Raw genomic sequence first — 57,671 nt, 5'->3', positions numbered from 1 at the left:
ACTACCCGCCCGTCATGCGCGGCAGCAGGAAGACCTCGCTGTCGGGCTTCAGCGGCTGCAGCCAGCCCTCGCGGTAGATGAGGCCGTCGATCGAGACCGAGACACCGCGTTTGATCTGGGATTGCAGGCCCGGATAGGAATCACCCAGCCGGGCCAGCAATTCCTGCACGTTGCGCGCCTCGATCTCCACCTCTGCCTTGCCGCCGGTATGCGGCCGCAAGGAGCCCCAGAGAACGACCTTGGCCACGCCCTGCCCCTTTCCTCAGGCCGCTTTCCTGCCGCCGGCCTTCTTCGCCTCCTCGATGCCCTTGAGGACACGCGGCGGCGAGAGCGGGATCTGGGTGAAGCGGACACCGGTCGCATTGGCCACCGCATTGGCGATGGCGGCAAGCGGCGGCACGATCGAGGTTTCGCCCACGCCGCGGACACCATAGGGGTGGCCGGGATTGGGGATTTCCAGGATCTGGGTGTCGATCATCGGCAGATCCGAGCAGACCGGGATGCGGTAGTCGAGGAAGCCCGCATTCTGCAGGCGGCCATCCTTGCCATAGATGTATTCCTCGTTGAGCGCCCAGCCAATGCCCTGCACGGCGCCGCCCTGGAACTGGCCCTCGACATAGGACGGGTGCACCGCCTTGCCGGCATCCTGGATGACCGTGTAGCGCACGATCGAGGAGCGGCCGGTTTCGGGATCGACCTCGACATCGCAGATATGCGTGGCGAAGCTGACGCCGGCACCGTCGGCCGAGAACTCGTGATGGCCGGCGATCGGGCCACCCGTGCCCGGCGAGGCCTCGGCGATCTCCTTCAGGGACAGCGGCGCAAAGTCGCCGGCATTGGGGCCGGCCGGCTTGGCATAGCCGTTTTCCCACTTCACCGCATCCTCGGGAATGCCCCAGGTGGCGGCGGCACGAGCGCACAGCTTCTTGATGGCGTCGCGCGCTGCCAGGATGCAGGCCATGCCGGTGGCAAAGGTCGTGCGGCTGCCGTCGGTGACGTCATTGTAACCCAAGGCCGACGTATCCGCGATGATGGCGCGGACGTGGTCGTAGGGGATGCCCATTTCCTCGGCCACCATCATGCACATCGCGGCGCGTGAACCGCCGATATCGGGTGAGCCCACAGAAACGGTGATCGAGCCGTCGACCGGGATGTTGAGGGTGACGCAGGACTGGCCGCCGAAATTGAACCAGAAGCCGGCGGCCATGCCGCGACCCTGGTTCGGGCCAAGCGGTGCCTTGAAATGCGGATGGTTCTTGGCCGCTTCCAATGTCGCCCCAAGACCGATCGGACCATAGACCGGGCCATAGGACGACTTGGTGCCCTCGCGCGCCGCATTCTTGATGCGGAAGTCGATGGGCTCCATGCCGAGCTTGTGGGCCAGTTCCTCAATGACGCTTTCGACCGCGAAATTCGCCATCGGCGCACCCGGTGCGCGATAGGAAATCGTCTTCGGCCGGTTGCAGACCACGTCATAGGCGACGGCGCGGACGTTATCGAGGTGGAACTGGGCAAAGGCGCTCATGGCGCCGAATTCCGCCGGCGAGCAGCCCTGGAACGGGCCGCCCTGATAGCGGAAGACGCCGTCGGCCGCGGTGATGAGGCCGTCCTTGGTGACGCCGATCTTGATGTCGATCGAGGTCGAAGCGGTCGGACCGCTGGCCTTGAACACCTCCTCGCGGGTCATGACGACCTTGACCGGGCGGTTGGCCTTGCGGGCGAGCGCCAGGGCCACCGGCTCGATGAAGACGGTGGTCTTGCCGCCGAAGCCGCCGCCGATCTCGGATTGCGTCACGCGGAGGCGCGCGATGTCGATGCCGAGCAACTGCGAGCAGACGTCGCGCACCATGTAGTGACCCTGGGTGCAGCACCAGAGCTCGGCACTGCCGTCCGGGCCCATGCTGGCCAAGGCCGCATGCGGTTCGATATAGCCCTGATGCGCGGCCTCGGTCTTGAAGCTGCGTTCGACGATGATATCTGCCTTCTTGAAGCCGGCCTCGACATCGCCATGGCCGAACTCGAACCGGCGGGCGATGTTGGAAGGCTTCTTCGGCTTCGGGTCGACGCCGTCGGTGAACATGTCTTTGTGGAGGAGCGGTGCCCCCGGCTTCATCGCCTCGTCGACATCGGTGACGTGCGGCAGGACCTCGTAATCGACCTTGATCAGCTTAAGGGCCTGGCGCGCGATCGAAGCCGAGGTAGCGGCGACGGCCGCCACGGCATGGCCCTCATAAAATGCCTTCTCGCGCGCCATGACATTGCACAGCGTGTCATAGAGACCACCGCTGCCCCCGGTATGGTCAGGGAAATCATCGCGGGTGATCACGGCCTTCACACCCGGCAGCTTCTCGGCCTTCGAGGTGTCGATCTTCCTGATGATGGCATGGGCATGGGGCGAGCGCAGGATGCGGCCGACCAGCTGGCCCGGCGCCGAGGCGTCGGCGCCGAATTTGGCGCGGCCCGTCACCTTGTCGATGCCGTCGGGTCGCAGCGGGCGCGTGCCGACGACGTTGAACTTGCGCTTGCCTTCGGGTGCGTTATCGAGCGGCATGGTTCAGGCCCTCTTCTTCGCTGCAGTTTTGGTCTTGGCGCTCTTGGCTTTGGCCGAGCGCATTTCCTTCGCGGCATCCTGGACCGCCCGGACGATCTTGTCGTAACCGGTGCAGCGGCACAGATTGCCGGCAAGGCCAAAGCGGATCTCGGTCTCGGTCGGATCCGGGTTCTTGTCGAGCAGCGATTTCGCCGCCACCAGGAAACCCGGGGTGCAGATGCCGCATTGAAGCGCGGCGTGTTCCAGGAATTTCGATTGCAGCGGATGCAGATGCTCGCCTTGCGCCATGCCCTCGATGGTGCCGATGTCCCGGCCCTCGGCCTCGGCGCCGAGCACCAGGCAGGAGCAGGTCAGGCGGCCGTCAACGGTCACCGAGCAGGCGCCGCAATCGCCGGTGCTGCAGCCTTCCTTGGCGCCGGTGAGACCGAGGCGGTTCCGGAGCACGTCGAGCAGCGTCTCATCCGCCTCGCAGATGAACTCGACCGGGTCGCCGTTGATCTTGGTGTTGACTGTTATGCCGGACATGATTTCCCCCTTACTTTCCGCCGGCGCGCTTATACGCGATCCGGGCGGCGCGACGGGCGAGCACCCCGGCGACCTTGATGCGGAATTCGCGCGTGCCGCGCTTGTCGTCGATCGGATTGCAGGCAGCCGCACAGGCCGCGGCCAGCGCATCCAGCGCCGCCTTGTCGAGCTTGGTGCCGATGATGGCCTTGGCGGCCGCCGGTACCAGTACCACCGTCGGCGCCACGGCGCCGAGGGCGACGCGTGCCTTGGTGACGATGCCCTTGCCGTCCAGCGTCAGGTTGACGCCGACGCCCACCACCGCGATGTCCATCTCGGTCCGGGGAATGAAGCGCAGGTAGGCATCGCCCGATTTCGGCGCGCGCTTGGGCAGGATCAGGCTCTCGATAATCTCGCCCTTCTTGAGGCTGGTGCGGCCGGGTCCGGCCGGAACGTCCTCGACAGCCAGGGTGCGCTTGCCCTTCGGGCCGACCACGACCGCCTTGGCCCCTGCCGCCACCAGTGCCGGCACGGAATCGGCCGCCGGCGAGGCGTTGCAGAGATTGCCGGTCATGGTGCAGCGCCCCTGGACCTGCTTGGAGCCAATCAGGTTGGCCGCCTCGACCACGCCGGGCCAGGCCTTCTTGAGCGCCGCGTTCTCGCCGAGCTCGGCTCCGGAGACGGCAGCGCCGATCTTGAAACCGGATGCTGTCTTCTGGATCGATCTCGCACCTGCGGTATCCTTGATGTCGACGATCAGGTCCGGTTCGATGAAGCCGGTGCGCAGGCGGACCAGCAAATCAGTGCCGCCGGCGAGGATAAAGGCCTTGCCTTTTTCCTTGGCCAGCATCTGCGCCGCTGCCTTGAGGGTTGTCGGTCGCTCATATTTCATTCTGGCTGCTTCCTATGGCTAGAAGGGCTGTTCCGATCTACCCCGCCGACCCCCTCCTGCACAATACCCCTGCTGGCACCCCCGCGGGCATACCTCCGGGGAGGACCGCTTCGGCGGCACCGGCCATCCCGGATTGCGGTATCGCCAGGCCATGCGTCTTCCCGCTTTTGACAGTTTCACGGGCAATGGGGTGTGGCGAGAGACCCTGCCGGAGATGTAAAATTGGCAGCGATTTCAGAGGGAGCGGATTGTTCGCATGATCGTGCTGGTAATGGGAGTAAGCGGCAGCGGCAAGAGCACAATCGGCCGGATGCTGGCCGACGCCCTGGGGGCCGAGTTCCTGGAGGCCGATTCCTTTCATTCCCCGGAGAACGTCGCCAAGATGTCCGGCGGCGTGCCGCTGGAGGATGCCGACCGCTGGCCCTGGCTGGATGCGATCGGCAGCGCGATCACTGGGCTGCGGCAGGCGGGCAAGCCGGTGGTCCTCGCCTGCTCGGCCTTGAAGGAGGCCTATCGCCGCCGGCTCTTCGACCGGGCGGGCGAGACGGCCAGGGTGGTCTTCCTCAGTGGAGGAGCGGATTTGATCGCCGCACGGATGGGCAGAAGGCAGGGCCACTACATGCCACCCGCACTGCTGCCGAGCCAGCTTGCCACGCTGGAACCGCCGGAAGCCGCCATCCGGGTCGATATCTCGCACAAACCGGAAGAAATCCTCGCCGAAGTGCTCAACGGCCTGAAAGCCGCCTCGGCGACTGGCTAGACCTGCCGCTTCTGGCGGCCATAGACCAGCAACATGGCGATGATCACGCCGCCATAGATGATCTGGCGGCCGGCCTCGGGCATCTGCATCACCGAAAGGATGGATTGCAGCAGCGTGATCAGGATGACGCCGGCGATGGTGCCAAGATAGGAGCCGCGCCCGCCCAGGATGCTGGTGCCGCCCAGCACCACCGCCGCCACGGCGGGCAGCAGGTAGGGGTCGCCCATGGCCTGGTAGGCCTTGGTGGAATATCCCGCCAGCAATACACCGGCAAAAGCCGACAACCCGCCCGAGGCCATGAAGGCCAAGACGATCACGCGCCTGGTCGGCAGACCGGAGAGATAGGCAGCGCGCTCGCGATTGCCGATGGCATAGATCGCGCGGCCGAAAGTGGTGCGGCGGAGCAGGAAGATGGTGATCGCCCCGACAATTGCCCAGACGAATAGAGCGTTCGGGATGCTGAGGATGTGCCGCCCGGTCGCCAGTACATGCATGGCCGAGGTGGCGTGATCCTGCGGCGCGAAGCCGCCGGTCCGCAACACCATGAGGCCCTGGGCGACCGCGTTCATGCCAAGCGTGAAGATCATCGAGGGCACACGCAGCCAAGCAACACCAATCCCGTTGGCGAGACCGATCGCAGCGCCACAGGTGATGCCGAAGGGAATGGCCAGAGCCTCGCCCAAGGGCCCCCAGCCGGCAGCAGCGGTCGACATCATGCCGCCCACCGTCACCACCCAAGGAACCGACAGATCTATCTGCCCCAGGAGCACCACCAGCATCATGCCGGTGGCGATGAGGCCGAGAAAGGACGCCACCTGCAATTGCTGCAGCAGATAATCGGGCGAGAGGAAACTCGAGGAATAGAGACTGCCGACCAGCAGCAGCAGAATGATGCAGCCGAAGGCGGCCAGAACCGGCCGGTCGATGCGCGCCAGAAGGGTGCCGAACCGGCTGCGCGACAGGGGCGACGATCCTGGCGAGATGGTGGGCGGCGCGCTCATCCAAACAGATCCAGGCGATTCCGGACCCGCAGCAGGCGGAGCGAGCCCAGGGTGACGGCGGAAAGCAGGATCACCCCCTGGAACAGGGGCTGCCACAGGGGATCGAAGTCGAAGACGAACAGAAGGTCGCCGATAGTGCGCAGCACAAGCGCGCCGAAAATGGCGCCGATCGCACTGCCGGCCCCGCCATAGAGCGAGACGCCGCCGATCACCACGGCGGCGATGGCGTTCAGGGTATAGGAACCGCCGATCATGGCCGAGGCCTCGCCGGAATAGGTGACGAAGGTCAGCATCAGCCCGCCACAGGCGGCAAGCAGGCCGGACAGCAGATAGGCGGTGAATCGCGCCCGGTTGATGGCAACTCCCGACATATAGGCAGCCGCTTCAGCGGAGCCCACGGCGTATATCGCGCGGCCGGTGACCGAGCGCCGCAGCGGTACCCAGATGACCAGGACGATGCCGAGCAGCATCAGCAGAGAGGCAGGCACGCCAAAGACGTCACCGGTCAGCGCATCGGCAAGGTCGTAGTTGATCTCGCCGCCCGGCACCGGACGCAGCAGCAGGGCGAGGCCATAAAAGATGGCCCCGGTCGCCAGCGTCGTCACGATCGGTTGCAGCCGGCCATAGATCACGATGAGACCATTGAGCGCGCCGCAGAGGAGGCCCGCACCCAGCACGATGAGGATGCCGAAGCCGGTCTCCAGCGCATCGCCGACCACAAATTGCGAAGCGAGGCAGTTCGCCAGCACGAAGATCATGCCGACCGAAAGGTCGATACCGGCAGTCAGCACGACCAGGGTCTGCGCCATCGCCACCAGCGCCAGCAGCACCCCCTTGTTGGCGGCCGTCGTCACCACGAGGGTGCTGAAACCGGCATTGTGATTGGCACCATAGATCGCGAACATGGCCAAGAAGACGGCAGCAGCGAGCAGCGTGCCGCGATGTTCGGCGAACCGGTAGCGGAAGTCCCCGCCGGCGATCCTAGCCATGCGCCACCTCTGCCTTGCCGGGCAGGCTGAAGGCGCTGCTGACCAAAGCGTGTTCCGTGATCTCGTCGCCGGCAAGCTCGCGCACGATCATGCCGTCATACATGACGAGGACGCGGTCGCAGCAGCCGATCAGTTCGTCGTAATCGGTCGAATAGAAGAGAATTGTCGACCCCGCATCGGCAAGTCGGCGCAGCAACTGGTAGATCTCCTGCTTGGTGCCGACGTCGATGCCGCGGGTGGGATCGTTGAGGAGGATGATGCGGGGACCGAGCATCAGCCATTTCGCGATTACCACCTTCTGCTGGTTGCCGCCGGACAGCGCCCCCACGGGAATCGCGGGATCGGCCGCCTTGATGGCAAGCAGATCCATCATCTCGCGGATTGCCGCTGCCTCGCGCCGGCGGTCGATGACGCCGAACTGCGAAAGATTGTCGAGGGCCGGCATGGTGAGATTGTCGGCAACCGACATCGGCAGCATCAGTCCCTCGGTCTTGCGATCCTCCGGGATGAGGGCCATGGGCAGCGGCGCCGATTTGGCGGCGCGTGGGCCGCCGATCGAGACAGGGTGGCCGTTTATCCGCACAACGCCCGCGACACCGCGCAGGACGCCGAAGAGCGCCAGCAGCAATTCGCGCTGGCCCTGGCCGTCGAGCCCGCCCAATCCCAGGATCTCGCCGGGTCGGGCGGCGAAGGAAATGTCGGTGAGCCGGTCCTCCCAGCCCAGCCCCTGCACTTCCAGCACAGGCCCCTCTTGCGGCAGGGGCGGCTTCGGGGGAAAGACATGGCTGTATTCGCGCCCGATCATCAGTTCGACCACCTCATTGCCGCTCTTGCTGCCGGCGGCATAGCTTGCCACATGGCGGCCGTTGCGGAAGACCGAGCAATCATCGGCCAGTTCCTCGATCTCGTGCATGCGGTGCGAGATGTAGAGCAGGGCAAGCCCCTCCGCGCGCAGGCGTTTCAGCACCGCAAAGACCCTGGCGACGTCGCCGGCGGTCAGCGCCGACGTCGCCTCGTCGAGAATGAGGATGCGCGGGCGCCGGGCGAGGGCCTTGGCGATCTCCACCATCTGGCGGCGTGACAGCGGCAGGTCGCGCACCTGTGCCAGCGGATGGATGTCCTCGGCTCCGGCCTTGGCGAGCGCTTCTTCGGCCAGGCGGCGCTGTGTGCGCCGGTCGATGAGACCGAAGCGGCGCGGCGGATCGGCAAGGTCGATATTGTCCGCGACCGAGAGGTCGGGAATCAGCGAGAGCTCCTGGAAAATGCAGAAGATGCCGGCCTCGTTGGCAGCCTTCGGCGTGGCAAAGCGCACCGCCTGCCCGTCAAGCCGCATGGTGCCGGCATCCGGCTGTACCACGCCGGACATGATCTTGATGAGGGTCGATTTGCCGGCGCCGTTTTCGCCCAGGACCGCATGGATACGGCCGGTCGAGATGGCCAGCCGCGCCTCCTCCAGCGCGCGCACACCGCCATAGGATTTGGCGATGCCTTCCATCTGGAAGATCGGATCAAATGCCATGACCTGCACCGCTTCCCGCTGGCAACCGCCGCACCCCGGAAGCGGAGTGCGGCGGCCAGGAATAACAGGATCGCCCTATTGATCCTGTTCCGATTGGCCCATGATTTCCTGGGCGGTGAAATTGATGCCGCAGGTGGGGAAGGCGTTGCCGACGAAGAAATTGTCGGACTGGTCGGAATAGTAGTTCTCGCCGTCCTTGAAGTTCGGGTCCTCGGTGGTGGCGAGCGGCAGGCGGATCGATTGCGGCACGACGGCACCTTCGAGGGCCGCGATAGCAGTCTTGATGGCGACCGCGACCTGGGCCGGGCCGGTGCCGCCGGAGGCGCATTTCAGCCCCTCGCCGCCATGGGCGCCGCACAGCTTGCGAAAGCCGTTCTCGGTCTCGCCACCCACCGGCACGAAGGGGTGACCCGCATCCATCAACGCCCGCACCGTGCCGGTGGAGCCACCCTGGACGGTGACACCGTCGAACTTCTTGTGCACGGCGACGGCATCGGCGGTCACCTTCTGCGCGGTGCCGTCATCCCATTTGCCGACCACTTCGACGGTTTCCCATTTCTTGCCGGAGGCGGCCAGGGTTTCCTGGATGCCTTCATGGCGGTCGCGGTCGACCGAGGTGCCCTCTACGCCGCGCACCTCGAGGATCTTGCCGCCATCGGGGATGTTCTTGATCAGCCAGTCGGCCCAATAGATGCCGAGGCCCTTCTGGTCGACATTAACGTTGATGGCCTCGTCGGAATCGAGCGTGTTGTCGAAGGCAACCAGCACCACGCCCGCCTTGTTGGCGCGCTTGATGACCGGCGTGAAGGCGGCCGGATTCTGGGCATTGACGACGATGGCGTCATAGCCGGCGGCGATGAAGTTATCGACCGCCGCCAATTGCGCCGCCAGATCCTCGCCCGTCGAGACGACCTTGAACTCGGCCAGCTTGGCCTTCACCTCGGGCTGCTCGGCATAGGCCTTGGCGGTCTTGATCATCTGGATGCGCCAGGTATTGCCGATGAAGCCGTTGGCCAGGGCGATGCGATAGGGGCCCGGCTTTGGTGCGAACTTGAAATACTTGGTGTCCTGCGCCCAGGGGGCGAAACATTCCGGCTCGGCCCCCGGTCCAGCGACGATGTCGGGCTCGGCGGAGGCGGCATTCGAAAACAAGGTAAGAGCGGAGGCGGCCAGCAGCGTCGCGAGGCGACGCGGCAAGGGCCGCTGAAATTTCAGCGACAGCATGATTTTCCTCCCGTTTGATCCGGCCCACTTCCCGCGGCCGGCCTATGGTCATTCCGGTTCGAATTCCCACGCCCAGGTGGAGTTCCGGTATTCCTGACCCGCTCCCCATATCCCCTGACGAATAAGGCGCGCTTCCCCGGATTTTTTTGCCCAGCCTGGCCCGTTTAGGCATATGCTGAAATGAAAGCGCTGTCAATCGAGTCGATTGCCTGCTATTTGGGCAAAAGGCTAGGTTGCGCCGCCGGACGAGACCGGAAAACGGGACGCCGGTCACGATTCGTGGGAGGGGAGCATTCGCAGGAAACGCAGCACGCTGGCCGACGTAGCCAGACTGGCGGGCGTAAGCGCCGTCACGGTATCGCGGGCCCTCAGGCGCCCCGACATGGTTTCGCCCAAGCTGCAGGAGCGGATCAAGGCGGCCGTGCGCGAGCTTGCCTATGTGCCCGACATCGCCGCAAGCCGCCTTGCCTCTGCACGCACCCACACCATCGGTGTCATCGTGTCGTCGCTTACCAATGGCGTCTTTGCCGACTACATCAACGCGCTGCACGATACGCTGCTGCCAGCAGGCTTCCAGGTCCTGATCCTCTCCACCCGCTATTCGGCGGAGGAAGAGGAGAAGGCAATAGCCACGATGCTGGGCCAGCATCCCGAGGCGATCATCATCGTCGGCATCGATCAGTCGCCCCATGCCCGGCGCCTGTTGCAGGAATCGGGCGTACCGGTGGTACAAACCTTCCAACTCACCGACGACCCGATCGACGTCAATATCGGGCTCGATCAACGCGCGGCGGCGAAGGCAGCGACCAATCTGCTGATTGCAAGCGGTCATCGCCGCATCGGCGCCATCGGCTCGCGCCTAGATGCGCGCGCCCGCGTACGCGTCGAAGGCTATCGGGCAGCCATGCAGCAGGCCGGTCTGCTCGACGAAGGTCTGATCGCCACCACACCGACACAAACCAACGTGATGGCGGGCCGCGAACTGATCGGCCGGCTGATCGACGAGGGCAAGAAACCTGATGCGGTGTTCTGTTGCGACGATCTGATGGCGCTGGGCGCGCTGTTCGAGTGCCTGAAGCGCGAGATCAAGGTGCCGAAGGCGATGTCGATCATCGGGTTCAACGATCTGGAGTTTGCCGCAGCGGCGACGCCGCCGCTGGCCACCGTGGTGACGCCGCGATACGAAATGGGCGAGCGGGCGGCAAAGACTGTGATGCGCATGATCGAGACCGGCGAGCGACCGGCTGAACGCCGCATCGACCTGGGTTTTACACTGGAACGCCGCGGCAGCATCGCCGACCGCCGCTAGGCAGGCATCAGAAGCCGATCGTCAGGTTGATGTTTGCGAATTTGGCGTTCTCGTCCTGGCCCTCGAACTCCTTGGTACGGTAGGTGAAGCCCGCATCAAGCTTGACATCGTTCGACCAGAACAGGGCGATGCCGCCCGATATGTCGCCCACCAGCACTTCCTTCTCGACTTCGCGGCTGTCCCGGAAGGTATTGCCATCCAGAAAGATATTGCGGGCGACCGCCCGGCCCTGGGCGCCGACATAGAAGTAGAAGCCGAACGGATCTTCCATGTAGTCGCCGTTGAAATAGCTGGTGCCGGAGAGGGCCGGCCGGATGCGCGCCGGGCCGTAATCCGCCTCGAGATTGCGCCCGAAGCGCAGCATGGTGCCGGCCTGGGCATAGGTCATGACGTTTCCGGCGCTTGCCCCCAGTTCCGGAATGGCGTCGATGGCGAAACCACCGCCGAGCGGCTGCATGAGGCGCCATTTGCGCTCGTAGCTCAGCATGATGCCCGGTTCGTTGTGCAATTGGTGATCCCAGCCCTCGGCATCGGCGACGCCGATGAATTGATGCCAGTCATTCTGTGCCTTGCGCGCAAGCGAATGCGGGCCGACGACACCCAGCAGCAATTGCAGATGATCGAGCTGGCGCCGGTCGGTGTCCTGGATCAGGCCGATTCCACCATAGAGCCAGCCGGCATAGGGCCGATCGTCAGGATCCGGGTTGGTGAGATCGGTGTCCTCGGGCGTGAAGATGCTCTGGCCGAAGCTGATCTCGTAGCGGCGCGAAACCTGCGACCCGCCGCCGAACAGGCCCCAGTCGGAAAGCCCAGCGAAAGGTGCGGCCCAGGGGCTATCGTCTTTGACTTCCCCGCTCAGATGGATCAGGGCAAAACCCTGAGTGTAGTAGCGGTCGGTCGGAAAGATGACAGAGTCATTCTCCTCGATCAGCGTGAGGCGTCCGGCCTCCTCGGCCAACGCCTGATCCCTGGGCGCGACTATGGTTGCGCCGAGACCGAGGACCACGGCCGGCAGCACGGCCCAGAAGGCAGGGCGCGCACTCCCGTATGTGGGGCGGCAACCGGCTGTTGGAACCTGGTGCTGGCAATCAGGCATGATGGAGACGATCCAGGAAAATCAACCGTGGCGAAACATGGCGCGCCGATCATGGTTCCAAAACTGGGCAATTTTATGTCCGTTGCCGTGCCTGCCAACTGTCACGCAGGCGGGTGTCATACTTTAGTTTGCTTGGCGCCGGTGCCGGCCTTGGCTAGTCTTTGCCCAGCCCGGAACTGACTCGGCGAGTGCACAAGATGGCCTGGCGCCCGAAAACTCCAACCCATGCGGGCGCGCTCTCAGGCGCCCTTTCCCGCTTTCGCACTCCCGCCTGTCGCCGCCTTGCAGAAGGCTACGGCGAATTGCTGGCAGCCAAGAACGGGGCGATTCCCGGCAAGTCCGATCTGGATCTCGCGGGGTTCGTGACTGCGATACCACATCTGGCGCTTTGCGCCATCACCCGTCCGGACCGTTGTGTCTATCGCCTCGCCGGAGAGAAGCTTAAGCAGCGGATGGGGTTCAACCCCAAGGGTCGCAACTACTACGACTTCGTACCGGATGAGCGCCGAAAATTCGCCGCCGAAGCCATGCATATGGTGATCGAAACACCCTGCGCCTTTCGCGCCGAAATCCGCCAGACCTACTCAACAGGACTATTCGTACTGGTAGAGGCCACCGGTTTTCCCCTGCTGTCGGCGGAACCCGGCGTTGACGGATTCATCATCTTCGCCGATCAGGCGATCGGTTCCACCGAAGATCTCGACATGAGCGTCCATGAACTTCGCGGCGCCAATGTCGTGTTGCGCGACCTCATAGATCTTGGCGCGGGCGTCAAGGAAGATTTCGTCGACATGGTCTGGGCGCCCTAGCGATGGCGAGTCCGCCAGACCGCCATTTCCGGAAGGGTGCACCGGAGCCGCCGGACGTCTTCATGCTGGCTTACGGCGAACCCAATGCGGAGGAAAACTGGCAGCGCCTGAGGATCGCCTGGCCGGACGCTCGGCTGATCACCGGCGTCGCGGGTATCCAGGCAGGTTACCGCGCCTGCGCACAGCAGGCCACGGCCCCCTACTTCTTCGTAATTGATGGCGACAATTACCTGCTCGATGCCGGAATCTTCCGCTCCCGGCTGCGACCGCGATCAAACGAGCTGTTGATGTGGTGTGCGCGCAACCCGATCAACGGTCTTGCCTACGGGCATGGCGGCATCAAGCTCTTTCCGACCGATCTGATGCGCCGGCCGGAACCGGCCAGGGACATCGACATCTCGACCTCGGTCGCGGCACGCAGCCGGCTGATCCGCCGGCTCGCCTCCGAGCACCGGTTCGCCACCGACGCATTCAGAACCTGGACCACGGCGTTTCGCGAATCTGTCAAGCTGGCAAGGGATGCCGCACGCGGGCACCAGGCCTCCGCTGCCGGTGCCCTGCTTGCCGTCTGGTGCAGCAAGGGCGCCGAGCACCCGCTGGGCGACTATTGCATGGCGGGTGCAGATGCCGGGCGGGCCCATGTGGCCTTGCACGGGGCCGATGGTCCGGCGCTCGGCCAGATCAATGACCGCGTCTGGCTGCGGCAACGCTTCAATGCTGATTTTCCCGGCGAAGCACTGGTCGCGGATTAGCGCATCGTCCGGTCAAGATGTGTCGCCATCTCGGCAAGTGCCGGCCGGCGGCCCTTCAGCGGCGCATCGACGATCGAGCCCACACTGATGAAACCAAGGAAATGCTCGTCGGGGGCGATGCCCAATGCGCTGCGGATTTCCGTGTCCTCGCAGCGCGCACCGCTGAGTATGATGGCGCCGAAGCCAAGGAAATGCGCGGCAAGCAGCATGTTTTGCATGGCAGCACCGGCACAGGCCAGTTGTTCCGCCTCGGTGACTGTTGCGTGCAGGCGCTGCGGTCGCGCCACCATGGCAACAAGCAGGGGCGGACGCAGGGCCTTGTCGCGCTCGCGACCGGCCTCGGCATCGGTGAGCTCCGCCTGGCGCTTCCGCTTTGCCGCGATGAACAAGTCGGCCAGGTCGCTGCGTGCGTCGCGGCCGATGACGACGACCCGCCAGGGTCGCAGGGCCGCATGATCCGGTGCGGTCAGGGCAGCGCACAGGATCTGGTCGGTCTGTTGCTGATCGGGACCCGGACCGCCCAGGCGGCGAACTGCAACGGAGTGGCGGGAAAGCAGGAGGTCGATCGGGGTATCGGTCATTTTTGCTGAATGGCCTTCTATTGACCAGTGAGGCGATCGACGATCATCGCGGCGATCGGCATGGCAGACGTCGCCGCCGGCGACGGCGCATTGCAGACATGCAGCATGCGCGGCGAGTCGAGGAACAGAAAATCGTGCACCAACGTGCCGTCGGCGAGAATTGCCTGAGCTCGAATGCCGGCCCCGGGAGTTCCCAGATCCTCGAGGGTGAGGCTGGGGCAGTATTTGCGGCACTGTTCCAGGTAGCCGGCGCGGCTCAACGAGTTGCGGAATTCGGCCAAGCCGGAGCGCCAGTTCCGGCGTGCCATCTTCCAGAACCCCGAAAAACCGAACATCGCCATGCAGTCGCCGGTATCGATGCTGCCCCTGGCATAGCCTTCGCGGGCAAAACCCAGCACCGCATTGGGGCCCACCGTGACGCGCCCATCGACCATACGGGTGAGATGGATGCCGAGGAAAGGAAGGTCGGGATCGGGAATTGGATAGATGAGATGCCGCACAATCTGCGATTTTGCCGGCGGCAGGGTGAAGTATTCGCCGCGGAACGGAACAATCTGATGCGTGGCATCGAGGCCGGCCAAGCGTGCGATCCGGTCGGACTGCAAACCGGCGCAGGCAACGAGGCGCTCGCAACGGAAACGTTCTCCGCGGCTGGCGGCAAGGGTCACCCCGGTTTCGTCTTCGGCGATGGCGGCAATTCGCACACCGGTGACGAGTTCGACGCCCGCCGCCTTCAGTTCCGCCGCCATCACCTCGGCAATGCGACCGTAATCGACGATTCCGGTCGCGCGGATGAGAAGGGCACCCTTGCCCGCGATCATCGGCTCGATCTCTCGCAGGCGAACCGCCGACACGGTTTCATAAGCGATGTCATTCTGCCGTGCCCGGTCTTCCAGCGCCGCCATGTGGGCTAGTTCCAGATCGTCCGTCGCCACCAGCAGCTTGCCGCAGGTCTCGAACGGGATGGCGTGGTCACGGCAGTAGTGCTTGGTAGCCTCGGCTCCGGCACGGCAGAGTCGCGCCTTCAGCGACCCCGGCTGGTAGTAGATGCCGGCATGGATGACGCCGCTGTTGTGGCCGGTCTGGTGGCGGCCGAAGCCAGCCTCCTTCTCCAGGAGCAGGATCCGCGCGGCAGGATCGCGGCGGCGGATTTCCCGTGCCGTCGCCAGACCGAGGATGCCACCGCCGATGATGCCGTATTGATAAGTCATGAACCGATCCGCTACCGCAGGCTATCCCGCTGCCCGGCCCGGTTCGGCCCCGCCTGTCGCTGCGGGCAGGGCCGTCGCGTGGTCGAATTGACAGGATGGCGAAAGAAAACCGACGAAGGATGGTGCGTCAATACTTCTTGTGTCCCGATTGCGCGGATCATACCCTGCGGGCCGGAAGCAGCAGGAGAAAAGCGCAAATGTCCCTGGACAAGGCCATTGCCGAGGCGCTGCAGCAGGTCTCGACCGCGACGCTGACCACCGTGCTGCTGAAGAAGGGCCTGCGCAACGTCTGGATGCGCGGCACGCGACCGCTGAAGCCCGGACAAGGGCGGATTGTCGGTCCAGCCTTCACGCTGCGCTTCGTGCCGGCGCGCGAGGATCTCGCCACACCGGCCAGCTGGGCCTCGCCCATATCCACCCGGGCTGCCATCGAAGCCATGCCGTCGGGCGTTGTGGCCGTCATCGACGCCATGGGGGTCAAGGATGCCGGCGTCTTCGGGGATATCCTCACGGCGCGCATGGCGAAACGTGGCGTCGCCGCGCTGGTCACGGACGGGGTCATTCGCGACGCGGCGGGCGTATTGGAAACCGGCCTGCCGGTCTGGTGCGACGGCGTCGCCGCCCCTCCCTCGGTGGCTGGCCTGACCTTCGTCGGCTGGCAGGAGCCAGTTGGCTGCGGCGGCGTTGCCGTCTTTCCCGGCGACATCGTGGTGGTGGATGATGACGGCGCCGTCCTCATTCCGTTGGCCCTGCTGAACGATGTGGTCGCCGAGGCGGTCGAGCAGGAGCGCATGGAGGCCTGGATCATGCGCGAAGTGAAGAATGGCGCCTCGCTGCCGGGTCTCTATCCCATGAATGCAGAGACCAAATCGCGCTACGAGTCCGGAAAGAAGGTTGAATGACCAACCAGCTGGCATCGGCGAGGGGCGTCTTTGCCATCGCGGCGACGCCGTTTCGTGACGATGGTCGCCTTGACACTGCCGGGATAGACCGGCTGACCGATTTTTATGTCGCGTGCGGCGTGGATGGCCTCACCATCCTTGGCATCATGGGCGAGGCGCCGAAACTGGAACCGGAGGAATCCCTTGCCGTCATCCGCCAGGCACTGGGCCGCACCCGTCTGCCGGTAATCGTCGGCGTGTCGGCATCCGGTTTCGCGGCGATGCACCGGTTGGCGCGCGAATCCATGGATCTTGGGGCTGCCGGGGTGATGATCGCCCCACCCAGCCATCTCAGAAGTGACGATCAGATACTGGCCTATTACGCCCAGGCGGTGGAAGCGATCGGCATGGACGTACCCTTCGTGATCCAGGACTACCCTCTTGCCCTGAGCGTGATCATGTCGCCCCGGGTGATCCGGACTATTGTCCAGAACCACGCAAGCTGCGCGATGGTGAAACACGAGGACTGGCCCGGCCTCGACAAGATCACTCAATTGAAAGCCTTCATGGCCGAGGGCAGCATGCGTCCCGTCTCGATTCTGTGCGGCAATGGCGCGCTCTTCCTCGATTTCGAGATGGAGCGCGGTGCCAGCGGCGCCATGACCGGCTACGCCTTTCCGGAACTGCTGGTTGATGTGGTGCGGCTGCAGCGGGACGGTCGACGCGATGCGGCACATGACCTCTTCGATGCACATCTGCCGCTCATCCGCTACGAGCAACAACCGGGGATCGGCCTCGCCGTACGGAAATACGTTCTGAAAAAGCGCGGTATCATCGCCAGTGATGCCCAGCGCAAACCTGGCAGCAGCCTGACTGGCACCTCCCGGGCGGAAGTGGACTATCTTCTCGCCCGCCTCGCCCGGCACGACAAGCGCGCCGCCATCTGACCGCCGGATACCGGCCGCCGGCCGGCATTGCCACGGCACACCGCGAATGCTCTACTCGGGCGCTTTTTTCACCCCAAGGCCCGAGCCATCATGTCAGTCCTGCATCGCCTGCCACCAACCCTGCCACAGCCGCAAGTCGCCGCCATTGTCGCGGATCTCTATGGAATGAAGGGCGTGCTGACGCCGCTCGACAGCGAACGCGACCAGAATTTCCGTCTCGCCGCGGATGACGGCAGGCAGTGGGTGGTGAAGATCGCCAATGCCGCGGAGGATCTGGCGGCGCTCGATTTCCAGGTGAAACTGCTGGACCATGCCGCCAGCATCGACGCCGACCTGCCGTTGCCCGTTCTGCTTCCCACATGCGACGGGCGGATGCTGGGTTCCTGCCAGGGCCCGGATGGCGCGCCACATTTCGTACGCGTGGTGAGCTATCTGCCGGGCGTTCCCTTCGCCAAGGGGGCGCGGGACGAGGCCGCCATCGCCGGATTGGGCTCGATGCTGGGGCGGCTCACCCTGGCCTTGCGTGGTTTTGCCCATGTCGGCGCCATCCGCGATTTTGACTGGGATCTGGTCCAGACGGGGAAGTCGAGGATTCGCCTCGCCCATGTCACCGACCCCCGGCAGCGCGAGATGCTGGAGTATTTCCTCGGCCGCTTCGACCGGATCGTGGCGCCGGCGCTGAAACGCTGCCGCGCCCAGGTGATCCACGGCGATGCCAATGACTACAACGTGCTGGTGGCGGCGGAAGGATCGTCCGTCCTCACCGGCCTGATCGATTTCGGCGATGCGATCCTGAGCCCGCTCATCAACGAGGTGGCGGTGGCCGCAGCCTACGCCGCCATGGAACGGCCGGCGCCGATCGACGATATCGGGACGCTGGCGGCCGCCTTCCATGCCGTCAATCCGCTGCAGCCGGAGGAAGTCGATCTGCTGTTCGACCTTGTCGCCGCACGCCTCGTCATCAGTGTCACCATGTCGGCGGCACGGCGCGAGCGGGCCAAGGACAATGCCTATCTCGCCATCAGCGAGGTGCCGGCCTGGGAGATGCTGGCCCGCCTCCGGGCCATGGATCCGGTGATCGCCACCGCCATCCTGCGCCAGGCCTGCGGCTTCGAGGCCGCCCCCGGAGCGCGTGCCGTCATCAAGTGGCTGCGCGACAATCGCCGCTCGCTTGCGCCCATTCTCGACAAGCCGGTCGCGCGCCAGGTCAAGGCGCTGGTGCCGTTCGGCGATCCGACGCACCCCATTGCCATCGCCTCGGCAAGGCGCGAACCGTTGGTGGCCGAGAAGCTGTGGGCCGAGATAGCGGGCGACGCGGAGCTTGGCCTGGGTCCCTGGGGCGAGGACCGGCCGGTCTACACCGCCGATGGCTTCAGATCGAAATTCAGGCCGGGCGAATGGCGGTCATTGCATGTCGGCCTCGATTTCTTCCTGCCGGCCGGAAGTGCGGTAAGGACGCCGCTTGCCGGTCGCGTCATCGACATCTATGTGACCGACCTGCCGCTGGATTACGGCCATGCGATCCTGCTGGAGCATGAGATCCGGCCGGGCCTCGCCTTTTGTTCGCTCTGGGGTCATCTCAGCGCCGCCAGCGCCAAGGCGGTGAAGATCGGGCAGGTGCTCGCCGCAGGCGATGTGGTGGGCTGGATGGGCCGCCATGACGAAAATGGCGGCTGGCAATCCCATGTGCATCTGCAGCTGGTCACCTATCGCCCGACAGCCGCCGCCGACGTGATCGGCGCCGGCGAGGCGCGCTATCGCGATGTCTGGGCGGAATTGTTCCCGAGTGCCGTTGATTTCGCCGGCCTGCCGCCGGAAGCGCTCACCCAGACTGGCCGCAGCCGCGATGAACTGCTGGCGCGGCGGAAGGAGAGGCTGATCCGAAATCTCTCCATCTCCTATGCCACACCTCTGAAGATCGTGCGCGGCGAGGGCGTCCACCTCTATGACGACCGGGGCCGCGCCTATCTCGATTGCTACAACAACGTGGCGCAACTGGGCCATGCCAATCCGGAAATCGTTGAAGCCCAGGCGCGGCAGGCGGCGACGCTCAACACCAACACCCGCTATCTCCATGACAACATCATCGCCTACGCCGAAGCACTCACTGCGACCCTGCCGCCGCATTTGACCGTCGCCGCTTTCGTCTGCAGCGGCAGCGAGGCCAACGACCTGGCGCTGCGCATGGCGCGGGCGCATACCAGGCGCAAGGGGATCGTGGCGCTCGACTGGGGCTATCACGGGCATCTCACCTCGCTGATCGAAATCAGCCCCTACAAGTACAAGCGGAAGGGCGGCCAGGGCCGGCCGGCGACGACCGCCGAAGCGGCGCTGCCGGATGCCTATCGCGCCCCCGATGAATGGCCGCAGCACGAGATCGGCGCGCGCTACGCCGCGACAGTTGCCAGCGCAGCGGCGCGGTTGGCCGGAGATGGGTTCCCGCCGGCCGCCTTCATTGCCGAATCGCTCCCCAGTTCAGCGGGGCAGATCGTGCTGCCGCCCGGCTATCTGCCGGCCGCCTACAAACATGCGCGGGAAGCCGGCGCCGTGGTAATCGCCGACGAGGTGCAGATCGGCTTTGGCCGCGTCGGCGAGAGCATGTGGGGTTTCGAGGGCGAAGGGGCCAGCCCCGATATCATCACCATGGGCAAGCCGATCGGCAACGGCCACCCGATGGCGGCCCTGGTGACGACACGCGAGATCGCCGAGAGCTTCCATAACGGCATGGAATACTTCAATACCTTCGGCGGCAATCCGGTCTCCTGCGCCATCGGCCTCAAGGTCCTGGAAATCCTGCAACGCGACCGCCTGCTGGAAAACGCGAAGAATCTTGGCGCCGATCTGCTCGCGCGCATGACACGCCTCAAGGACAGGCACGACATCATCGGCGATGTGCGCGGGCGGGGCCTGATGCTGGGGATCGAGCTGGTCAAGGACCGCCGCAGCAAGCAACCGGCAACAGCGGCGGCGGCGCGCATGGTCGATTTCTGCCGGCGCGAGGGCATCCTGCTCGGCACCGACGGACCTCATGACAATGTCATCAAGATGCGCCCCGGCATGATCTTCACCCGCGCGAACGCGGACTTCCTGATGCAGGTGTTGGAAGCGGGGTTCGCGCAGCTGGATTGAAAAATCAGGCCTTCAGCCAGGGCTTGAGGTCGATTGAGGCATCGCCGGCCTGTTCGGGCGGGATGGAATGGCCCATTTCCAGCACCTTCTTGGCGATGCTGTAGGTGAGGGCATCGTTCATGGCATCGACGGCGATCATTTGGCCCTGCCGGTAATACCAGACCGACTGGCTGCCGGTGCGGCTGCCCGCCCGCTGGATCACCGAATCGTAGCCGCGGTTGAGACCGGCGATCTGCAGCTTGACGTCATACTGGTCGGACCAGAACCAGGGTCGGGGGTCGTAATCGGCCGTCTCGCCCATGATGACCTTGGCCACGTGCTCCCCCTGGTCGATGGCATTCTGCACGGATTCCAGGCGGATGCGCTCATTCTGCCAGAGCAGGCTGGCGCAATCGCCGGCAGCATAGATGCGCGCCTCGCTGGTACGGCAGCTTCCGTCCACCAGGATGCCGTTCTCGACGCCGAGGCCGGCGGCGCGGGCAAGATCGTCATTGGGCAGCACGCCAATGCCGACGAGGACAATATCCGCCTCGATCGTGGTGCCGTCACCTAGTTCGGCCCCACCGGCCCGATCATCTCGGGCGATCAGTCGCACCAGCGAAATGCCCTCGCGGATGTCAACGCCGTGGCGTTGGTGGAGGGCGCGGAAGTAATCCGAGGTCGGTGTGGCGGCAACGCGCTGCAGGATGCGGGGCGCAGCCTCGATCACCGTGACGGTGAGACCTTTCCCGGCAGCCACGGCTGCCGCCTCCAGCCCGATATAGCCGCCGCCTACCACGAGAAGGCGCCTGGCGGGTTTCAGATCCGGTGCCAGACGATCGGCATCGGCCAGGTCGCGCATGGTGAGGAGGCCGGGAAGATCGCCGCCGATGGCGGCCGGCAGCTGGCGCGGCCGCGCGCCGGTCGCGAGCACGAGGCTGTCATAGGAAAGGGTGCGACCGTCGGCCAGCGACACCCGGCGCCGCGCCGGATCGATGGCGCTCGCTGCCACACCGCGCTCCACCTTCACATTCTGCTCGACATACCAATCGGCCGGACGGATGAGCAGGCGCTCGCGCTCCAGTTCCCCCGCGACGTATTTCTTGGAGAGCGGCGGACGCTGATAGGGCAGGACGGGCTCAGCCGCGACGATGGTGACGGTGCCGCCATACCCCAGCGCGCGCAGTTTGGCAGCACAGGAAGCAGCCGCCTGGCCACCACCGATAATGACGACGTCCCCTCCCATTCCGGCCTATGCCTGGGGTACGTGGAGTACGATGCCATCGAGCGCGTCGCCGGCGATCAACTGGCAGGACAGCCGGCTGGTGCCGCGCCGTTCCGCCGCCGTCACCTCCAGCATGTCGTTCTCCATCTCGCCCGGCGGTCCGGCCCGGTCGGACCATTCGGCATCGACATAGACATGACAGGTGGCACAGGAGAGGCAGCCGCCGCATTCGCCGATGACGCCCGGCACATTGTTGGCAACCGCCGCCTCCATCAGGTTGTGTCCGGCCGGCACGTCGGCGGTGACCTTCTCGCCCGAAGGCTGGATCCAGGTGACTTTGGGCATCACATCGCCTCGTCTTCAGACATAGTGGATATAATAATCGCGGAGCGCGTCGCCCTCCAGCGCGGCGGTCTTCTGGATCTCGACCTCCTTGATGCCGACCAGATTGTCGACCAGGAGCGGTCCCACGGCGGCCTTCAATTCGGCATCGGCCTTGACCGCCTCGAGTGCCTCGCCGAGCGTTTCCGGGGCGCCCACCTTGGCATCCTGTTCGGCGAAGCAATCGCCGCCTTCCGCCGGCGGCAGGTCGTATTTGCCGACGAAGCCGAGTCGGGCGGCCTGCAAAACGGTGGCGACCAGCGTATACGGGCTGGCCGAGGCATCACCCATCCGGTGTTCGATGCGAGCCTTGGCGCCGGTTTCGGTGGTGAGGCGCGTGGTGACGCCGCGATGGTCGACACCCCAATTGCACCAATAGCCGGAGAGGCTGGCCGGGCGCAGGCGCTGGTAGGAATTCACCGTCGGCGCCACCAGCGCCGCCATGCCGCGATGATGCTTCATCAAGCCGGCGATGCAGCCCCGCGCCAGAGGGCTGAGACGCGCCGAATCATTGGTATCGCCGATGGCGTTCTTGCCGGCCTTGTCATTGAAGCTGAAATTGACATGCAGGCCGTTGCCACCGAGATGCAGGATCGGCTTCGGCATGAAGGTGAGTATGATGCCGTAATCCAGCGCCACTTCACGCGCCATCAGGCGGAACAGGAAGATGTCGTCGACCGCCTTCAGGGCGTCGTCATAGGTCAGCGTGAACTCGAATTGCGGCGAATCGTATTCCGAGGTCATGCAATCGATGCGGAAGCCGGTTTCGGTCGCCTTCTCCCAGATCGCATCGACGAAGCGCAGGGGATCGACCAGCGGTCCGGTGCCATAGACATAGCCACCGGGCGTCTCGTAGGGCACGATGCGGCCCTCGGCATTGTGGACGAAGGCATAGGCCTCGAGTTCCAGCCCGACCTTGGGGCTATAGCCGAGGTCTTCCCAGCCCCTGATTGCCCGCTTCAGGGCTAGGCGCGGACAAAGCCCGAGCGGCGCGCCGCTGGTGTCATGGAGATCCGCCAGCACGATTTTGGTGCCGGGCTCCCAGCCGTCGCGGATATCGGCGGCCCGGTAGACCGCCTCCATGTCGGGCAAGCCCTCCATCATCGTCCCACCCGGTGTCGGCACCAGCTCCTTGTCATAGGTGACCGCGAAGGTTCCCTGACAGAAGCGCGAGGCCCCGTCACCGATCTTTGACGCGGGCAGATACTTGCCGCGCGCCAGGCTGAGATGGTCGCAGAACAGCAGCCGCAACCTCTCCTTGTTTGCCATGTTCACTCTCCCCAGACGTCTTGATTGTTGTTCATTTGACGGTGATCCGGACCAGCAGGCGCTTGATGCCGCCGATGAAGTTGGAGCGCAAGAATTCGTGCGGCGCGGTCTGTTCGATGCCGGTGATCCGTTTGGCGAGTTCCTGCAACAGAATGCGGACCTCGAGCCTGGCCAGCCACATGCCAAGACAGACATGCGGCCCACCCTGGCCGAACGAGACATGGCGGTTGGGCGAGCGCCGAAGATCAAGCTCGAACGGATTGTCGAACACCGATTCATCGCGATTGGCCGAGACGAACCAGAACAGCACCTTGTCGCCGGCCTTCACCTGCTTGCCGTGATAGTCGAAATCGCGCGTCGCGGTACGACGGAAATGCATGGTGGGCGAGGCCCAGCGGATGAATTCGTCCGGCGCGGTCTCCCACAAGGCGGCATCGCCTTCCCGAATCTGGCGCAATAGATCGGGCCGATTGGCAAGCGCATAGAGCGAGGCGGCGATGGAATAGCGCGTGGTGTCGTTGCCCGCGGCCACCAGCAGGCAGAAGAAGTTGCGGAACTCCAGTTCCGAGATCACGTTGCCATGGGCATCTGGCTGCAGGATCAGGTGGAGGACGCCATTGGTGTCGCCGCGCTTCTGCTTGTCCCGCATCAGCTCCTTGGCATATTGATAAAGCTCTGCCCCCGCCGGCGAGCGGAAAGGCATCAGGCGAAAGGCATCGGTATCGGCCTTGTCGAGCACATGCTGGGTGAATTCGGGATCGGTATTGGCAATGAGCTGGTCACCCTTCTCCACCAGCCAGTCGAGATCGGCATCAGGCGTGCCGAGGATCTGCCCCAGCATGCGCATCGGCAGCTGACGGGCGATATCCTTGGTGGCGTCGAACTCGCGCGCTTCCAGCACGTGATCGAGGATGGAATCGCAGATGGCCCGGATCTGCTGGTCGAATTGGGCGACGATCGGCTTGGAGAAGGCTTTGGCGACCAGTACGCGGGTGCGGGAGTGTTCCGGGGGATCGGTTTCCTGGAAAGTCCGCCGGGCCATGTATTCCTCATGGGTCTGGTCTTCCATGCGGATGCCCTGGGCGGAACTCAACAGCTGGTAGTTCTTGTTGAGGTCGAGGATGTCGGCATGTCGCGTCAGCGACCAGAACCCCTTGCCGCCCTTCATCTCGCTCCAACTGAGGGGATCTTCGCGCCGGAGCCGCGCGAAGGTATTGTGCGGTGCCCCGTTGACGAAGGAATCATGGGCCGAGAGATCGGCATTTCCATCATCCTGCGGCTTGAACGATGTCATCTTGATCTGCTCCCCCAAAACATTGTCCGCCTCATTCGGCGACGCTCCATTGCAATGTCTGCCACAAGGCCTCGACATCCGATTGCTCGGTCGTGCTGGAACCCAGCGAAAGGCGCACCATCCACCGTCCCTGCAACTGCGCGGGCGTCACATAGGCGCGACCGGAGCGGTTGATCCGCTCGGCCCAGGTCAACGTGTGTTGGTCCAGCGCTTCGCCAGCAAGCCCGTCCGGTTCATGGCGCACACAGACCGTCTGCAGCGGCACGGGAGCCACGACCCGCCAGTCGGGTGCCCGCTCGACCGCCCGTTTCAGCCATTGCGCCATGGCCAGATCGCGCCGGATTCGCGCCTGGATGCCGGCGACACCCTCTTCGCGCAGCATCAGCCACAGCTTCATCGCGCGGAAGCGCCGGCCGAGCGGCAAGCCCCAGTCGCGCAGATTGCGCACCTTGTCGTCCGATGAAGTGCGCAGATAGGAGGGGCTGGTCGACATGACCCGGGTGAGGGCGTCGGCCTGCTTCACGAAGAACAGCGAGCAGTCGAAATTGACGCCAAGCCATTTGTGGCCATTGATGACAACGGAATCGGCCTGCTCAATCCCGGCCCAGAGGTAACAGCATTCCGGGAGGACCATAGCGGCACCCGCCATGGCGGCATCGACATGCAGCCACAAGCCATGTTCACGCGCGATAACGGCAAGCGCGCCGATCGGGTCCATCGCCGTCGTTGCCGTGGTGCCGGTGGTGGCGACGATGGCACAAGGCTTCCTGCCGGCGGCGATGTCGGCGGCAATCGCGCGGCGGAGCGCATCCGGGTCCATGGCAAAGGTGCCATCGGTTGCCACATGGCGAATATTGTCGCGGCCAAAGCCGGCGAGCAGGGCCGCCTTGTCCACCGAGGAATGGCTTTGCTCCGAACCGTAGACGACCAGCGGTTTGGCTTCCGCCTGCAGACCGCCGCGCTCGGCGCTGTAATTGGTGGCGCGTTCGCGGGCACAGAGGAGGGCGACCAGGGTCGCAATCGAGGCCGAATCCTCAATGGCGCCGAGCCATCCTTCGGGCAAGCCCAGCATCTGGCGAACCCAATCCGTCACCACCTCTTCAACCTCGGTGAGAGCCGGGCTGGATTGCCAGGAAACGCCGACGACGCCGAGGCCGGCGCTCGCCAGATCGCCAAGCACGCTGCCGAAATGGGCATTCGCGGGAAAATAGGCGCAGAAGGACGGATGCTGCCAATGCGAGATGCCCGGCATGATCGCGGTTCCGATTTCGGCCACGAGGTTGTCGAGTGATTCCGCCTGTTGTGGTGGCGTGGTCGGCAGCCTTGCCTTGATGTCGCCTGGCGCCACCTGGGACATCACCGGATAGCCGCGCAGATTGGCGCGATAGTCGGCGATCCAGTCGATCAGCGCGTGGCCGATCTGGCGGAATTCCTCGGGTGTCACCTGGCACTCTCCGCTGGGTTCGACATGTGGCTTCAGAGCCGCGGCACCAGCGAGCGACCGCCATTCCAGACGACGCCGATCTGCCGGTAATAGCCACCGATAATTTCCTTCACCTCGAGGCGCTGCAATTCCTCGGTCGGCGAACCGAACAGCGCCAAGTGGTCGACCCTGGCCGCCCAAGGCTGCCCGCCCTCGAACTTGGCGCCGGTCGATTCGATCAGTTCGGCATGAGCGTCACCCCTGCCGTCGATCGCCGGCAGCCAGCGATGATGCGCCATCGGGTGACCGTTGACGAAGCCGTTGCGTTCGGCAGGACCGGTAAGCGTGACGATCGTCTCGGCAAGTCGCCGGTCATTGGCGGCAAGCGTGGCGCCGAACCTTCCACCCGCCGCGACTTGCGGTGCCGGGGCAAAGGGGTGCGGCCGCGTCATGTGGATCGAGCCGAATTTCTTCGGATATCCCTGATGGATGCCGCGCAGCATCGCAAAATCCTTGTCGACCCAGATGTAGATGCAGCGCGAATAGGTGTGCCCCTCGAACTCGCAGCGCACGACGAAAAAGGCTTCCTTGTACTGTGCGCGAACCGGGTCCAGCATCTCGGCATGGTCGCCGCCGCAGGATTGCCAGTCTGCCCAGATGAGGGCGACGGCGCCGGGATCCTCGGCGGCGGGCCTGAGCGGTGCCGGCAGCAACTCGGCCACCCGCGCGGGATCTGTGCGGAACTCGACGGTCAGCAGATCCCCGGCATAATACCAGGGCGGGCTCGGCAGCAGCGATGACTGCCCGGTGGCGGTCCGCGGATAGAAGAAGCCGGTCACATCGCTCATGGCGTACGTCCTTCCTATTGGCCCGGCTTTTTCGGGGCGCGGATGCCGCGGAATTCCCAATCGCCGCCAAGCGCCGTGGAAAGCACTTCCTCGGATTCCGTCGGCTGCGCGCCAAGTTCGCTGCGGATCGGGGCCGGACCTTCGACGATACGGTTGGAAAGGCGGCCCAAACCCTCCACCTCGACCTCGACCAGATCGCCGGGCTGGACCGGACGCGAATTCGCGGGCGTACCGGAGAGCAGTACGTCGCCCGGTTCCAGGGTGATGTTCCGCGCGATGTCGGCCACCAGATAATGCATGTCCCAGGTCATCTCGGCGGTGTTGCCGTCCTGCTTCAGTTCGCCATTGACATAGGTGCGGAGATACTTGTTGCGGAAATCCCAACGGGTGACGAAGCCCGGCCCCAGAGGGCAGAGCGTGTCGCTGCCCTTGACGCGCAGCATGGAACCGGCATCGGTATCGCGGAAATCATGCAGGCCAAAATCATTTGCGATGGTGTAGCCGGCGATGTATTCCCCGGCCTCGGCTTGGCTGATGTTGCGGGCGCGTTTGCCGATGACGATAGCGACCTCGCCCTCGTAGTTCAGCCATTTGCAGCCTTTCGGCCGCACAATCTCGCCATTGTGCGCATTCAGCGAGGTGGTCGGCTTCTGGAAATAGGTTGGCGTCGGCGACAGCTTGATCTGGAATTCATGGACGCGGCTGACATGGTTGAGGTGGACCGCGATGATCTTGCCAGGCTGGACCGGCGACAGGTGATGTGCGTCGGCGATTTTCACGCGGCGACCGTCACGCGCCACCAATTCCTCTCCCTCGCGCACGGTTTCAACCACCGCGCCACCCAGCAGAATTCGACGATATTCGGTCACTTCCCTTCCTCCCCTCTCGGCGCCTCTATTCGGCGGCCTTTTTCTGTCCGGTCCAACCGCCCGTCGGCCGGTCGAACCAGATGTGCACCTGGCCGGTCCCGATCGAGTTCTCGTACTCGCTGAAAAGACGGCCCGGCGCCGTCAGCTCCTGCTCGCCCAGCGCCGCCGCCATCATCAGGTAATGGCCGAAATTGGCTTCCGGCTTGAATCTGAGAAAGTCCGGCATGGTCTGGATGACGCGGGCGTGCTCGCCCCGCTTGAACCACTCGATGCGTTCGAGATCGGCCGCCGCATGTTCGGCACTGAAGATATGCTGGACCCCCGCCGCCTCGTGGGCGCGCAGCTTCTGCAGTGGCCAGAATTTGTGGCTCATGGCGCCGGAAGCCAGCAGCACGATGCGTTTTCCCGATTCGGCGATGGCAGCACGGAGCGCGCGCCCCGCACGCAGGAAATCCTCGGTCTCTCCGGTCTGGGCACAGCTCATGGAAAGCCAAGCCTCGTCCGCCTTCTGCAGATAATGAGCGACATTCACTGTCGCATACTGGATGGGCAGATAGGGATCGGCAATCGGCGTGATCCAGGTGCCATTCTCCCTGGCCTTGCCTGAGACAAGCCTGGCAAAATCAGGATCGCCCGGGAGGTCATAAGGCACCTGGCTCATGCCGCGGGGCAGTTCGTCGGAGGTGTATTTGCCCTGGCGCCGGTCATGGCTGGTGATGACGAATTCGACCGTCGTGAACCAGTGCGAATCCAGCACCAGCACAATGTCGTAATCGAGCTTCTTCAGGACTTCGGCCTTGAGGCGCTGCAGCCCCCCGACCAGGCTGAAATCGGCACCGTTGTTGAGTTCCTTGCGGATCTCCAGCGGCAGCATGATGGTCGGCACATGGGCGATTAGCCCGCAGCCAACGACCTCGCCCATCACTCTCTCCATCCGTTCGGGGCAAATACCGAATTCTTGACGTTGCAGTAGAAGTCGAACGACCAGGTGCCGCCTTCGCGGCCGATCCCGGACTTGCCGTTACCACCGAATGCCTGCCGGAGGTCGCGCACGAAAAAGCAATTGTTCCAGACAAGGCCGGCATCGACGGCGGCAGTCACGCGCTCGGCACGCGCCTTGTCGCCGGTCATCACCACGGCGGCAAGGCCATATTCGGTGTCGTTCGCCATGGCGACCGCCTCGGACTCGGTCTTGAAGGATTGTAGGCAGAGGACCGGACCGAAAACCTCGTCGCGTAGGATCTCGCTGCCAGCGGCGGGATCCAGGAACAGGGTCGGCTGGTAATAGAGGCCGCCGAGGTCGGTGTTGGGGCCGCCGCCGAGGACCGGTTGCATGCCAGCGGCCCTCGCCCGCTGGACAAAACCGTCGATGCGCTCGAAATGCGGGCGGCTGATCTGCGGGCCGATATCGACCGTTTCGTCGCGCGGATCGCCCTGGCGGATTTTCTTGGCCTTTTCGATGAACGCTTCGACAAAGCGGTCGCGAAGGCGATCCTCGACAAGGAGGCGCGTGCCGGCGAGGCAGACCTGGCCCGCATTGTCGAACTGGCCGATCGCCGTGTTGACGGCAAGCTCGAAATCGCAATCTGCGAAGACGATGAAGGGCGACTTGCCGCCGAGCTCGAACGACAGCGGCACCAGGTTCTCGCCGGCCGCCCTGGCGATGCTGCGCGCGGTGGGCACAGATCCGGTGAAGCTCATCCGCGCGATACCGGGATGGGCGGCCAGGGCCGCCCCCGCCTCGCGCCCCAATCCCTGGACGACATTGAAGACGCCGGCCGGCAAACCCGCCTCGGCCGAGATGTCGGCCAGGAGCGAGGCCGTGAGCGGCGCCCATTCGGGCGGCTTGTAGACCACGGTGCAGCCGGCGGCCAGCGCCGGTGCGATGCGCCAGGTCCCCAGCATCAGCGGCGCGTTCCACGGCGTGATGATGGCGGCGACGCCGCTGGGATCGTAGGAAACATGGTTGCGATGGCCGCGCACGTCGAAATCGGGGTGGTCAAGCTGCAGCAGCCAGTCGGCGAAGAAGCGGAAGTTCATCGCGACCCGCGGCATTACCCCGCGGCGATGCGAACGCAGGAGCGAGCCGTTGTCACGGGTTTCCACGACGGCGAGCTGTTCGACGCGGCTTTCGACAATATCGGCAATGCGGTGGAGATAGCGGGCGCGTTCCGCCGGGCTGGTGTTGCGCCAAGTCCGGAAGGCGTCGCGGGCGGCAGAGACGGCGCGGTCGATCTCGGCACCGCCGCCAGCGGAAAGCTCGGCGATGGGCGCCTCGTCGATCGGCGAGACGCTGGCGAAGCGGCGGTCGCTCGTCACACGTTCCCCGGCAATCCAGTGCCGCGTGTCGATTTCGACCCCTTCCACGCTGGCTCGCATCGCGCTCGCTCCCCCAAATCGTTCGACGTCGAATAAATTGCGCAAACGATGATCTGAGTCAAGCGGGCGACGCGGGAAAGCCGGACTAATCCTCCAGCGTCAGCCCGTCGAGATCGTTGATGGTGGCAAGGATGATGCGGATGGCGTCGGTCGCCGCCTGCATCTGGCGCGGGCTGAGCCGCGCCACGATGCGGGTTTCCTCGGCGTTGAATTTCGGGAACAGGCGCGCGATCAGTTCCGCCCCCTGCGCCGTCAGGTTGACGATGACGAGGCGCCGCTCCAACTCGTTGGTCCGGCGCCGGACCAGTTTGCGCCCCTCCAGCATGTTGAGAATGCTGGAAAGTGTGCTCTTGGCAATGCCGGCCTCGACCGCGAGGCGGCGGGTTTCCAGTTCGCCATAGATCCACAAGCACCAAAGCGTCACGAAGGCCGACCAGTGCAAATCAGCCTCTTCCAGCACGGTGCGCTCGAAATGATCGCGGATGAACATCGAGGCGCGATGGATGTTCGAGACCAGCGCCATCGAATCGAGGTTGATGCGCAGCCCCTGGACGCGCTGCTCGCCGAGGATTTCCTGCAGCGGCTTGCTGCCATGGCGGCCCAAAGTCACCGTTGCCAGGGTCTTGGCCGGCTTCGGTTTTTTGCTGCGCGTCTCACTCCCATCCCGGCGGGCGGATACGCCCCGATCAACCCCTTTCCGCTCAGTCCTGGTCAAATTCCCAACTCCATGAATGATCTCGTGGGCCCCTTATATCATTACCTTGCGCTGCGGCATAAGCCGCTTCTCGTGTGCAATTGCGAGATCGTTCGACGTCGAACAAGAATGCTTGTCCGGTTTCTTGATCTGCGTTATCGTTCGACATCGAATAATTAACAAGAGCCGTGCCGCATTGCTGACCGCAATGCGCAAGCGGCGGGACTCGGTTGCCAATCCAGGCTTCCGGGCAGTTGGGTGGCTTGCCGCATCCGGCCCTGGCCGGGTGCCATCGTTTCGAGGAGGGGGAAATGAATTCTCAAACATCGACTGGTGCTGCGACCGACCGGTTGCGGCCCAATGTGCTTGGCGTCGCCGCAATCACGTTCTTCGTGGTCTCGGCCGCGGCACCCTTGACCGCCGTCGCCGGCGGCTATCCCATCGCCATGCTGCTGGGGAACGGCATTGGCGTGCCGCTCAGCGTGCTGGCGGTGACGGCAATCCTGCTGATCTTCTCGGTCGGCTACACCACCATGGCCCGGCATATCTCGAATGCCGGTTCGTTCTATGCCTTCACGGGGCGCGGCCTTGGTTCGGCTGCCGGTGGTGCTGCGGCGTATATCGCGGTGCTCGCCTATAATGCCATGCAGACCGGCCTCTACGGGCTGTTCGGCGCGGTCGCGGCCGGAGTCATGGGTGAGTTCGGCATCGCATTCCCGTGGTGGCTCTGGGCGGTCGGCTGTTGGGCGCTGGTCGGCATCTTCGGTTATCTCAAGATCGATCTCTCGGCCAAGGTCTTGGCGGTTCTGGTCGCCGCCGAATACGTTATCGTGGTAATCCTGGATTTCGCCATCCTCGGCCAGGGCGGCGCCAGCGGCATCAACACGGTGAGCTTCACCAGCGACGCCTTCCTTTCCGGCGAGCCGATCATCGGCATGTTGCTGTGCTTCGCAGCCTTCATGGGATTCGAGGCGACTACCATCTACAGCGAGGAAGCCCGTGATCCGGTGAAGACCGTGCCGCGCGCCACTTATCTTGCAGTCCTCCTGATCGGCGTCTTCTATGCCTTCACCACCTGGTGCATGGTGCTGGGAGCCGGCGCCGACCAACTGATGCCAACACTCGGCGGGCTCGAAGATCCGACGATTTTCCTCTTCATCCTGTCCGACCAGTTCCTGCCTTTCGCCGGCGGGATTATCGGCAAGATCATGAGTCTGCTGTTGATTACCAGCGTGTTTGCCGCTCTGCTCGCCTTTCATAACGCCGCAGCGCGGTATTTCTACGTGTTGGGGCGCGAGGGTCTGCTGCCAGCGGGGCTGGGGCGCACCCATGACGAGCACCAGAGCCCGCATATCGGCTCGCTGCTGCAGACCGCGCTCGGCATCGTCATCCTGGCGATCTTTGCCGGTACCGGGCAGGATCCGATCCTCGCGCTCTTTGTCTGGCTTACCAACCTCGCCACGCTCAGCGTGATCGTGCTGATGGGCCTTGTCTCCTTCGCCGTGATCGCCTTTTTCGGGCGGCGGCCGGAACTGGGCGTCTCGGCCTTCAAGGGCGTACTGGCGCCTTTGCTGGCCGGTGTCCTGCTGATCACCATTGCCTATCTGGTGCTGACGCATTTCGAGGTGCTGACCGGCGCAAGCCCCGCGCTCAGCATCGGCATCCCGATCCTGGTGCCGGTCTTCGGTATTGTCGGGGCTCTGGTCGCCTATCAACTGAAGAAATCAGGCAGTTCCCGTTTCTCCCAGTTCGGCGCCAACAAGGGCTGAACGGGACGCAACAGAGATAAGGCAACTGAGCGGGGCGGAACTGAGAGGTTCCGCCCCTCTTCTCTTCCGATCCAAGAGTTAGCCATGGGCTTTGCCGAAAAGATCACCGTCGTCGAATTGGAGACCGATCCCTACCCGATCTATGCCCGCATGCGGCGGGAGGCACCGGTGGCCTATGTGCCGGCGGTCAACATCTGGCTGGTGACGCGCTGGAGCGACGTGGAATTCGTCGCGAAATCTCCGCATCTGTTCACGGCGGAAGTGAATACCTCGCCGGTCGAGCGGACCTTCGGCAAGCCAACAATTCTCACCACCGACGGGCCGGTGCACAAGGAGTTGCGGGCCGGCATCGATCCCAAATACAAGCCCAAGGCCGTCGCCCTCTATATCGACGATCTGGTGCGGCCGATCGCCGAGAAATATCTGGCGCCGCTGCTGGCGAAGGGCGGCGGCGACCTGATGGCGGAGTATTTCGAACCGATCTCGACTCTGAGCCTTGCGCGCTCATTCGGCTTCCATGACATCGACATGCCGACACTCAGGCGCTGGTTCTACGGCCTCGCCCAAGGCGCCATCAATTTCGAGAACGACCCGGAACGGCAGAAGATCGGCGATGCAGTCAGCGCCGAGATCAGTGCGGTCGCCGAGCGGATCTTCGAGCGGCTGGAACGGCAGCCGGATGATTCGGCGCTGTCGCGCATGTTGCACGACGGCATGCCGGCGGGGAGGACACGGCCGCGCGAATTGCTGCTGCCGACGGTGAAAGTGACGTTGCTGGGCGGTATGCAGGAGCCGGGACACGGCGCCGGCTCCGTGCTGGTCGGGCTGTTGCAGAACCCGGCGCAGTTCGCGGCGCTGCGCGGCGACCTCGCCAACCTGCTGCCGCGCGCGGTGGACGAGGGTCTGCGCTGGGTAGCACCGATCGGCACGCAGACGCGGCAGGCGACTCAGGGTATCGAACTGGGCGGCGCCTTCATCCCGGCGGGTGCCGCGGTCGGCGCCCTCGTTTCCTCTGCCAGCCGCGACGAGGCGCGCTTCGCCGAGCCCGATGCCTACAATCTTTTCCGCGACGAGGGGCCGCATGCCGCCTTCGGCTTTGGCCAGCATTTCTGCTCCGGGCGCTGGTTCGCCCGCGCGCAGGTGATCACCGCCCTGCGCGTGCTGATCGAAGGCTGCCGCGAGATCGCCCTCGATCCCGCCAACCCGCCGCTGTTCCGCGGCTGGGAGTTCCGCGCCCCAACCTCGCTGCGCGTCACCCTCTGCCGCTGACATTTCCGCCCACGCCGGGATCGGCGCGGAACATCCCCGCCACAAAATGACAGAAAACATTCCTTATTGACTTGCTGACAGAAAACTATCAACGATAGGAAAACGCGGGCGGCAAGACCCGATCTTACTGGCAGGCTTTACCGGACGGGGATCTTCCTTGAGCAATACCGTGCGCGCGCGGCTGAACGCCTGCCTCGCCGAGGCAACCAAGACCGAAAAGGCCATCGCCAGCTACATGCTGGCGAACATGAACGGCCTGCCCTTCGAGACCGCCGCGACACTGGCCGAAAAGGTGGGGGTCAGCGAACCGTCTGTCGGCCGCTTTTGCCGCACCATCGGCTATCGACATTTCAAGGCATTGAAGGCCGATCTCGGCACCGAACTCGGCGACCGGCCCTGGCTGATCGGTGACCGGCTTCGGGACTATCGCGAGCGCAGCCGGAAGGGCGATGATGAACTGGCTCGCGGCTTGGAGCTGGAGATCGCGGCCCTCGTCAGCAATTACGAGCTGGCACATAGCCGGGAATGGAAGCGCGCCGTAAAACGGCTATCGACCGCGTCCGACATCTATATCACCGGCTTCCAGACCGAACGCGGCCTGGCAGCCTACCTCGCCCACCAGCTGCAATATCTGCGCGACGGTGTGCATCTCCTTGACCTTGCCAATGGCAACTTCTCGGAGGTACTCGCCGGAAAGCGGCGGAAGCCGGCCCTCGTGCTGATCGAGGCAAGGCGCTATTCGCGCCTGGCGCGACTGCTGGCCGCGGAAGCACGCAACGCCGGTGTCCCAACCACTCTCATCACCGATCCATACTGCGATTGGGGCCACGACCTGGTCGACGAAATGTTCGTCGTGCCAACCGGTACCAACCAGTTCTGGGATTCAACCGCGCCAATGGCGAGCCTGATCAGCCTGCTGATCAACAGTATCTTCAGCGAGCTGGGCCCAGCCGTCGAGACACGCATGGACGAGGTCTCCGCCCTCTATAGCTGGTTTACCGGGTATGTCGGCGATTCATCCGGCCCGCTGGAATAGGCGGCGGATTACACCTTCCGACCAAACGGCAACAAACAACAATGGAGGCTGTCTTGAAGGGATTATTTCGCAAAGCTTTGCTGGCCGGCGGCGTGTCGCTGCTGACCGGGCTCGGCACGATCGGCGTCACCATGCCGGCCTGGTCGCAGGAAGCCGTCTTTGTCATGGGCTCAAACGAGGTCGGCGCGCCAACCTACAATCCGATCAAGGCGTCGATGCTGAACGTCGCCACCTCGCTGCTCTATGACCGGCTGGTGGTGCAGGATGCCGACCAGAACTACAAGCCGCATTTGGCTGAATCCTGGACCGAGGCGCCGGACGGGATGGAGTGGGTCTTCAAGCTGCGCCAGGGTGTCAGCTTCCATAACGGCGATCCATTCAATGCCCAAACCGTGGCGGACTGGATTCCGCTCTTCGCCGGCACCGACAACGAATACCTGGTAGGCGCCGTCGCCAAGGTCGAGGTGGTCGACGAATACACCGTGAAGCTCACCATGAAGCATCCAGACCCTAACCTGCTCTACAACTTCTCGAGCGTGTTCATGGGCATTCCGCACCCCAAGATCTATCAGGAGCTGGGTGACGATTACGGCGTCACCTCGGCCATCGGCACCGGCCCGTTCAAGCTGGAAAGCTTTGCCGTTGGCCAGGAGACTGTGCTGGTCCGAAACGAGGACTATACCTGGGGCTCGGAGCTGTCGGCCAACAGGGGCCCGGCCAAGATCGAGCGCCTGACGATGCGCGAGATCGCCGAGCAATCGACCGCCTTCCTGGAGTTGAAGACGGGCGGGGTCGATCTGCTGCTGTCCGTGCCGACCGATTTCGTCGGCGAGCTCAACAAGGAGAGCAACGTTACCGTGGTGACCCTGCCCGGTCTTGATGTAGCCTACATGCCGATCAACGTTACCGCGGAACCATTCACCGATATCAAGGTGCGCGAGGCGACGGCCTTTGCCGTCAACCAGAAAGAAATCCTCGAAAGCATCTATGGCGGCATCGGCTCGGAGGCCCACAACCTCCTGATCAGCGCACTGCCGGAATCACAGGTCGATCCGAAGTTCAACATCAGCTACGACCCGGACCGCGCCAACAAAGCGTTCGACGAGGCGGGTTGGAAGATGGGCGATGACGGCATTCGCGCTAAGGACGGCAAGCCACTCACCGTGAAGCTGTGGACCCAGTCCGACACCGAGTTCAAGCGCATGACTGAAGCAGTGCAGGCGCAGTTGAAGGCGGTCGGCATGAATGCCGAGATCACGGTGTTCGATTCCAGCGCCATCCGCGACCAGTACAAGAAGAACGAGCACCAACTGGCCGTGCGTTCGTACAGCTGGAACAATTCGGACATTCTCGACTGGTTCTTCAGCGGCGAGCGCCTGGGTTATCCCAACGTCTCGATGTGGAAAGACCCGAAGTCAGAGGAACTAAACAAGAAGGCAATGACCGCATCAAGGACGCTGGACGAGCGAATCGCCAACTTCAAAGAGTACCACGAGTACCTGCTGTCGCAGTTCGTGTTCGCACCGATCTACCAGCCGGTGCAGAACATTGGCTACAACAACGAGCGCCTGAAGCTGCCGGAAAAGATCATGGCGCCGCAGATCGAAGCAATCTCGATCCTCGACATGGAAGTCGTCGAGTAGGCAGGATCGATCGGGTTACGGGGAGAAGGCCGGGATGCTGAGCTATGCCATCAAACGATTGCTGCTGCTGCTCCCGGTCTTCTTCACGATCTCGATCGTCATCTTTCTGATCATCCACATGGTGCCGGGCGACCCGGTCGACAATCTCGTCCGGATCGGCTCGACACCAGAACAGAAGGCCGTCATTGCGGCCCGCTACGGCCTCGACAAGCCGCTCCATGAACAATACGTGATCTGGCTGACGAACCTGCTGCAGGGCGATTTCGGCAATGCCATCGTCATGCGACGGCCGGTCGCCGACCTCATCGCGCAGAATATCCCCTACAGCCTGGCGCTGAGTGGCTGCGCCTTGCTCTTCTCTACCATCCTCGGCATTTCGGTAGGTACGCTGGCCGCCATGTACAAGGACAGCAAGCTCGATCAGGTTGTCATGGGCGGCATCCTCCTGGGCTCGACGCTGCCAAGCTTCTGGCTGGGCCTCCTGCTGATCCTACTTTTCTCGGTTCAACTCGGCTGGCTGCCGGTCTCTGGCGCCCGCTCCTGGGAGGCACTCATTCTGCCCGTGCTGACCATCGGCCTCGGCGGCACGGCGTTGGTCGCACGCGTCACGCGCGTGGCCATGCTGGAGACGGCGCAGAAGGATTTCGTGCTGCTGCTGCACGCCAAGGGCCTGCCCAGGCGGCGCATCCAGCTGCGCCATGTGCTGCACCATGCGCTGATGCCGGTGGTAACCATCCTGGGCCTGCGCATCGGCTGGATCCTGGGCGGCGCCGTCACTGTCGAGTATGTCTTCGCACGACCCGGCCTCGGCACCTTGCTCATCAAGGCGCTGAGCCAACACGACTACCCGGTGATGCAGGGCTGCCTGCTGATGCTGGCGATCGCGGTCATGCTGGGAACGCTGGTGGGTGATCTGGTGCAGGCGGCGATGGACCCGCGCATCCGCCACTCCATGTCGTAAGAGCAAAGCCATGACCGCCGCCACCGCACCGCATGATCACTTCTGGCTGACCTTCCGCCGTTCGCTGGCCGGCAAGGTGCTGTTGACCCCGAAGGGTGGCGTGGCGGGTGCCTATCTGCTGGTGCTCGTCCTGATCGCCCTTACCGCCCCCTGGATCACCCCCTATCCCTTCGACCAGCAGGCGCTTCCCCTCGCGAACCGGCCGCCGAGCCTCGCCAACTGGCTCGGCACCGACGAGTTCGGTCGCGACGTGCTGTCGCGCATCATGTATGGGGCACGCACTTCGCTTTCTGTCTCTGTCACCGCCATCAGCGTCTCGGTCTTGGTCGGCATGGCACTAGGAGCGGCGGCCGGCTATTTCGGCGGCATGTTCGACCGGGGCGTCACCGCTGCGGTCGACTTGTCCTGGTCCTTTCCGGAGATTCTCATCGCCCTCATCCTGGTGGCGATCATCGGCCCAGGCCTGCACAGTACCATGCTGGCCATCGCGATCGCCTATCTGGCACAGTTCACGCGCCTCACCCGTGCGCAGATCATGGGCTTGAAGGGCGAGACCTATATCGAGGCAACGCTCAGTCTGGGTGCCAGCCACGGGCATGTTGTTTTCCGCCACCTGATGCCGAACGCGCTCGCTCCGGTCATCGTCTGCGGCATGCTGGCGACGGGCGACGCGATCATCCTGGAAGCGACGCTGGGCTTTTTCGGCCTTGGCGCTCAGCCGCCGGTGCCGAGTTGGGGCGCCATGATGAGCAGCGGCAGCGCCCTCATCTTCACCGCCCCCTGGATTATTGTCTTCCCCGGCCTCGCAGTCGCCATCACCGTCGTCATGATCAACCTGTTCGGCGATGCACTCATCCGTGCGCTCGACATCCGCGCCAATCTGCGGGAGGGTTGATCAGATGGCGCTGCTGACGGTCGAGAATTTGGGCATCGATATCCATGGCATCCGTCCGCTGGACGGGGTCTCGTTCTCGGTCGACAAGGGCGAGATCCTGGGCATCGTCGGCGAATCTGGCTCCGGCAAGTCGCTCACCGCCCTATCCGTTATCGGCCTGCTGCCGCTGATCGGCGGACGCATCCTGCGGGGCAGCATCCGGTTCGACGGTATCGACCTTGCCACCCTGCCGGAGGCCGAGTTCCGTCGCCTGCGCGGGCGACGCATCGCCTTCATCACGCAAAACCCGATGACATCGCTCGACCCGGTGATGCGCATTGGCGCGCAGATCGACCAGGTTTCCATGTTGCATCTGGGGCTGGACGCCAGGGCGGCTCAGGCGCGCAGCATCGAAATCATGGCACAGCTGCGCATTCCCGAGGCCGCCACCATATATCACCATTTTCCGCACCAGTTGTCGGGGGGCATGAAGCAGCGCATCGTGATCGCCATGGCGCTGGCGGCCGATCCCGACCTCATCATCGCCGACGAGCCGACCACGGCGCTGGACGTCACCATCCAGGCGCAGATTGTCGATCTGCTGGTGGAACTGGTCCGCGAGCGCGACGTCGCCCTCATCCTCATCACCCATGACATGGGTGTTGTCGCGCAGACTTGCGACCGGGTCGTGGTCCTCTATGCCGGCCGAGTCGCGGAAAGCGACGCTGTCGCCGCGATCTTCGAGCGGCCACGTCACCCCTATACGCGCGCCCTCATCGGCTGCATCCCGCGGGACGAGACCGCGCACGGCAACCTGACCGGCATTCCAGGCGCCGTGCCCAGTGTCGCGCATTATCCCGCGGGCTGTCGCTTCCACCCGCGCTGCCCAAGGCGCGGCGCTCCCTGCGACCACATCGTGCCGGTATCGGCAGCAATGGATGGCGGCCTCTTTGCCTGCCACTTCCCCGAAAACTCAGGGGTTGCGCGATGAGCGGCGGCGCGCAGAACCTGGTCGAACTCCGGCAACTCAGCAAGCGCTTCGAGAGCCGCCGCGGACTGTTCGGCAAACCGCGGGCGATGACGGCGGTGGACGATGTTACCCTCGGCATCCCCAAGGGCAGGGTGACGGGTGTCGTCGGCGAATCCGGCTGCGGCAAGTCGACCCTGGCCCGACTGGTGCTGCGACTGCTGGAAGCCAGCAGCGGCGAGGTGGTGTTTGACGGCATGCCGCTGGGCCAGCTCTCCGGTGGCGCGCTGCGCAAATTGCGACGCCGTATGCAGATGGTGTTCCAGGACCCATATTCCGCCATCGACCCGCGCTACAACATGGCGGATGCCCTGCTGGAGCCACACCGGATCCAGGGCATCCGGCTTTCTCGGGCGGATGCGCGGACGGTGGTCGGCGAGCTCCTGGGCATGGTCGGACTGGGGCCGCAGATCGCGGCAAGCTTCCCGCACCAGTTGTCGGGCGGCCAGCGACAGCGCATCGGCATCGCGCGGGCGCTTGCTCTGAAGCCTGACTTCCTGGTGCTGGACGAACCCACGGCCTCGCTTGACGTGTCGATCCAGGCACAGATCATCGCCCTGCTGGAACAACTGCGCAGCGAACTCGGCCTCACCTATCTCTTCATCTCGCACGATCTCGGCCTGGTGCGCTATTTTTGTGATCGCATCGTGGTTATGTATCTGGGACGCGTCGTCGAGGTTCTACCGCAGCCGCACGCGGCACCGCGCCATCACTACACGCGCGCGCTGCTCGACAGCAACTTCGTGCCGGATCCGAAGCGGCGCCGAACCATACGCCGCCTCACCGGCGAAATACCCAGCGCCTTCGACTTGCCGCCAGGCTGTGCCTTCGCCGCGCGTTGCCCCAGGGCAGATGCTACCTGCCGCGCCATCCGGCCGGACCTCACGCAGACAGCGGACGGCCATGCCGCTGCCTGTCATCACCCACTCTAGCCAGTCACACATACCAATCAGCAATCGGAGCGATCATGTCCTTCGTCGTCCTCACCGCGGAATGGTTTCACGAGACCAACACCTTCAACCGTAATCTGACGGAATATCATTCCTTCATGGACCGGTTCGGCTTCTTCGGAGCTGATGCGATCCGGGAGCGCGGCGACGCCAATACCGAGCTGGCCGGGTTCCTGGACGTGGCGCGCCGCCATGGTTGGGAAACCATCCATGTGCTGAGTGCGTCGGCCGAGCCGGCCGGATATGTGACGCGGGATGCCTTTGACCGGCTGGGCGGCGCCATTGTCAAGGCCGCCATGGAAAACAAGGACAAGCTCAGCGGCATCCTGCTGGGCCTCCACGGCGCCATGGTGACGGAGTTCAACGAGGATGGTGAAGGCGAGTTACTGCGGCGCCTGCGCGAGGTCGTTGGGCCAACCATGCCCATCGCCATCACGCTGGACCTCCACGCCAATGTGACTCCGTTGATGTGCGAACTCGCCAACATCATCTGCTCCTACAAGACCTATCCGCATGTCGATATGCGTGAGCGAGGCAATCAGGCGGGAGAGATCCTGCACCGTGCCATGAAGGGTGAAATCCGGCCGCGCACCTTGCGTGCGCACCGGCCGATGCTTGACGAGGCCAATGGTGGCCGTACCGATATTGGCCCGATGGTCAGCCGCGTCGCCGAGGCTGTCGCCTACGAGAAGGAAACCGGCGTCTATGCGGTCAGCATAAATGCCGGATTCGGTAATGCCGATATCGCCGATGTCGGGCCGACTGTGCTGGTGACCTATGACGGTGACGAGGCGCAACATCGCGCCTTCGCCGAATCGATCATGGACGACATCTGGCAGAAGCGCTTCGATGTCCTCAACAACTACATGCCGGTCGAGGAAGCTGCTGCCATCGCCAAGGCCTATACCCGTACCAAGGGGCCGATAATCATTGCCGATTATGCCGACAATCCCGGTGGCGGCGGCTATGGCGATTCCACGAATCTGTTGGCGGCCCTGCTGGCAGCCGGCATCGAGGATGCGGCCTTCGGGCCCATGGTCGACCCGGAGGTAGCACAGCAGCTCCGCGCGCACAGGGTCGGTGACAAGGTTTCGCTACAGCTGGGCGGCAAGACGGACCCCCGTTTCGGCGGTGGACCTTTGCACGTAACGGCGGAACTGAAACTGGTCAGCGATGGCGCCTATACCGGGGATGGGCCGATGGTGGGTGGATTGCGCCTTTCCTTCGGCCCGTCGGCCGTTATTCAGGTCGACGGAATAGAGATATTGGTGACGACCGAGCCTGCACAGATGCTGGATCTGCAACAATTCCGCGCCTTCGGCATCGACCCTGCCGCGAAGACGGTAGTCGGCCTCAAGTCGATGCAGCATTTCCGCGCCGCCTTCGAACCGATCGCCGGCCAAGTCATTGTTTGCGACAGCGGCGCGCTCTGCACCACTTATCTCGACCGATTGCCCTACAGGAATGTCTCACGCCCGATCTATCCGCTGGATCGGCAGATGGCGCGCTGACGGAAAGTGACCGATATCATGAACACGTCCACTACGCTTTCGGCCGGCCTTGGCAGCGCCGCGGGACATCTCACCCTGGACGGGCACGATCTCGTGGAACTGGCGGCAGAACATGGCTCGCCGCTCTTCGTTTTCTCGGAGCGACGGTTGGCCGCGAACGCGGCGTCGTTCCGCGAGGCGGCCCGCGCCGGCCACGGGCGCGCCCGCATCTTCTTTGCCAGCAAGGCCTGCTCCAATCTCCACGTATTGAAGGTCATCCGCGCACAGGGCCTCGATATCGAGATCAATTCCGGTGGCGAGTTGTGGAAAGCGCTCCAGGCAGGCTTCGCGCCCCGGCAGATCGTGTTCAACGGCGTCGCCAAGTCGGTGGCGGAAATCCGCGAGGCCGTCACGCAGGGTATCCAGGCAATCAATGTCGATTCCGCCTGTGAACTGGCACGCATTGCCGAGGTCGCCACCGGTCTCGACAGGAAGGCCACCGTCTCGCTGCGTCTGGTGCCCGGAATTGGTGGCGGGGCCACGGCCGGCATCCAGACCGGGAGTGCGGCCAGCAAGTTCGGCATGACCGAGGATGAGTTGCGGACCGCCATCGGCATCGCCCGCGACAACCCCCGGGCGATCGACGTCGCGGGTCTGCATATCCATATCGGCAGCCAGGTACTTGACATCGTGGATTTTGCGCAAGGTGTCGCCTTCGCGGCCGATGCCGCTCGCCGCCTCGCCGGCGCCATGGGTAGCCAACTGCGCCATGTCAATCTGGGTGGCGGCTATCCGATTGACTACACGCACCGCCAGCAGGGCAGCAACCAGGTGGCGCAGTCGGACCTCTCCGCCTTCGCGGCTCCCGAAGCTGCGCCTAGCATGCTGGGCGAAGTCGCTGCCCAGGCCGGCAGGCAGTTTGCTGCCGAGATGGAGATCTTCTTCGAGCCCGGTCGCTCCATGGTCGGCGATTGCGGGTTGCTGCTCTCGCGCGTCGAGAGCCAGCGCTACCGGGGCACCACACCCTGGCTGTATCTCGACGCAGGCTACAATCTGCTGCTCGATTCGACGGCGACGCGCTGGTACTACCACATGGTGAATGCAAGCCGCATGGCCGAACCGGCGGATACCGCGTTCCGCGTCGTCGGCCCCCTGTGCGATTCCGCCGATTGTTTCTTCGATGTGGAAGGCGAGTATCTGTGGAAGGCCGTCAAGGCGCGGCTGGGCGATGTGGCCGGCGCCGACGACGCGCTGCTCGACGACCTCAAGCGCAGGATCGTGCGCCTGCCGGAAACGCGGGATCTGCCGGCGGCAAGCCGCCCGGGCGATCTTGTCGCGCTTCTCGATACCGGCGCCTATTCACTGGAGGAAATGTTCCAATATTGCGGGCGGCAGCGCGCCAAGGCCATCATGATTGGCATCGACGACAGCATCGTCACCCTGCGCGAGCGCGACCGGCCGGAGGATCTGCTGGACGTCGCCGAGCGCAGACTGCTGGATGCCGTATGACTGGTCGCTTCAGCCGACATCAGCTCGCAACAACACCCGGGTAATATGGTTTGGGTTGCGATCCGACGATGCAAGCCGGAGTGAGCGCCGGCCCACTTGAACTGAGAGTGCGCTTATAGTAAGTAAATAATTACTTATTCGTCGACAGGCGGTCGGAGGTGCGTATGCTGCTGGTCACCTACAACATCCAGTGGGGCCGCGGGCGCGACGATGTCATCGACCTGGCTCGCATCGCTCGCACCATTGCCGATGCCGACATCATTGCCCTGCAGGAGGTCGAACGACACTGGCGCCCGGAAACCGGAGATCAACCGGAGCAGTTTGCCGCCCTGTTTCCCGAGCATTTCTGGGCCTTTGGCGCAGCGGTCGATATCGATGGATCGAGCCGCCGGGCCGATGGCCGGGTGGTTAATATCCGGCGGCAATACGGCAACCTGATTCTCTCGCGCTGGCCGATCGTCTCGGTCCGGAGCTGGGCACTCAGCAAATACCCGGTCCACGGCCACATGAACGACCAGTCGATCCTGCTGGAAACGGTGATCGCGGCGCCCGGCGGCGCCTTTCGCTTCTACAATACACATCTCAACTACCTGGCTGCCGAGCAGCGCCGCCAACAGGTCGAGGAAGTCCTGGCGGTCATCGCCGATGCGCCCCGTCAGGGCCCGGTTGTGGTCGGTGACGGGCTTGAAGACGACACCATGGCGGAAGTCGGCGGCCTGATTCCCGGCCAGCCACGCCCCGACATGCCGGCGCCGGCGATACTTACCGGCGATTTCAACATGGACTGCAGTTCGGCCGAGTATATTCGCATCGTCGGTGGCCGCGATCCGAATTACGGTCGCCTTTTCGCCGCCGACCGACTGGCCGACGCCCTGACTGTCGCCGGTGTGCCGGAGGGGGAAGGCATCACCTTTCCCGAGAAGGACGGCGAGGCGGCACAGCGGATCGACCATTTCTTCGTCACTTACGATCTGGTTGGCGGGGTCAGGCGCGGCTGGATCGACGCCGATGCCGACGGCTCGGACCACCAGCCGGTCTGGCTGGAACTCGACCGATCAGGCACGGGGCGATAAGTAGGCAGGCATGAAAAAGGCTCGCAATGCGCCGGCCAGGCCGGCTCCCCATCCGGCAGCCAAACATAGTACGGGCGGGCAGACGAGCGCCGGTCGGCCGCCGCATTCGCCGACACGTGGCCGCGCAGGTTCGAGCTTCAACCTGACCCATTCACGCATTATCGAGGCGACCATAGATTCCATCGTTGCCCGAGGCCTGTCGGGCACCACGGTCCAGACCATCGCCGACGAGGCCGCAGTCTCGACCGCGACCGTGATCAAGCACTTCAAGACCAAGGATGGTGTGCTGGATGCGGTGGTAGAAATGCTGGCGGCCGAATTCGAAGCCGCCCGGCGCCAAGTCACCGAGGAAACGGGGGGCGACCCAGTCAAGTGCTTTGACCGGTTGATCGAGATTTCCTTTCACCCGGAACTCAGCAGCGACCGGCGCATCAGCGCCTGGTATGCCTATTCCGGCGAGGTCACCTCGCGCGCCATCTACGAGCGGCATATGCGCAAAGTCGACCAGAGCCTGGCACGCCAGGTGCTGGAGATGTGCCGCAAGCTGGCCGTGGCCGGCAACTATCGCAGCATCGATCCGGAAGCCGTTGCCTTCGGCTTCATCGGCGCCATGGAATGGTTGTGGCTGGAGCGGTTGCTGGGCCGGCGCAAGGTCCATTGGAATTGGGCGCGCAAGGTGTTGCAGGCCTATCTGGCCGGCGTGTTTCCGCGGCATTTCGCCATGCCGGCCGGGCGCGGCCATGACGGCAATGGAGTTGGCTGACCGGCGCCCGCCTGGCGTCGTTCACTGGCGTCGTTGAGTCGCCGGATTGTCATCAGGAGTCAATTGACCTTAAGTAAATAGTTACTTACCATTTGAGCGGTCTTGGTTCTGACCACACGATCAAAAGGCAGCCGCAAGAGCTGCCTGTCATCAAAAAATCATGCGCGTTTACCGCGGCTGACATGGAACGGGAATATCGGCTCGGCCGCGGATCGCTATCGTCACCAGGCAGCCGATACAGCAGGAGGGCATGATGAATTTTGCACGACGCAAGTTGAATATCGGACGCATGGCCGGGGCGCTGGCCCTGCTGACTGCGGCCTGGTCACAACCGGCATTGGCCGACAAGGTGCTGCGCATGGCGCATGACCTCAGCATGGGCGGCAGCGAGAGCCTCGATCCGCTCTCGCCGGTGCGGTTCTGGGAGGTCAACGATCTGCTCTACAGCCGTCTCATCAGATTGACGGAGGCCGGCGAAATGGAACCGGAACTGGCGCTCTCCTGGGAACCGAATGCCGATGCGACCGAATGGACAATAAGGCTGCGCGACGGGGTTAAGTTCCATGACGGCTCGGCGGTCGATGCCGAGGACGTGAAGTTCTCGCTGGAGCGGATCAACGACCCGGCCCTGGAATCACCGGTGACCTCGGTGCTCGGCATGATCCAGAGCGTCGAGGTGATCGATCCGCTGACGGCCAGGGTCGTGCTCAGCACCAAACATGCCGGCCTGCCGATCCTCCTGACCGACTATCGGGTACGCATCATCCCGTCGGGCTCCGGCGACACCATCGCCAGCAGCGGCATCGGCTCCGGTCCCTTCAAGCTGGATGAATACGATCCTGAAGGCACGACGCGGCTGGTCGCCAACCCGGATTACTGGGAAGGTGCGCCGAAGCTCGACAGCATCGAATATGTCGCCATTCCAGATGCCGATGCCCGCATCCAGGCATTGCTGGGCGGGCAACTCGACTTTTCCCGCATTGCACCGGAACAGGAACCGCTTTTCGCCGGCCGCAGTGATTTTGTCCTGTCCGAGTTCCCGGCCGGCGGCTGGTTTGGCCTCGTCTTCCGGACCGATACGGAACCCTTCACCGATCCTCGTGTACGCAAGGCGGTTCGGGTTGCCGTGAATCGAGAAGAAATGGCCAAGCTGATGACCGGCGAGGGACACGCCACGGTGACCTGCGACAACCCGGTCAAGGCGAATGACCCCTACCGCGCCGATATCGTCTGTCCGCAGGATATCGATCTGGCCCGCAAGCTGCTGGCCGAGGCGGGTTATCCGGACGGCATTTCGTTCGACCTGCACACATCCAATCTCGAAACCGGGATGGTGCGCTTTGCCGAGGTCTATCAGCAGCAGGTCGCCCCGGCGGGCATCAAGGTCAACATCGTCATGGCGCCATCAGACGGCTATTGGGATGACGTCTGGATGAAGGAGACGGTAGTGGTCACCAGCTGGGATGAACGGCCGGCCGATCAGATCCTGAACGAGGCCTATCGTTCCGGCTCCTCCTGGAACGAGTCCTATTTCAGCAATCCGGAATTCGATGCCTTGCTGGACAAGGCACGCGCTTCGCTCGACTTCGCCGAAGCCAGGCAGGCCATGGTCGATGCGCAGGTGATGCTGTTCGAGGCCGGTGGCACCTTGATTCCCTATCAGCAGAACATCCAGTTCGCCTACAAGAAGTCGCTGGACGGAATCCGCCCGGTCATCGAAGACCAGATGCGTTGGCATCTGGTCGACAAGACCGAGGAATAGACGCGTTCGAATGCCGCCTGCCGCGCCAGCGGCAGGCGGACGACGCGGCAAGCGAGGTTAACTTGCTGAAACTGATCCTGCAGCGTTTCGGGGCCGCCTGCTTCACCCTGGCATTCATCGCGATCGTTGTCTTCGGCGCGGTCGAGTTGATGCCGGGAAACGCCTGCACCGCCTATCTCGGGCGCGACGCCAAGGGTGCCAAGCTGGAAAGCTGCGAGAAGCGCCTGGGTCTCGACAGACCGGCTTTTGAACGTTTCGGCGAGTGGGCCGGCCGCCTGGCGCAAGGCGATCTCGGTGAGTCGGTCCGCCGCGGCAAGCCGATCACCGAGCTGGTCGGCTGGCGGCTGCGCAATACGATTGTCCTCGCCGTTACCGCCCTGCTCTTCGGCATTCCGATCGCCATCGGCCTTGGTGTCCTGGCGGCCCTCCGCCGCGACAGGCCAGTCGACATACTCCTCTCGACAACCGCCATCTTTGCCATGACGATTCCCGAATTCGTCTCGGCGACCCTACTCATCCTTGTTTTCTCGATCGGCCTCGGCTGGGCCGCGGGCGTGGTGACGGTAAGCTACAAGGCGCCGGTCCTCGATCTGTTGGCCAATTCGATCCTGCCGGCGGTGACACTGACGCTGGTGCTGACCGCACATATCCTGCGCATGGTGCGCTCATCGGTCATCGATGTGCTGGAGAGCGAGTACGTTCTCATGGCGCACCTCAAGGGGGTACCATTCGGCCGCATTGTCTGGCGCCATGTGCTGCCGAATTCCCTGCTGCCGGCCATCAGCGTCATCGGCCTGACCATGGCCTGGCTTCTGGGCGGCGTCGTGGTGGTGGAAAGCGTCTACAACTATCCCGGCCTCGGCCGCATGGCCGTAGATGCCGTCGCCGACCGTGATATTCCACTCATCCAGGCGATCGCCTTGCTGATCTGCGGCCTCTACATTCTCAGCAATCTGGCGACCGATGTGCTGGCGCTCATGCTCAACCCGCGCCTGCGGACCTACCGGACATGATCGGAGCAGCGCCAGAGATTGGCCGAAACGCCAGGCAGCCTCGGCTGCTCGCCCGGATCGTGGCGAGGCCGTCCGGTGCCGTCGGTCTTGCCCTGGTGATCCTGCATGTCGGTGTGGCACTCCTGGCTCCGTTCCTCGTGCCCCACGATTTTGCGGCACAGAATGCCGATGCGATCCTGCTGCCGCCCTCGACCCGGTACTGGTTCGGTACCGACATGCTCGGGCGCGACGTTTTCACCAGGACTTTGCTGGGCGGGCGGGAAGCCATGCTGATCTGCACCATCGCCACGGCGCTGGCGGTGTTTTGGGGCGGCATCGTCGGGATCCTCGTAGCGCTTGTGGGTGGCTGGATCGACAACGCAGTGATGCGCTGCGCCGACGCGCTGATGTCGATGCCATGGATCCTCTTCGTGATGATTTTCGTGGCGGCACTCGGCACTGGCACGGCGACGCTGATTCCGATCCTTTCCGTGTCCTATGGCCTGTCTGTCGTCTATCTGGCGCGCAGCGCGGCGCTTGAGTTCGTGACTCGGGACTTCGTCCTTGCCGCCCAGGCGCGTGGCGAGTCCCGCCGCACCATCATCTTTCGCGAGCTTCTGCCCAATGTCCGCGACAGCCTCGCGGTCCAGGGCGCCATGCAATGGTCATGGATGATTCTCGGTGTCAGTTCGCTGTCCTATCTCGGCATGGGCGTGCCACCGCCCAATCCCGATTGGGGTCTGATGGTGGCGGATGCGCGCAGCATCATGTCTGCTGCCCCCTGGACGGCAATCTTCCCCATGCTGGCACTCAGCAGCCTGATCATCGGGGCCAACCTCGCCGTCGACGCCACGGCCAAGGCGCTCGGCATCGACCGGAACGCGAGGGGTCAGGGATGAGTAGTAGCAACAAAATTCTGGCGGTCGACGGCCTCACCATTGGTGCGGGTGGCGAAAGCGAGGTCGCCCCCGTGGTCGATAGGATCGACCTCACCCTCGCCCAAGGCAGTGCCCTTGGCATTGCCGGGGAGTCCGGCAGCGGGAAAAGTACGTTGCTGCTTGCCATGATGGGCGTGGTCAAGCCGGGTCTGGAGCTACGCGCCGGCACCTGCCGCTTTGGCCAGCTGGATCTCTTTGCGGCACCGCCTGCAGCACTGGAAAAGCTGCGCGGCGGCCGCCTCGCCCTTGTGCCGCAGAATGCCGGACTGGCGCTCACACCCAATATCCGTATCGGCGACCAGATCGCCGAGGTGCTGCGCTATCATGCCGGGCCGGCAGATCAGGAACGGCACAATGCACACATTGCCGAACTCCTCGCCCTGGTGCGCCTGCCGGATCCGGAGTTGCTGGGCCGTCGGTTCCCGCACGAATTGTCGGGTGGCCAGTTGCAGCGGGTTGGCATTGCCATGGCGCTGGCAGGACAGCCCGACCTGCTTCTGCTCGACGAGCCCACGACCGGTCTGGATGTCACGACGCAGCTCGGCATCCTCGAACTGCTCGAGGATATCCGCCGGAAGCAGGGCATGGCCATGGTCTGCGTGAGCCATGACCTCGGCGTGCTGGCCAGACTGTGCGGCGACATTGCCATCATGTATGCGGGAAGGCTCGTCGAACAGGGACCCGCCACAAGGCTGCTGACGCAGCCGGCGCACCCCTACAGCAGGGCCTTGCTGGCCTCGATCCCGCGTCTTGCCTCAGCTGGTATTCCGACCGGGATCCCCGGGCGCCCACCGGCACCGGACCAGGCATTGGCCGGCTGCCGCTTTGCGCCACGCTGCCGCCACGCCGACCGGACCTGCAGCGACGTGGTACCACCGAGCCGCGACCTCACAACCGGCCATCTGGTTGCGTGCCATCATCCGCAGCTCGGCATGGAGCCAGGATCTGCGGTGGCCAAACTCGCTACGCGGCAACATCCCGGTGCAACCGAGGCGAGGCTTCTGGTCGACGGCCTCTCTGTCACCTATCAGAGGCGCGGTCTGTTGCCGGGCCTGCGTCAGACTCAGGCAAAGCGGGCCCTCGACCGAGTCAGCCTGATCCTGCACCGGAGCGAGATCCTGGGCCTGGTCGGCGAATCGGGGAGCGGCAAGTCGACCCTATTGAAGGCGCTGGCGGGATTGTGGCCGGTGCTTGAAGGTCGTGCCGTCATGGACGAGCATCGCGACCTCACCGAGCCGGTCCAGAAGCGGGACCGCGATTCGCTCCGCCGGATGCAGCTCATATTCCAGAACCCGGATGCATCGCTCAATCCACGGCATACAATTCGCGAGATCCTGTCGCAGCCGCTCCGGCTGTATTTCTCGCTGTCGCGCACAGAAGTGGAGGCGCGTGCAAGCCGGCTGCTGGGCGATGTCCGCCTGGATGCCAGCTATCTGGACCGCCAGCCCGCGGAATTGTCAGGCGGCGAGCGTCAGCGGGTGGCGATTGCCCGCGCCTTTGCCGCAGAGCCCGACGTCATCCTGTGCGACGAGATCACCTCGGCGCTGGACGTCTCGGTGCAGGCTTCCGTGCTGCAGATCATACGGGAACTGACGCAGGAGAAACAGGTTGCCTGCCTGTTCGTGTCACATGATCTCGCCGTGGTAAATGCCATTGCCGACCGGATCGCGGTTCTCTATCGCGGTCAGCTGGTCGAGTTGGGCGAAGCGCGGCAGGTTTGCGCGGCACCCGCGCACACCTATACCCGTCAATTGCTGGCTGCCGTGCTGGAGCCGCCCGCGAGCGGCGGCGGCACGGTTTCGGGGGCCCCCGCCTAGCCGCCTGCGCCGATACTGCCCAGATTGGTGAAGCGGAACTGCACGAGCGCGGTGAAATCGCCAGACAGATCATCATCCTCACGCGCGTCGTCGGTCACATAGCTGACCGCGAGGGTCGCGCCGAAACATTCGTCCTGGTATTCGATTCCGGATTGCAGGCTGATGATATCGTCGTCTTCGAGGCTGTAGGCGGCGCCGATCTTGAATTCCCAGTTGGTGAAGTACTCGCTCGACAGGCCGGCATAGATCTGCTCGTCGTCATTCCAGGGATCTTCCTTGTTGGAAGAGGTATAGGACACGACGCCGCGCAGGTTCCGATCGCCGAGGGCGACGGTGCCGGTCTGCCATTCCATGTTGCCATCGTCGACATCGAGCTCGAACTCGTAGGATGCATGCAGCCAGTCCGTGGGCGTCGCGGCCAGGCGCCCGATCAGGTTGGATAGATCGTCCTCGATGCCTGAGTCATTGAAATTGCTGGTCGAATCGCCGAGGAAGCGCAGGCTCTGCCCGATCGTGACTTCCGCCGTGCCGCCGCCCTCAAAATAACCCAGCCATTGCAGGCCATAGTTCACGCGCGAGCCGTTATCGACGCGATCATTGCCGGAGAAGCGGTCCGGCTCGAACAGGCGTGTCGTGTCCCAGGAGAAATCCGCGGTATCCTCGTTCGGAATCTTGCCGGAATTGCCGATATCCGGCGACATTACCAACTGGGCGATAGGCTGGAAGACCTGAGTAATGGATTCGCCGGGACGCACGAACGGATAGCGCCATTTCAGGCTGGCCTGCGGAAAGACGCGCCCGACCGTGCCGTTGAATTCGTTGGCGCCGTTGGGGTCGACCAGATCGGATTCCGTATCGACACCGTTCACTACATAGAGGTCGCTCTGCAGCGACAGATGCAATTCGTAGATATCGCCGATCGACGACGTGTAGGGCAGGGTCCAACTCGGCTTGGCGGACAGCCGGAAATACTCGCGACCGTCCTGTCGCATGATGTTGGCGGTACCGACCTCGAGGCCCAGATAGGACCCATAGGAATCCGGCTCGCTCACGAAAGCGTAGCGCATGGCCGGCAACACGATCGGCGCATTCTCGTCGTCATACACATTGCCGCGCGCGCGGAACGGCCGGTCGCGCTTGCGCTTGGTCGACTGGAAGCCCAGCGCCCGCGCCTCGAAATAGGAGCGGCCGAAAAATCCCTCGGCCCAGAGCTGGTTCTCGATCCAGCTGGGCGAGCCAAGGTGGTACTGGCGAAGATAGGATTTGTCCGTCGCCGCCTTCAGGTTGCCGCCCCAGCGCCAGTCGCGGTTTATCTCGAACAGGCCATCGGCGGCGACATGGCCGCGAAACTCGTTGTTCTTGTCGATGTCGCGATCGTCATCACCCTCGCGATCCTCCATCGTGCCGGAGCCCTCGAGCTTGATGCCGCCATCGCGGAAGCGCTGCCGGTATTCCACCAAGCCGACACCGGCCGCCGGATCCGGGCCGCCACCAACGCGCAGGATGGGCGTCAGCGTGATGTCCTTGTCGGTGCCGAGCGTGATGAAATAGGGCACCGCCACCTGATAGCCGGCGTCACCCGAGGAGAAACTGTATCTGGGTTCCAGGAGGCCGGAGGCACGTTTGACACCCGGCGCCGGGTGCTGGAAATAGGGCGTCCAAAAGACCGGGAGGCCGAACATCTCGAGGCGCGCATTGTCATAGGTGACGGTCTGCGCGATGTCGTCCTGGACGGCACTATCGGCCCGAACCTGCCAGATCGGTTGCCGGGACGGGTCTTCCCGGCACGGCAGGCAGGGGGTGTAGACGGCATTGGTGAGGGACAGGGTGGTGCCGTTGATGCGCTGCGCCGAGGATGCGGCGAGGCGCGATTGGTCCGCCAGCAGGGCGCGGAAATCGCGGATCAGGCCGTCATTCATGTCCTCGGTGATGTCGGCATAGGAGCCGAAAATGGTGTCCCCACTGGGCAGCAGGATTGCCACATTGCCGCTTGCCGTCAGGGTCTTGGTCCGTTCGTTATAGGTCAGCACGTCGGACATGACGATCTTGTCGTCGCGCTGCATCTCGACATTGCCGCGGGCCACAAACAGGCCGAATTCCTCGTCATACCCGACTTCGTCGGCAACCAGGTGGGTACGGTCTTCATCCGCCAGCGACGGTCCCGGCAAAGTGACCGCCAGCAAGGCGAATGCCAAGGCGGCTGCGGCTGGCAGCGACGAGATTGACCTGCGATAACTCACCTGACCCCCCGGGCGTGTCGATCCCCGTTCGCCTCATCGGCGACCGTGCGCTCACCCCCTTTTACACATGGCCGGGCAAATTAATCAATGCCTCTGGGAACTTAGCCGGCGGCAGCAAATTACCTGGGCGAATCCGGCCGGGGGCCGGCCGAAGAAAGCGAACGAAAATGGGTGGAAATCATGCGGCGGCAGTGCCCAGTCGGGCAATCACCGGCAAATCGGCGCCAAGCCTTGCAAACCAAGGCAAGCTAGCTGACAGGTTGTTCGGCCAGCTGCCAGTGATGCCAGTGCCGACAGTCAGTCGATCAGATACTCCGCTGCCGCCTGGCGAAGGGTGGCGCGCCTAGGGAGCGAGATTCTCGGTCGCGGCGGCAGGCTGGCCGGGCGACTCATCGGGAATTTCCTGCGCCGGCCGAGCTCCAGGGCGCATCTTTTCCCGCAGCCATTGGAAGGTCATGTAGAGCGGCGGAATGACGAAAATACCGACGAACGAGGCCGCAATCATGCCGCCGAACACCGGCGTGCCGACATCGCGCCGGGCCAGTTCCGACGCGCCGGTCGCCACGACCAGCGGATAGAGCCCGAGAATGAAGGCGAAGGACGTCATCATGACCGGGCGAAAGCGAAGCCTGGCGCCTTCGGTCGCTGCCCACATCAGCGAATGCCCTTTGCTGCGCAACTCCTTGGCGAACTCCACGATCAGGATGCCGTTCTTTGCGGCAAGGCCGATGAGGACGATGAGGCCGATCTGGGCATAGAGGTCGAAGGTAAGACCGGCGAGCAGGACGGCGCCGACGGAGCCCAGGATGCCGACCGTCACCGACAGCAGCACCGGAACGGGGATGGTCCAGCTTTCATAGAGCGCCACCAGGAAGAGATACGCGAACAACACGGCCATCGCCAGGATGAAGGCCGTCTTGCCCTCGGCGCGCTTTTCCTGGAAGGCGGTATCGGTCCATTCTCCGGCGTAACCGTCTGGTAGGGTCTTCGCCGCCACCGCCTCCATCACGGCCAGGGCCTGGCCGGATGAGATCCCTTCCGCCGGCGCACCCTGGATGGTGACAGCTCGGGTATTGTTGTAGCGGATGATGCCGGGCGGTCCGGTCACCACCCGCACCTCGAGCAGGCTGCGCAGCGGCACCATCTGCCCGTTCTGGTTCCGTACGTTTATGCGGTAGATGTCGTCGATGCGCGCCCGGTCAGCCGCTTCGGCCTGGATCTGCACCTGCCAGGTGCGTCCGAACAGGTTGACGTCGTTGATGTAATAGCCGCCAAGATAGGCCTGCAGCGCCTGGAACACGTCATTGAGCGCCACCCCCAGGACCTGAACCTTGTCGCGGTCGATATCGAGGAACACGGACGGGCTGGTGGCAGAGAAGGTGGTGAAAACGCCCTTCAGCTGCGGCTCCTGATTGGCGGCGACCACGAGGCCGCGCAGCACCTGGGCCAGCGCCTTGGGATCGCCGCCGCGCAGGTCCTTCAGGACATAGGTGAACCCACCGCCAGTGCCGAGACCGATGATCGGCGGCGGAGCCAGCGGCACCACGACGCCACCACGGATGCCGCGGAATTTCCCGGCCAGCCGCTGGATGAGTGCGTCGGCGCCATTGGCCGGGTCGGCGCGATCCTCGAACGGCTTCAGCGTGACAACGATGAAGGCCGCATTGGCCTGGGAGTAGTTGTCGATGAAATTGAGGCCGACCACCGAGGTGAGGTCGGCCACCGCTTCCTCCTCCCGCAGCATCTTCTCGGCCGAGGCGATGACATTCTGTGTCCGCTGCAGCGAAGCACCCTCCGGCAACTGCACCACGACGAAAAAGGCCCCCTGATCGTCTTCCGGCAGGAAACCCGTCGGCGTCATCTTGAAGAGGGCGGCGGTGCCGACGCCGGCGGCAATCGCCACGACCAGTCCAATGATGGAAATGCGCAACAGGCGCGCCACGATCTCGCCATACCGGTCGCGCACCCAGTCGATGCCGCGCATGACACGGCCCATGATACCGCGCTTGGGCCCGGCATGGTGGCGCAGCAGTACGCCGCAAAGCGCCGGCGACAGGGTAAGCGCATTGATGGCGGACAGGAACATGCCGACCGCCACGGTAATGGCGAACTGACGGAACAGTTCGCCGGAAATGCCGGGAATGAAGGCGACCGGCACGAAGACCGATAGCAGGACAAGCGTGATGGCGATGATCGGCGCCGTGATCTCGGCCATGGCCATCTTCGTGGCCTCGGCCGGCGTAAGATGGGGCTGCTCCTCCATGACGCGCTCGACATTCTCCACCACGACGATGGCATCGTCGACGACGATGCCAATTGCCAGCACGATCGCCAGCAGCGAGACCGAGTTCGCCGAATAGCCGATCGCGTTGAGAACGATGAACGTGCCGATCAGGCTGACCGGCACGGCAAGAATCGGAATCAGGGTGGCGCGGATTGAGCCGAGAAACAGATAGACGACGATGACCACCAGGATGAAGGCCTCGACCAGCGTCTTCTGTACCTCGTGGACGGTCTCCTTGACGAAGGTGGTGGGGTCGTAGGTCACTTTCCACGCGAGATCCTCGGGAAACGACTTTTCCAGTTCGGTCAGTCGATCCACCACGCCCTGCAGGGTAGTGATGGCATTGGCACCCGGCGCCTGGTAGATCGCCATCACCGCCGATGCACCGCCATTGAAGCGCGTCTCGCGATCGAGATTGGCAGCGCCCAGTTCGAGCCTGGCAATATCGCCAAGGCGCAAGACCGAGCCGTCCGGATTGGTGCGAACGACGACCTTCTCGAACTCCTCGACCGAGGCCAGACGGCCGGTCGTCTGGATGTTGAGCTGGAATTGCTGCTCGTCCGAGATTGGCTGCGCGCCGATGCGGCCCACCGCCGCCTGCACGTTCTGCGCCTGGATTGCCTGGATCACGTCGCCCGCGGTCAGGCCGAGGCCGGTCAGGCGGTCGGTCCGCAGCCACGCGCGCATGGCATAGTCCTGCGGCCCCCACAGGCTTGCGTCGCCGACACCCGGCGTGCTCTTCACCTGGTCGAGCAGGTTGATGGTGACATAGTTGGAGATGAAGAGGGGATCATGCGTGCCATTGGGTGAATAGACCGCGATGACGCCCAGCAGCGCCGAGGATTTCTTCTTGACGGTGACACCCTGACGCTGCACCTCCTGCGGCAGTTTCGATAGGGCAATCTGCACGCGGTTGTTGAGGTTGACCGTATTGATGTCGGGATCGGTACCAAGTTCAAAGGAGGCTGTCAGCGAATAGGAGCCGTCATTTCCACTGACGCTCTTCATATACATCATCTTGTCGACGCCAACCGCCTGTGCCTCGATCGGCTGCGCTACCGTCGCATCGACGATAGCCGCAGATGCACCCGGATAGGATGTCGTAACGGATACCTGCGGTGGCACGATGTCGGGATATTGCGCGACGGGAATGACGAAGAGGGAGAGGATGCCCGCAATCACGGTCACGACCGCGATGACAATGGCAAGGCGCGGTCTGTCGACGAAGACGGCAGAGAGCATAGGCCTGCCTCAGCTGGGATTGGCGGGATTGGAAATGGGCGCTGCCTGGACCGGCATGTCGGGCCGCACGAACTGCAGTCCCTCGATAATGACCATCTCGCCCTCGGTCAGGCCTTCGCCGACAATCGTGTTCGGCCCGGTTTCACCGGCCGGCTTGATCCGCTTCACTACTGCCTTACCCGATTCTACCACGAAGACGTAGACGCCCTGCTGGTCTGCCAGCAAAGCCGATTGCGGAACGACGACAACCTCGTCCGGCGTTCCGCTTTCCAGAACCACATTGACAAACTGGCCATCGACCAGGGCCCCCTTGGGATTGGGGAAAGTGGCACGCACGGCGATGGTGTCCGTGGTGCGGTCGGTGGTCACGTCGACGAAGTTTATGCGACCCGTCTCGGGATAGAGCGAGCCGTCGGCGAACGCGATCTTGACCAGTATCTCGTCGCGGGCCGCACCCGCGACGCCCATGCCGGCGCCCAGGAATTCACGCTGGCTGACCGGAAATGTCACGTACATCGGATCCTGGCTGACGATCACGGTGAGGATGCCGCTATCGGGTCCGACGACATTGCCCTTGGTCACGGAAGTCCGGCCGATCCTGCCGGTGATCGGCGAGGTGATCTCGGTATAGCTCAGGTTGATCTCGGCAGTGCGGACATCGGCTTCGCTCATCGCCTGGCTGGCCTGGGCCTGCTGGGTTTGCGCGACACGCTGGTCCATGGTCATCTGGCTGGCGACTTCCTTGGACAGCAATTCCTGGGTGCGGCCCTTCTGCTGCTGGGCGAGGACCACGGCCGCCTTGGCACTTTCGACACTGCCTTTCGCCTGCTGCAGCGCCGCCTCGTAGAGACCCTTTTCGATGGTGTAAAGCGGATCGCCGGCTTGAACCAGACTGCCTTCGGTGAAGTGGATCTGTTCGAGAAATCCGGACACCCGCGCCATGATCTCGACCCGTTCCACCGCCTCCACGCGGCCGACGAAACTCTCGGATCGAGCGACAGCGCGCTTCGCCGCCGCGACGGTACCGACGGTCAGGGCTGGAACCGCCGCCGGTGCGGCCTCTTCATCGGCACGGGCAGCGTTGGAGAACGTCAGGCAGCCAATCATCAGGCCGGCAGCAACCAGGAGGCTCATCGATACTGCGCCAGCCCTCACCATTGTATCGCCTCCACTTCCTGTACTTGCTAACGGTCCCAGCTGAGGAATATTCCTACATTGCCAAGCATGCCGTCCGGATAGTCCAGAATTTGTGCGTTCAGATGGAAACCAAGGGGCTTCAGTTCCTTGACGTAGAAATCATATGCGTGTTTTGCGAAGCCTTCTAGTGAATCCGGCCAGTCATGCTCCAGATTGTTGATGCGCCTGCCGCGGTCGTTGCAATAGGAGGCCGGGAAGGTCAGCACCTGGATCTGGTTGAGCCCCTGTTCGGCGGCCCGCTTGATGGCGTTGTTCACGCGTTCCTTGACATCGGGGTGAAGGTCGCGATGCATGAAGGATTCCTTGAGCTCCCGCTCCT

At 63.9% G+C, this 57,671-nt stretch carries 48 protein-coding genes (1 of these 48 cut by a window edge); 23 read left to right on the top strand and 25 right to left on the bottom strand.

Going from position 1 to position 57,671, the window contains the following annotated elements; translation table 11 throughout:
• Position 1 precedes the first annotated feature (1 nt).
• The 4 genes from A8950_RS06495 to A8950_RS06480 are packed head-to-tail and all read right to left on the bottom strand — an operon-like array spanning position 2 to position 3,947.
• A complete protein-coding gene (locus A8950_RS06495; protein WP_133612827.1) occupies positions 2-247 on the bottom strand; it encodes a MoaD/ThiS family protein in 246 nt (81 codons plus the stop codon).
• 15 nt (positions 248-262) lie between these two features.
• Positions 263-2,551: a xanthine dehydrogenase family protein molybdopterin-binding subunit gene (locus tag A8950_RS06490; RefSeq protein WP_133612826.1), complete on the bottom strand. Its 2,289-nt coding sequence runs from the start codon at positions 2,549-2,551 to the stop codon at positions 263-265.
• Between the two features lie 3 nt (positions 2,552-2,554).
• Entirely contained in the window at positions 2,555-3,076 is a 522-nt protein-coding gene (locus A8950_RS06485; RefSeq protein ID WP_133612825.1) for a (2Fe-2S)-binding protein, read from the bottom strand.
• 10 nt (positions 3,077-3,086) lie between these two features.
• Positions 3,087-3,947 (bottom strand): FAD binding domain-containing protein, encoded by an 861-nt coding sequence (locus A8950_RS06480; protein WP_133612824.1) that lies wholly within the window; start codon positions 3,945-3,947, stop codon positions 3,087-3,089.
• Between the two features lie 256 nt (positions 3,948-4,203).
• Here A8950_RS06480 and A8950_RS06475 point away from each other — a divergent pair, with 256 nt between their 5' ends.
• Entirely contained in the window at positions 4,204-4,707 is a 504-nt protein-coding gene (locus A8950_RS06475; protein ID WP_208109770.1) for a gluconokinase, read from the top strand.
• Here A8950_RS06475 and A8950_RS06470 read toward each other — a convergent pair.
• From A8950_RS06470 to A8950_RS06455, 4 genes are all read right to left on the bottom strand, one after another.
• Positions 4,704-5,708: an ABC transporter permease gene (locus tag A8950_RS06470; protein WP_133612823.1), complete on the bottom strand. Its 1,005-nt coding sequence runs from the start codon at positions 5,706-5,708 to the stop codon at positions 4,704-4,706. The two genes, A8950_RS06475 and A8950_RS06470, sit on opposite strands and share 4 nt — an antisense overlap.
• Complete coding sequence (locus A8950_RS06465) at positions 5,705-6,697, bottom strand: ABC transporter permease (protein ID WP_133612822.1); 993 nt, start codon at positions 6,695-6,697, stop codon at positions 5,705-5,707. The genes A8950_RS06470 and A8950_RS06465 overlap by 4 nt, the downstream gene beginning before the upstream one ends.
• Complete coding sequence (locus A8950_RS06460; protein ID WP_133612821.1) at positions 6,690-8,216, bottom strand: sugar ABC transporter ATP-binding protein; 1,527 nt, start codon at positions 8,214-8,216, stop codon at positions 6,690-6,692. The genes A8950_RS06465 and A8950_RS06460 overlap by 8 nt, the downstream gene beginning before the upstream one ends.
• A 75-nt stretch (positions 8,217-8,291) precedes the next feature.
• Entirely contained in the window at positions 8,292-9,440 is a 1,149-nt protein-coding gene (locus A8950_RS06455) for a sugar ABC transporter substrate-binding protein (RefSeq protein ID WP_133612820.1), read from the bottom strand.
• Positions 9,441-9,732: 292 nt separating this feature from the next.
• On the opposite strand from A8950_RS06455, the gene A8950_RS06450 reads away from it, so the two are divergent.
• Complete coding sequence (locus A8950_RS06450) at positions 9,733-10,749, top strand: LacI family DNA-binding transcriptional regulator (RefSeq protein ID WP_322090930.1); 1,017 nt, start codon at positions 9,733-9,735, stop codon at positions 10,747-10,749.
• Positions 10,750-10,756: 7 nt separating this feature from the next.
• Here A8950_RS06450 and A8950_RS06445 read toward each other — a convergent pair whose 3' ends face one another.
• Positions 10,757-11,707: a lipid A deacylase LpxR family protein gene (locus A8950_RS06445; RefSeq protein WP_243735551.1), complete on the bottom strand. Its 951-nt coding sequence runs from the start codon at positions 11,705-11,707 to the stop codon at positions 10,757-10,759.
• Positions 11,708-12,042: 335 nt separating this feature from the next.
• Between A8950_RS06445 and A8950_RS06440 the strand changes: the two genes are divergently transcribed.
• Together A8950_RS06440 and A8950_RS06435 are read left to right on the top strand one after the other, a co-directional pair.
• Positions 12,043-12,654: a PAS domain-containing protein gene (locus tag A8950_RS06440; protein ID WP_133612818.1), complete on the top strand. Its 612-nt coding sequence runs from the start codon at positions 12,043-12,045 to the stop codon at positions 12,652-12,654.
• 2 nt (positions 12,655-12,656) lie between these two features.
• The gene (locus A8950_RS06435) at positions 12,657-13,406 is read left to right on the top strand and encodes a hypothetical protein (RefSeq protein WP_133612817.1); all 750 of its coding nucleotides are present in this window, start codon (positions 12,657-12,659) and stop codon (positions 13,404-13,406) included.
• On the opposite strand, the gene A8950_RS06430 is transcribed toward A8950_RS06435, so the two are convergent.
• Complete coding sequence (locus A8950_RS06430) at positions 13,403-13,987, bottom strand: nitroreductase family protein (RefSeq protein WP_133612816.1); 585 nt, start codon at positions 13,985-13,987, stop codon at positions 13,403-13,405. The two genes, A8950_RS06435 and A8950_RS06430, sit on opposite strands and share 4 nt — an antisense overlap.
• A 17-nt stretch (positions 13,988-14,004) precedes the next feature.
• Complete coding sequence (gene lhgO / locus A8950_RS06425) at positions 14,005-15,198, bottom strand: L-2-hydroxyglutarate oxidase (protein WP_133612815.1); 1,194 nt, start codon at positions 15,196-15,198, stop codon at positions 14,005-14,007.
• Positions 15,199-15,395: 197 nt separating this feature from the next.
• Between lhgO and A8950_RS06420 the strand changes: the two genes are divergently transcribed.
• The 3 genes from A8950_RS06420 (at position 15,396) to A8950_RS06410 (ending at position 20,155) form a co-directional block, all read left to right on the top strand.
• Entirely contained in the window at positions 15,396-16,100 is a 705-nt protein-coding gene (locus A8950_RS06420) for a ribonuclease activity regulator RraA (protein ID WP_133612814.1), read from the top strand.
• Positions 16,097-17,026, top strand: a complete 930-nt coding sequence (locus A8950_RS06415; RefSeq protein WP_133612813.1) for a dihydrodipicolinate synthase family protein — start codon at positions 16,097-16,099, stop codon at positions 17,024-17,026. The genes A8950_RS06420 and A8950_RS06415 overlap by 4 nt, the downstream gene beginning before the upstream one ends.
• Before the next feature lie 90 nt (positions 17,027-17,116).
• Positions 17,117-20,155, top strand: coding sequence for an aminotransferase class III-fold pyridoxal phosphate-dependent enzyme (locus tag A8950_RS06410; RefSeq protein WP_133612812.1), 3,039 nt, complete (start codon positions 17,117-17,119; stop codon positions 20,153-20,155).
• A 4-nt stretch (positions 20,156-20,159) separates the two neighbouring features.
• Here the strand turns inward: A8950_RS06410 and A8950_RS06405 are convergent, their stop codons facing one another.
• The 10 genes from A8950_RS06405 to A8950_RS06360 form a co-directional block, all read right to left on the bottom strand.
• On the bottom strand, positions 20,160-21,380 hold the full coding sequence (locus A8950_RS06405; protein ID WP_133612811.1) for an NAD(P)/FAD-dependent oxidoreductase: 1,221 nt from the start codon (positions 21,378-21,380) through the stop codon (positions 20,160-20,162).
• Between the two features lie 6 nt (positions 21,381-21,386).
• The gene (locus tag A8950_RS06400) at positions 21,387-21,704 is read right to left on the bottom strand and encodes a 2Fe-2S iron-sulfur cluster-binding protein (protein ID WP_133612810.1); all 318 of its coding nucleotides are present in this window, start codon (positions 21,702-21,704) and stop codon (positions 21,387-21,389) included.
• A 15-nt stretch (positions 21,705-21,719) separates the two neighbouring features.
• A complete protein-coding gene (locus tag A8950_RS06395; protein WP_133612809.1) occupies positions 21,720-23,009 on the bottom strand; it encodes a type I glutamate--ammonia ligase in 1,290 nt (429 codons plus the stop codon).
• 31 nt (positions 23,010-23,040) lie between these two features.
• On the bottom strand, positions 23,041-24,303 hold the full coding sequence (locus A8950_RS06390; RefSeq protein WP_133612808.1) for a cytochrome P450: 1,263 nt from the start codon (positions 24,301-24,303) through the stop codon (positions 23,041-23,043).
• 31 nt (positions 24,304-24,334) lie between these two features.
• Positions 24,335-25,747 (bottom strand): pyridoxal phosphate-dependent decarboxylase family protein, encoded by a 1,413-nt coding sequence (locus tag A8950_RS06385; RefSeq protein WP_133612807.1) that lies wholly within the window; start codon positions 25,745-25,747, stop codon positions 24,335-24,337.
• 32 nt (positions 25,748-25,779) lie between these two features.
• Positions 25,780-26,574, bottom strand: coding sequence for an acetoacetate decarboxylase family protein (locus A8950_RS06380; RefSeq protein ID WP_133612806.1), 795 nt, complete (start codon positions 26,572-26,574; stop codon positions 25,780-25,782).
• 14 nt (positions 26,575-26,588) lie between these two features.
• The gene (locus A8950_RS06375; RefSeq protein WP_133612805.1) at positions 26,589-27,443 is read right to left on the bottom strand and encodes a fumarylacetoacetate hydrolase family protein; all 855 of its coding nucleotides are present in this window, start codon (positions 27,441-27,443) and stop codon (positions 26,589-26,591) included.
• 25 nt (positions 27,444-27,468) lie between these two features.
• Entirely contained in the window at positions 27,469-28,365 is an 897-nt protein-coding gene (locus A8950_RS06370) for a DODA-type extradiol aromatic ring-opening family dioxygenase (protein WP_133612804.1), read from the bottom strand.
• Positions 28,365-29,822: an aldehyde dehydrogenase gene (locus A8950_RS06365; RefSeq protein ID WP_133612803.1), complete on the bottom strand. Its 1,458-nt coding sequence runs from the start codon at positions 29,820-29,822 to the stop codon at positions 28,365-28,367. Before A8950_RS06365 ends, A8950_RS06370 begins: the two co-directional genes overlap by 1 nt.
• A gap of 85 nt (positions 29,823-29,907) precedes the next feature.
• Complete coding sequence (locus A8950_RS06360) at positions 29,908-30,432, bottom strand: MarR family winged helix-turn-helix transcriptional regulator (protein WP_133612802.1); 525 nt, start codon at positions 30,430-30,432, stop codon at positions 29,908-29,910.
• A 395-nt stretch (positions 30,433-30,827) separates the two neighbouring features.
• Here A8950_RS06360 and A8950_RS06355 point away from each other — a divergent pair, with 395 nt between their 5' ends.
• From A8950_RS06355 to A8950_RS06280, 16 genes are all read left to right on the top strand, one after another.
• The gene (locus tag A8950_RS06355) at positions 30,828-32,285 is read left to right on the top strand and encodes an APC family permease (RefSeq protein ID WP_133612801.1); all 1,458 of its coding nucleotides are present in this window, start codon (positions 30,828-30,830) and stop codon (positions 32,283-32,285) included.
• Positions 32,286-32,369: 84 nt separating this feature from the next.
• Complete coding sequence (locus A8950_RS06350; RefSeq protein WP_133612800.1) at positions 32,370-33,554, top strand: cytochrome P450; 1,185 nt, start codon at positions 32,370-32,372, stop codon at positions 33,552-33,554.
• A gap of 157 nt (positions 33,555-33,711) precedes the next feature.
• The gene (locus A8950_RS06345) at positions 33,712-34,590 is read left to right on the top strand and encodes a MurR/RpiR family transcriptional regulator (RefSeq protein ID WP_133612799.1); all 879 of its coding nucleotides are present in this window, start codon (positions 33,712-33,714) and stop codon (positions 34,588-34,590) included.
• Between the two features lie 53 nt (positions 34,591-34,643).
• A complete protein-coding gene (locus tag A8950_RS06340) occupies positions 34,644-36,233 on the top strand; it encodes an ABC transporter substrate-binding protein (RefSeq protein WP_208109768.1) in 1,590 nt (529 codons plus the stop codon).
• 34 nt (positions 36,234-36,267) lie between these two features.
• Positions 36,268-37,194, top strand: a complete 927-nt coding sequence (locus tag A8950_RS06335) for an ABC transporter permease (protein ID WP_133612798.1) — start codon at positions 36,268-36,270, stop codon at positions 37,192-37,194.
• 10 nt (positions 37,195-37,204) lie between these two features.
• Positions 37,205-38,089 carry an ABC transporter permease gene (locus A8950_RS06330; RefSeq protein ID WP_133612797.1) on the top strand — a complete coding sequence of 295 codons (885 nt, stop codon included), beginning with the start codon at positions 37,205-37,207 and terminating at the stop codon, positions 38,087-38,089.
• A gap of 4 nt (positions 38,090-38,093) precedes the next feature.
• Positions 38,094-39,059, top strand: a complete 966-nt coding sequence (locus A8950_RS06325) for an ABC transporter ATP-binding protein (protein ID WP_133612796.1) — start codon at positions 38,094-38,096, stop codon at positions 39,057-39,059.
• Positions 39,056-40,027 carry an ABC transporter ATP-binding protein gene (locus A8950_RS06320; protein ID WP_133612795.1) on the top strand — a complete coding sequence of 324 codons (972 nt, stop codon included), beginning with the start codon at positions 39,056-39,058 and terminating at the stop codon, positions 40,025-40,027. Before A8950_RS06325 ends, A8950_RS06320 begins: the two co-directional genes overlap by 4 nt.
• Positions 40,028-40,062: 35 nt before the next feature.
• Positions 40,063-41,556 (top strand): M81 family metallopeptidase, encoded by a 1,494-nt coding sequence (locus tag A8950_RS06315; RefSeq protein ID WP_133612794.1) that lies wholly within the window; start codon positions 40,063-40,065, stop codon positions 41,554-41,556.
• An 18-nt stretch (positions 41,557-41,574) separates the two neighbouring features.
• On the top strand, positions 41,575-43,044 hold the full coding sequence (locus tag A8950_RS06310) for a diaminopimelate decarboxylase family protein (RefSeq protein ID WP_133612793.1): 1,470 nt from the start codon (positions 41,575-41,577) through the stop codon (positions 43,042-43,044).
• 164 nt (positions 43,045-43,208) lie between these two features.
• Positions 43,209-44,117, top strand: coding sequence for an endonuclease/exonuclease/phosphatase family protein (locus A8950_RS06305; RefSeq protein ID WP_243735571.1), 909 nt, complete (start codon positions 43,209-43,211; stop codon positions 44,115-44,117).
• 10 nt (positions 44,118-44,127) lie between these two features.
• A complete protein-coding gene (locus tag A8950_RS06300; RefSeq protein ID WP_133612791.1) occupies positions 44,128-44,880 on the top strand; it encodes a TetR/AcrR family transcriptional regulator in 753 nt (250 codons plus the stop codon).
• A gap of 250 nt (positions 44,881-45,130) precedes the next feature.
• Positions 45,131-46,642 carry an ABC transporter substrate-binding protein gene (locus A8950_RS06295; RefSeq protein ID WP_133612790.1) on the top strand — a complete coding sequence of 504 codons (1,512 nt, stop codon included), beginning with the start codon at positions 45,131-45,133 and terminating at the stop codon, positions 46,640-46,642.
• A gap of 62 nt (positions 46,643-46,704) precedes the next feature.
• The gene (locus A8950_RS06290; RefSeq protein ID WP_208109767.1) at positions 46,705-47,655 is read left to right on the top strand and encodes an ABC transporter permease; all 951 of its coding nucleotides are present in this window, start codon (positions 46,705-46,707) and stop codon (positions 47,653-47,655) included.
• Positions 47,652-48,533, top strand: coding sequence for an ABC transporter permease (locus A8950_RS06285; protein ID WP_133612789.1), 882 nt, complete (start codon positions 47,652-47,654; stop codon positions 48,531-48,533). The genes A8950_RS06290 and A8950_RS06285 overlap by 4 nt, the downstream gene beginning before the upstream one ends.
• A complete protein-coding gene (locus A8950_RS06280) occupies positions 48,530-50,389 on the top strand; it encodes a dipeptide ABC transporter ATP-binding protein (protein WP_133612788.1) in 1,860 nt (619 codons plus the stop codon). Before A8950_RS06285 ends, A8950_RS06280 begins: the two co-directional genes overlap by 4 nt.
• Here A8950_RS06280 and A8950_RS06275 read toward each other — a convergent pair.
• The 4 genes from A8950_RS06275 to A8950_RS06260 all read right to left on the bottom strand — a co-directional run.
• Positions 50,386-52,629 (bottom strand): LPS-assembly protein LptD, encoded by a 2,244-nt coding sequence (locus A8950_RS06275; RefSeq protein ID WP_133612787.1) that lies wholly within the window; start codon positions 52,627-52,629, stop codon positions 50,386-50,388. The genes A8950_RS06280 and A8950_RS06275 overlap by 4 nt on opposite strands.
• 343 nt (positions 52,630-52,972) lie before the next feature.
• The gene (locus tag A8950_RS06270; RefSeq protein WP_133612786.1) at positions 52,973-56,155 is read right to left on the bottom strand and encodes an efflux RND transporter permease subunit; all 3,183 of its coding nucleotides are present in this window, start codon (positions 56,153-56,155) and stop codon (positions 52,973-52,975) included.
• A 9-nt stretch (positions 56,156-56,164) separates the two neighbouring features.
• Entirely contained in the window at positions 56,165-57,289 is a 1,125-nt protein-coding gene (locus tag A8950_RS06265; RefSeq protein WP_208109766.1) for an efflux RND transporter periplasmic adaptor subunit, read from the bottom strand.
• 50 nt (positions 57,290-57,339) lie between these two features.
• On the bottom strand, positions 57,340-57,671 hold the 3' portion of the coding sequence (locus A8950_RS06260; RefSeq protein WP_133612785.1) for a hypothetical protein. The gene runs 103 nt beyond the window's last position; 332 of the gene's 435 nt are visible here — the last part of the coding sequence; its start codon lies off the right edge, out of view — the gene reads right to left on this strand; it ends in the stop codon at positions 57,340-57,342.

It is taken from the genome of Dongia mobilis (assembly GCF_004363235.1).
Lineage (GTDB): Bacteria > Pseudomonadota > Alphaproteobacteria > Dongiales > Dongiaceae > Dongia > Dongia mobilis.
Note: the sequence above shows the minus strand (reverse complement) of the source record. Positions and strands in the feature narration are given on the sequence as shown.

Coding starts and splice junctions, on each gene's coding strand:
- A8950_RS06490 (WP_133612826.1), bottom strand. CDS start 2,551: ATGCCGCTCGATAACGCACCCGAAGGCAAGCGCAAGTTCAACGTCGTC.
- A8950_RS06485 (WP_133612825.1), bottom strand. CDS start 3,076: ATGTCCGGCATAACAGTCAACACCAAGATCAACGGCGACCCGGTCGAG.
- A8950_RS06480 (WP_133612824.1), bottom strand. CDS start 3,947: ATGAAATATGAGCGACCGACAACCCTCAAGGCAGCGGCGCAGATGCTG.
- A8950_RS06475 (WP_208109770.1), top strand. CDS start 4,204: ATGATCGTGCTGGTAATGGGAGTAAGCGGCAGCGGCAAGAGCACAATC.
- A8950_RS06470 (WP_133612823.1), bottom strand. CDS start 5,708: ATGAGCGCGCCGCCCACCATCTCGCCAGGATCGTCGCCCCTGTCGCGC.
- A8950_RS06465 (WP_133612822.1), bottom strand. CDS start 6,697: ATGGCTAGGATCGCCGGCGGGGACTTCCGCTACCGGTTCGCCGAACAT.
- A8950_RS06460 (WP_133612821.1), bottom strand. CDS start 8,216: ATGGCATTTGATCCGATCTTCCAGATGGAAGGCATCGCCAAATCCTAT.
- A8950_RS06455 (WP_133612820.1), bottom strand. CDS start 9,440: ATGCTGTCGCTGAAATTTCAGCGGCCCTTGCCGCGTCGCCTCGCGACG.
- A8950_RS06440 (WP_133612818.1), top strand. CDS start 12,043: ATGGCCTGGCGCCCGAAAACTCCAACCCATGCGGGCGCGCTCTCAGGC.
- A8950_RS06435 (WP_133612817.1), top strand. CDS start 12,657: ATGGCGAGTCCGCCAGACCGCCATTTCCGGAAGGGTGCACCGGAGCCG.
- A8950_RS06430 (WP_133612816.1), bottom strand. CDS start 13,987: ATGACCGATACCCCGATCGACCTCCTGCTTTCCCGCCACTCCGTTGCA.
- lhgO (WP_133612815.1), bottom strand. CDS start 15,198: ATGACTTATCAATACGGCATCATCGGCGGTGGCATCCTCGGTCTGGCG.
- A8950_RS06420 (WP_133612814.1), top strand. CDS start 15,396: ATGTCCCTGGACAAGGCCATTGCCGAGGCGCTGCAGCAGGTCTCGACC.
- A8950_RS06415 (WP_133612813.1), top strand. CDS start 16,097: ATGACCAACCAGCTGGCATCGGCGAGGGGCGTCTTTGCCATCGCGGCG.
- A8950_RS06410 (WP_133612812.1), top strand. CDS start 17,117: ATGTCAGTCCTGCATCGCCTGCCACCAACCCTGCCACAGCCGCAAGTC.
- A8950_RS06405 (WP_133612811.1), bottom strand. CDS start 21,380: ATGGGAGGGGACGTCGTCATTATCGGTGGTGGCCAGGCGGCTGCTTCC.
- A8950_RS06400 (WP_133612810.1), bottom strand. CDS start 21,704: ATGCCCAAAGTCACCTGGATCCAGCCTTCGGGCGAGAAGGTCACCGCC.
- A8950_RS06395 (WP_133612809.1), bottom strand. CDS start 23,009: ATGGCAAACAAGGAGAGGTTGCGGCTGCTGTTCTGCGACCATCTCAGC.
- A8950_RS06390 (WP_133612808.1), bottom strand. CDS start 24,303: ATGACATCGTTCAAGCCGCAGGATGATGGAAATGCCGATCTCTCGGCC.
- A8950_RS06380 (WP_133612806.1), bottom strand. CDS start 26,574: ATGAGCGATGTGACCGGCTTCTTCTATCCGCGGACCGCCACCGGGCAG.
- A8950_RS06370 (WP_133612804.1), bottom strand. CDS start 28,365: ATGGGCGAGGTCGTTGGCTGCGGGCTAATCGCCCATGTGCCGACCATC.
- A8950_RS06365 (WP_133612803.1), bottom strand. CDS start 29,822: ATGCGAGCCAGCGTGGAAGGGGTCGAAATCGACACGCGGCACTGGATT.
- A8950_RS06355 (WP_133612801.1), top strand. CDS start 30,828: ATGAATTCTCAAACATCGACTGGTGCTGCGACCGACCGGTTGCGGCCC.
- A8950_RS06350 (WP_133612800.1), top strand. CDS start 32,370: ATGGGCTTTGCCGAAAAGATCACCGTCGTCGAATTGGAGACCGATCCC.
- A8950_RS06335 (WP_133612798.1), top strand. CDS start 36,268: ATGCTGAGCTATGCCATCAAACGATTGCTGCTGCTGCTCCCGGTCTTC.
- A8950_RS06330 (WP_133612797.1), top strand. CDS start 37,205: ATGACCGCCGCCACCGCACCGCATGATCACTTCTGGCTGACCTTCCGC.
- A8950_RS06325 (WP_133612796.1), top strand. CDS start 38,094: ATGGCGCTGCTGACGGTCGAGAATTTGGGCATCGATATCCATGGCATC.
- A8950_RS06320 (WP_133612795.1), top strand. CDS start 39,056: ATGAGCGGCGGCGCGCAGAACCTGGTCGAACTCCGGCAACTCAGCAAG.
- A8950_RS06315 (WP_133612794.1), top strand. CDS start 40,063: ATGTCCTTCGTCGTCCTCACCGCGGAATGGTTTCACGAGACCAACACC.
- A8950_RS06310 (WP_133612793.1), top strand. CDS start 41,575: ATGAACACGTCCACTACGCTTTCGGCCGGCCTTGGCAGCGCCGCGGGA.
- A8950_RS06305 (WP_243735571.1), top strand. CDS start 43,209: ATGCTGCTGGTCACCTACAACATCCAGTGGGGCCGCGGGCGCGACGAT.
- A8950_RS06300 (WP_133612791.1), top strand. CDS start 44,128: ATGAAAAAGGCTCGCAATGCGCCGGCCAGGCCGGCTCCCCATCCGGCA.
- A8950_RS06295 (WP_133612790.1), top strand. CDS start 45,131: ATGATGAATTTTGCACGACGCAAGTTGAATATCGGACGCATGGCCGGG.
- A8950_RS06285 (WP_133612789.1), top strand. CDS start 47,652: ATGATCGGAGCAGCGCCAGAGATTGGCCGAAACGCCAGGCAGCCTCGG.
- A8950_RS06280 (WP_133612788.1), top strand. CDS start 48,530: ATGAGTAGTAGCAACAAAATTCTGGCGGTCGACGGCCTCACCATTGGT.
- A8950_RS06270 (WP_133612786.1), bottom strand. CDS start 56,155: ATGCTCTCTGCCGTCTTCGTCGACAGACCGCGCCTTGCCATTGTCATC.
- A8950_RS06265 (WP_208109766.1), bottom strand. CDS start 57,289: ATGAGCCTCCTGGTTGCTGCCGGCCTGATGATTGGCTGCCTGACGTTC.